The following is a 56,330-nucleotide window of genomic DNA, read 5'->3' on the forward strand; positions in this document are numbered from 1 at the left end:
GCTCGGCATCAAGCACAAACGAACCCGGCCCTATCGGCCTCAGACCAACGGCAAGATCGAACGCTTCCACCGCACCCTGGCCGACGGCTGGGCCTATGCCCGCTTCTACGACTCAGAAACCGAACGCCGCGCAGCACTGCCCAGCTGGATCCACTTCTACAATCACCACAGGATCCACTCCGCCATCAGCGGCACGCCCATCAGCAGACTCAACAACCTGCCTGGACATCACACCTAGGCGGGTCCCTCGAGCAGGACGCCGGCCTGGCGGAAGGCCGCGAGCAGGTCGTCGGCGACTCCGTTGAACTGCTTGACCGCCTTGGCGCGCCCCATCAGGCCACCGGAGATGCCGGAGGACGGTCGGATCAGCCGGACCACGGTGCCTCGATCGATGGCGTGCAGCGAGATGCCGACCTGCAGGTGTGGCGCGAACCCGCCCAACATCATCTGCTTGCCCTTGCTGCCCTTCTCGGCTGTCCCCGACCACTCGTCCTGCCAGGCGACCGTGAACCCCCGGCTCTGCAGCGCCTGCACGACAGTCGCGCGGGCAGCGGCAGGGTCGCCGACGACGGCGATCTCTCGGCTGTCGACGGGTTCGGCCATCGTCAGAGTCCTACTTGGAGGCGGCGGTGACGGCTTCGCTCGCCGCGAGGCCGAAGCCGACCTTGCGTCCGAGGTCCGACGTGAAGTCGAGGTAGGCGACCTTGCTGGCGGGAACCGCGACCGTACGACCCTTGTCGTCGGTCAGGGTGAAGACGGTGTCGTCCTTCATCGCCGTGTCGAGCGCCTTGAGCACGTCCTCGGGCGCCGACTCGGTTGCCACTGACAGCTCACGGGCGGCGTGCTGCACGCCGATCTTGACCTCCACGGTCACTCATCTCCTTTGATGTCATCTTCGTTGCGGGGGAATGCGCCGATGCCGCGCCAGGCGAGGCCGGCGACGAGCTGGACGGCTTCGCTGCGGGTCAGGCTCGAGTCCTGGGACAGCCAGTTGCGAGCGCCGACGTGACCCATGCCGACGAGGCTGACTGCCAGCAGGTGGGACGAGGCGACGGGGAGGCCGGTGTCCTCGCGGATCACCTCGGCGATCGCGGAGGCTGACTCCTCGATGACGCGGTCGATCTGCTCGCGTACGGACGGATCGCTCGTGAGGTCGGACTCGAAGACGAGCCGGAACGCGGCACCCTGGTCGGCGACGTAGTCGTACCAGAGCTCCATCGTGGCGCGGACGCGCTTGCGGTTGTCCGACGTCGAGGCGAGCGCGGTCTTGACGCCCTCGATCACGGTGTCGCACGACGTCTCGAGCAGCGCGAGGTAGAGGTCGAGCTTGCCGGGGAAGTGCTGGTAGAGCACGGGCTTGGAGACACCTGCACGCTCGGCGATCTCGTCCATCGAAGCGGAGTGGTAGCCCTGCTCGACGAAAACCTCGAGCGCGACCTCGAGCAGCTGAGCACGCCGTGCCGTACGAGGCAGGCGGCTCGTGCGCGGACGCATCGGCGTGGTTTCGGTCACGGGCACCAGCGTAGTCGGTGCTGCCCGACATCCGGACGCCCACCGGCGACGTTGCGCCGACGGGGAACAATGGACCGTGGATGCGGTGTTATGCCGCCAGATCCGTTTGCACCGCACCGCAAGCACAGAGGAGAACCCGTGGTCGCCCCACTCGTGGAACCCGCCGACGAACTCACCATCGACGAGGTCCGCCGCTACAGCCGGCACCTGATCATCCCCGACGTCGGGATGACGGGTCAGAAGCGGCTCAAGAACGCCAAGGTGCTCGTGATCGGCGCCGGCGGCCTCGGCAGCCCCGCGCTGCTCTACCTCGCCGCCGCCGGAGTCGGCACGCTCGGCATCATCGACGACGACGTGGTTGACGAGTCCAACCTGCAGCGCCAGATCATCCACGGCCAGTCCGACATCGACAAGCCCAAGGCCGAGTCGGCCGCGGCCTCGGTCGCCGAGACCAACCCGTACGTCAAGACGATCGTGCACAACGAGCGCCTCGACACCGACAACGTGCTCGAGATCTTCAGCCAGTACGACCTGATCGTCGACGGCACCGACAACTTCGCGACGCGCTACCTCGTCAACGACGCGGCCGTGCTGCTCGGCAAGCCGTACGTCTGGGGCTCGATCTACCGCTTCGAGGGCCAGGTGTCGGTGTTCTGGGCGCAGGAGGGTCCGCAGTACCGCGACCTCTACCCCGAGCCGCCGCCGCCGGGCATGGTCCCGTCGTGCGCCGAGGGTGGCGTGCTGGGCGTCCTGTGCGCCTCGATCGGCTCGATCATGGTGACCGAGGCGATCAAGCTCATCACCGGCATCGGCGACCCGCTGATCGGCCGGCTGATGGTCTATGACGCGCTCGAGATGCGCTACTCGACCCTCAACATCCGCCGTGACCCCACGGGTCAGCCGATCACCGCGCTGATGGACGACTACGAGGCGTTCTGCGGTGCGATCAGCGAGGAGGCGGCCGACGCGGCTGCCGACTCGACGATCTCCGTGACGACCCTGGACGGGTGGCTCAAGGAGCGCAACGACGGCGGGCGCGACTTCGTGCTGGTCGACGTTCGCGAACCGGGTGAGTACGAGATCAACCAGATCCCCGGCTCGGTCCTGATCCCCAAGGGCGACTTCCTCAACGGCAAGGCCCTCGAGCAGCTGCCCGGCGACAAGCAGATCGTGCTGCACTGCAAGACCGGCGTACGTTCGGCCGAGGCGTTGGCGGTGCTCAAGGGTGCCGGCTACAAGGACTCCGTGCACGTCGGCGGCGGCGTCGTCGCCTGGGTCAACCAGATCGACCCGAGCCAGCCCTCCTACTGAGCCGACCCGCGCTGAGCGTGACGAGTTGCAGGCCGCCATCGGCGTGTCTCCTGCAACTCGTCACGCTCACGGCAGGGTGGTCTCATGGATCGTGAGTTCGTGGAGCGGGTGCTCGACCTCGTCGAGCGCATCCCGTTGGGCCGGGCCGTGTCGTACGGCGCGATCGCCGAGCACCTGGGCGCCGGCTACGGTCCGCGCTACGTCGGACGGGTCATGGCGATGGAGGGCCAGGCCGTGCCGTGGTGGCGGGTCGTCCGCGCCGACGGTGCGATGGCGCCGCCGCTGATGGCCGAGGCGCAGCTGCACTGGCTCGAGGAGGGCACGCCGGTTTACCGAGGACGCGTCGACATGAAGAACGCCGCGTGGCGATTCGACGATTGAGTGTCACCCCCGTCTGATGGGATGGGGGTATGCCGGTCGAGTACGTGTTGGAGAAGCCGAGCGCCGAGCCACTCGTCGCTCCGGTGCTCGACGCCGACCAGCAGGCAGTTGTCGACCACCTCGGTGGGCCCCTGCTGGTGCTCGCCGGACCGGGCACCGGCAAGACCACGACGCTCGTCGAGCTCGTCGTCGATCGGGTCGAGCGGGGCGATCGCGGTGAGCTGGGCGGTCTGGCCCCCGAGGAGATCCTCGTCCTGACGTTCAGCCGCAAGGCCGCCGCCGAGATCCGCAGCCGCATCGCCCGCCGGCTCGACCGCACCACCGCGACGACGCCGGCGATGACGTTCCACTCGTTCTGCTACGCCATGCTCCGCGCCGAGCAGAGTCCCGGCGACTACGCCAGCCCGATGCGGCTGCTGAGTGCCCCTGAGCAGGACGCGGTGATCAGCGAGGTGCTGGCCGGCGCCGACCCCGAGACGTGGCCCGTCGAGCTCCGCCAGGCGCTGCAGACCAGGGGCATGGCCACCGAGCTGCAGCGGCTCATGGCGACGGCGCGCTCGCGAGGCCTGGATGCGTACGACCTGGAGCGGCTCGGCGAGTCGACCGAGCGTGACGACTGGGTGGCCGCCGGCCGGTTCTTCGACGAATACACCTCGGTCGCGGCGCTGCAGAACACCATCGACCACACCGACCTGATCTTCCAGGCTGTCCGGCTGCTCGACGACCCAGCGCGCCGGGCACGGTGGCGCGATCGCTTCTCGCTGGTCGTGGTCGATGAATACCAGGACACCGACCCCCTTCAGGTCCAGCTGCTCGAAGCGCTCGCCGGCGACGCCAGGGACCTCGTCGTGGTGGGCGATCCCTATCAGTCGATCTACGGGTTCCGAGGTGCCGACGTGCGCGGCATACTCGACTTCGCGGACCGCTTCGCCACTGACTCGACGCGGGTTCCGGTCGTCACGTTGCGCCACACCAACCGCTACGGCCCGACGATCGGCGCCGCCGTGCGCTCGATCGTCGACAACCGCGGCGTGCTGGGTGCGATCGACGGCGAGGCATACGCCGCGTTGAGGTCGCCGATGTCACGCACCCGTGACGACGAGGGCGAGGTCACGGTCCAGACGTTCTCGTCGCCGACCGCCGAGGCCGAGCACATCGCCCTGCTGCTGCGCGAGGCGCACCTCCACGACGACGTCGGCTGGGAGGACATGGCCGTCCTCGTACGTTCTGGGATCCATGTCGGCCGTCTGCAACGTGCGCTGACGGCGGCGGGCGTGCCGGTCGAGGTGGCCGGCGACGAGATCCCCCTGGCAGTCGAGCCCGCGGTGCGCACGCTTCTCTCCGCGGTGCACGCCGCCGACCAGATGCAGGCCGGCGAGACGCTCGACCCGGCGTCGGCCGCCGCCCTGCTGACCGGACCGCTCGGCGGGCTCGACGCAGCGTCGCTGCGGCGGCTCGGTCGGGTCCTGCGGCGCGACGCGGCCGGCGATGGCAGCAACCCACGGCCGTCTCGCGTCCTTGTCGCCGAGGCGCTCTCCGACCCGGCGCACCTGAAGTCACTCGCCCGTCCGGGCAGCCCCGAGGGGGATGCCGTCGCGGCGGCCGCCCGCCTTGCCCGGTTGCTCAAGATTGCCGCCGAGCAGATTGCCGCGCGCGAGTCAGCCGAGCAGGTGCTCTGGACGATCTGGGAGAAGTCCGGGTGGAACCGCCGACTCGAGGCCGAAGCCACCGGCGGTGGCGAAGGAGCAGCGCGGGCCAACCACGACCTCGACGCGCTCGTCGCTCTGTTCGTCGAGGCAGCGCGTGCCGAGGAACAGCAGGCCAGGCTCGGCATCGCCGAAGTCGTCAAGCGTCTCGAGGCTCAGCAGATCCCGGCCGACAACCTCGCCCAGCAGGGCACCGGCGCCCGCGCGGTCCAGCTCATGACGGCACACCGCTCCAAGGGCCTCGAGTGGCCCCTCGTGGTCGTTGCCGGAGTGCAGGACGGCGAATGGCCCGATGTGCGCATGCGGGGCAGCCTCCTGCAAGGCGATCGGCTGGGTGTCGACGGCCTGCTGCCACCACCTGCGGCGCGGGAGGCACTGGCGGAGGAGCGAAGGTTGTTCTATGTCGCGTGCAGCCGGGCGCGGTCGCGCCTCGTCGTCACAGCGGTCGCCAGCGGCGACGATGCCGGCGACCAGCCGTCCCGCTTCGTCGGCGAGCTGCATGCCCACACCTTGGGTGCCACCGGCCGGGTGCTCCCCGGGACGCGGCATCGTCCTCGCCGAGCGCTCAACCTCCGGGGCGCGGTTGCCGAGCTCCGCCGGCTGGGGGAGTCGACCGGCGATCCCGCCGTACGCGCACGGGCGGCCGAGCTGCTGGCCCGGCTCGCAGAGCATCCGCGGGCCCGCTCGGCCCATCCCGATCAGTGGTGGGGTCTGCGCGAGATCACCGCAAACGACCAGCCCGTGCACGACCCGGCCGAGCCGTTGCGCATGTCGGGCAGCTCGGTGTCCACGCTCGCGGAGTGCCCGCTCAAGTGGTTCCTCGGGCACGAGGCTCGCGGGCAGCGGGGCACCACCTCGGCTCAAGGCTTCGGCTCGATCGTCCACGCGATCGCCGCCGAGGTCGTGACGGCGGGTCTCGACCCGGATCCCGAGGCGCTGTCCGAACACCTCGACGGTGTGTGGCACCAGCTGGAGTACGCCCCGTGGGTCGGCGCCCGCGAGCGGGCGGAAGCCAAGGCGTCGCTCGAGCGCTTCTGCCGGTGGCACCTCGAGCACGGCCGCGAGGTCCTGGCGGCAGAGCATCGGTTCGAGGTGACGACTGAGGTCGAAGGCCGGCCGGTGATCCTCAACGGCTCGATGGACCGGGTCGAGCTCGGCGACGACGGGGTCCACGTCATCGACCTCAAGACGTCTCGGGGCACGCCGTCAGGCCCTGAGATCGCGCAACACCCGCAGCTCGGCTTCTACCAGCTGGCGGTCGGGGAGGGTGCCACCGAGGACCTCGCCCCGGGTGCGCCGGCTGCCGGTGCCGAGCTCGTCCAGCTGCGCAACGACACCTCGGGCGTACCCGGCTATCCCAAGGTCCAGCCGCAGGACGCGCCCCACGACGGCGAGCCGTTCTTCGCCGTCGAGCAGCTGCGCCGGTCGGTGCAAGCGGTCGACGCCGAGGAGTTCCCCGCGACGGCGTCGACCAAGTCCTGCCAGTACTGCGAGTTCGCGCGCGTGTGTCCCGCCAAGGACGAGGGCGCCTCCATCCTCACGGAGCGGGCATGAACACGCGTTTGGTACGCGACGAGGACCACCTGCGGGAGATCCTCGGCATCCCATTCACCCCGCCGCAGATGGACGCCATCACCGCTGGGCCCGACCGACCCAGCGCGATCATCGCGGGCGCCGGATCCGGCAAGACCACCGTCATGGCGGCCCGCGTGGTGTGGCTCGTGGGCCATCTGGGGGTGCCGCCTGAGCGCGTCCTTGGGCTGACCTTCACGACCAAGGCGGCAGCCGAGCTCGGCCAGCGCATCCGGGCGAGCCTCGAGCGGCTCGGGGTCGAGCTCGACGGTGAACCGACGACCGCGACCTACCACGCGTTCGCGGGCTCGTTGATCGCGGAGCACGGCTTGCGGCTCGGGGTCGAGCCAGACCTGCGGATCGTCTCGGACGCCTCGCGGTTCCAGCGAATGGCTCGGTCGATCGAGTCGTTCGACGGCTCGCTCGGTGCCATCACGACCTACGTCCCGTCGCTCGTCGGGCAGGTCATGTCACTCGACGGACAGCTCTCCGAGCACCTCGTGAGCACCGAACAGCTGCGCGACCACGACCTTGACGTCATCCACGCCTTCGAGACAGCCGACAAGCCGCCCGCCGTGCTGCGCGAAGCAGCCTCGGCCGCGTTGCGGCGCATCGAGCTCAGCCATCTCGTCGAGCGCTACCAGCGAGCCAAGGCCGACGACGGTGTCATGGACTTCTCCGACCAGATGGCCTGGGGAGCGCGACTTGCCGACCTGCCCCAGGTGGGTGACGCCTTGCGGGAGCGCTTCGACGTGGTGCTCCTCGACGAGTACCAGGACACCTCGGTGGCGCAGCGGGACCTGCTCCAGGCGCTGTTCTCGGGGGATGACCCGGCGAACGGCCGCGGGCATCCGGTCACTGCAGTCGGCGACCCGGCGCAGGGCATCTACGGCTGGCGCGGCGCGGCGACGGGCAACCTCGAGGGCTTCCTCGACGACTTCCCCGCCGCCGGCGGCGAGCGGGGCCGACTGTTCTCGCTCGTCGAGACCCGGCGATGCGCGCCCGAGATCATCGCGGTGGCCAATCACCTCGCGGCGCCGTTCTATGCCTCGTCCTCGTCGGTCAAGCCGCTGGAGTCGGCGGTCGACGCCCAGGGCACGGTCGACGTCTCTTTGCACGCGACGGTCGACGACGAGGTCCACGCATTGGTCGAGGGGATCCGCAACACCCCGGGACGCCTGCGGGACATCGCGATCCTCGTGCGCGTGGGCCGCGAGAACGGTGCGATCGTCCAGGCGCTTCGCGAGGCCCACATCCCGTTCGAGATCGTCGGGCTCGCCGGCCTGCTCTCCCAGCCTGAGGTGCTCGACGTCCTTTCCCTGCTCGAGGTCGTCGAGGACGTCACGGCCAACCCCGCGATGCTTCGACTGCTCACCGGCTCGCGCTGGCGCATCGGTCCACGCGACCTGGCCCTGCTCGGCCGTCGGGCCGCGGCGCTCAGCGGACGGGCGTCCCGTGGCAGCGACGACCCGACACTCGAGGACGAGCTGGCTCGCGCGGTCGAGGGCACCGACCCCACCGAGATCGTGTCCCTCGCCGATGCCGTCGATGATCCCGGCGACCTGCCCTACTCAGCCGAGGCGCGCGCCCGATTCTCCGAGATCGCGCACGTCGTCACGTCCGTACGAGCGCACGTCAGCGACCCCTTGCTCGACCTCGCTCGACGAGCCGTCCGCGCGCTCGACATCGACATCGAGCTCGAGGCGGGTGACGTGTCCGGCGGCTCGGACAACGTCGCTCTGCTGCTCGAGGCGGTGGCGTCCTACGCGGGCACCGACCGCTACGCCTCGCTGTCCGGACTGGTTGCCTACCTCGCCGCCGAGGAGTTCTACAACGAGGGCATGGAAGTCTCCACCCCGTCCGAGGCCGAGTCGGTCAAGCTGCTCACGATCCACAAGTCCAAGGGCCTGGAGTGGCCGACGGTCTTCGTGCCCCTGGTGTCCGGGACGATCTTCCCCTCGACCCGTGGCCGCGGTCGCTGGACCACCAGCGCGCAAACCCTCCCGGTGGCTCTGCGTGGGGACGCCGCCAGCCTGCCCGACATCGAGGACTGGACCCCGGCGGCCAACAAGGAGTTCATGGCGGCCGATCGCGCCGACGCCCTGATGGAGGAGCGGCGGCTGGCCTATGTCGCCTACACCCGTGCCGCCCGGCGACTGGTCGTCAGCGGGCACTGGTGGGGTCGCACACAGCAGAAGCCGCTCGGGCCGTCTCCGTTCCTCACCGAGACGCGCGACTTCCTCGAGACCAAGGGGATCAAGCCGTCGGTGTGGGCCGACCAGCCCGCCGACGACGAGACCAATCCGCACCTCGTGGTCGCCGACGGCATCCCGTGGCCGGCGGGGCTGCCGGCCCTCGGCGGACGCCATGCTCTCGCTGACGACGTGCGCGCGGCGCTCGCAGGCACCCTCGACGTGCCGGAGCCGACCGATCCCGAAGCGCCCGAGCTGCAGCGCATCGACGAGCTCGCGAACGACATCGAGCTGTTGGTCGCCGAAGCGGCTGCCGACGACTCCCCGGTCCAGGTCGTCCCGTGGCCGGCGACGATGTCGGCAACCGCGGCGATGGCGCTGGAGAAGGATCCTGCGCAATTCGCCCAGGACCTCGCCCGACCCATGCCGCGGCGCCCGTCGGGTGCAGCGCGATTCGGCACCCGATTCCATGCGTGGGTGGAGGCCCACTACGGCCAGCAGACCCTGCTTGACCCGACCGAGCTGCCAGGGCGAGGCGACGTCGACCTGGAGTCCGACCAGGAGCTCGAGCAGATCAAGGAGGCGTTCCGGCTCAGCCCCTACGCCGACCTGACGCCGGCGCAGATCGAGGCGCCGTTCTCCCTCGTGCTCGGTGGTCAGCAGTTCGTGGGCCGCATCGACGCGGTGTTCCAGACGCCCGACGGCTTCGAGGTCGTCGACTGGAAGACCAACAAACAAGCCACCGCTGACGAGTTGCAGCTGGCGATCTACCGCCTGGCCTGGGCCGAGCTGCGCGGCATCGATCCGGCGACCGTCACTGGCGCCTTCTACTACGTACGCCTCGGCGAGGTGAAGCGCTTCGCCGATCTCCCCGGCCGCGCCGAGCTCGAGCGGAGGCTCGGACTAGCGTAGGGACGTGGACTACGCCTTCGACCGCACCCAGCACGACCGTGCCGCCCACCTCCGCAAGGACGACGCCTGGCGTACGCCCGGCGTGCGGGTCCTCGTGATCGGCGGTGAACACGTCGCGACGCTCGGTGGCACGGGCATCCGCTGGATGGACATCGACGAGGCGCCCGAGGGCGAGTGGATCTTCCTCGGCACCAAGGATGACGTCCGTTACGCCGCGGTGATGGTCGACCGGGTGCCCCAGGAGCTCGAACCGGTCAGCCTGCGCGTCCTCGGTCCGACCATCGCGCCCGACGAGGCTTCGCTCGCGGTGCACGCGGTTGGCATCGCGCGGTGGCACGAGAACCACAAGTACTGCGCCAAGTGCGGCCAGCCGACGGACGACGCCGAGGCCGGCCACGTACGCATCTGCCCGGCCTGCGGCACGCACCACTTCCCGCGCACGGATCCGGCCGTGATCATGCTGATCACCGACGGCGACGACCGCGCGCTGCTGGGCAGGCAGCCGATATGGCCCGAAGGCCGCTTCTCGACGCTGGCCGGGTTCGTCGAGCCGGGGGAGTCTCTCGATGACGCCGTGCGCCGCGAGGTCATGGAGGAGGTCGGCATCCAGGTCGGCGAAGTCACGTACGCCGGCAGCCAGCCGTGGCCGTTCCCGTCGAGTCTGATGCTCGGGTTCTTCGGCCAGGCCCTGACGTCGGACATCACGGTCGACCAGAACGAGATCGCCGAGGCGCGGTGGTTCACCCGCGACGAGGTCACCGAGATGACGGCGTCGAGCGACCTGCTGCTGCCGCCCAACGTGTCAATCTCGCGGTGGCTCCTCCAGAAGTGGCACGGCGGAACCATCCACGGCAAGTGGGCTTAGTTCACCGACGCGAGCTGGGACTTGATCTGGGCCAGGCTGGGGTTGGTCAGCGCCGTGCCGTCCGCGAACACCAGCGTCGGGACGGTCTGGTTGCCGCCGTTGGCCTGCTCGACGATGAACGCCGCCTCGGGCTCCCGCTCGATGTCGACCTCGTGGAAGTCGATCCCCTCGCGCTTGAGCTGGCCCTTGAGGCGGTGGCAGTACCCGCACCACGGGGTGGAGTACATCGTGAACGTGCCCGACATGGAGTGTCTCCTTCGACGACTAGTCTTGATCATCTCAACAACCACACCGATTCACCCATTCCGCAACGACTCTGAGGAGCCCCTGTGCCCGATGCCGACGACCTGCTGACGGGACTCGATCCTGAGCAGCGCGAGGTCGCGCAGGCACTCCGCGGCCCGGTCAGCGTCGTCGCGGGTGCCGGCACCGGCAAGACCCGGGCCATCACCCACCGCATGGCATACGGCGTGGCTACCGGGGTCTACAAGCCGACCGAGGTCCTGGCGGTGACGTTCACGACGCGTGCCGCGGGAGAGATGCGCACGCGGCTGCGCCAGCTCGGCGCCGACGGGGTCCAGGCCCGCACGTTCCACTCGGCTGCGCTGCGCCAGGCGCGCTACTTCTGGCCGCAGGTCTATGGCGGCGAGTTCCCTGAGGTCACGGCCTCGAAGTTCGCCCTTGTCGCCGAGGCAGCCCGTCGCCTCGGCATTCGCACCGACACCCCGCTGCTGCGCGACCTGTCGTCGGAGATCGAGTGGGCCAAGGTCTCCAACATCCGTCCCGCCGCCTATGCCGCCGCTGCGGGGCCCGCCCGACGCGAGGTCGCCGATCTCGACCACCCGACGGTCGGCAACATCATGACCGCCTACGAGGACGTCAAGCGCGATCGTGGCCGCATCGACATGGAGGACATCCTCCTGATCACGGCTGCGATCCTTGCGGACGACGAACGCATCGCTGCCCAGGTACGTCAGCAATATCGCTGGTTCGTGGTCGACGAGTTCCAGGACGTCAACCCACTGCAGTCGACGCTCCTCGAGCTGTGGCTCGGCGGCCGCAACGACATCTGCGTCGTCGGCGATCCGCGCCAGACGATCTACTCGTTCGCCGGCGCGTCTCCGCAGATCCTCACGTCGTTCGGGCGGCGCCACGAGGGCGCACAACGCATCGAGTTGGTCCGCAACTATCGCTCGACCCCGCAGATCGTCGCCGCGGCCAACGCGGTCTTCAGCCGCACCAACGGCACCGACGGCGTACGCCTGCAGTCACAGCAGGAGCCCGGCGACCCTGTGACCTACATCGGGTTCCCCGACGAGCAGGCCGAGGCAGCCGCGGTGGCGAGCGAGATCGCCCTGCTCCATCGCCGGGGGGTCTCCTACAAGGAGATGGCGATCCTGTTCCGCATCAACGCCCAGTCCGAGGCGTTCGAGGAAGCGCTGGGCGAGCACGGCATCCCCTACGTCCTGCGCGGCGTCGAGGGCTTCTTCCGCCGGGCCGAGGTACGCCAGGCGGTCACCCTGCTGCGTGGCTCTGCGCGAGGTGGTGAGGGCGGAGGCGAGCTGGTCCAGGAGGTGCGGGCGATCTTCGCCGCGATGGGCCACACCGACGAGCCGCCCACGGGCGCCGGCGCCGTCCGTGACCGCTGGGAGTCTCTCCACGCGATCGTGTCGATGGCCGCCGAGCTGGTCGAGTCCGACCCGTCGGCCGATCTGACTGCTCTCGTCGCAGACCTCGACCGGCGGGCCGACCAGGCGCACGCGCCGGCGGCCGATGGCGTCACGCTCGCGACCCTGCACTCAGCCAAGGGCCTCGAGTGGGATGCCGTGTTCTGCGTCGGCATGCACGAGGGCATGATGCCCAGCGTCCACGCCGACACGCCTGCGGCGGTCGAGGAGGAGCGCCGACTCTTCTACGTCGGCCTGACCCGGGCGCGCCACGACCTGATGATCTCGTGGGCCGTCACCCGCAACCGTGGCGGCCGCGGCAACCGCAGGCCGACCCGTTTCCTCGACCCGCTGCTGCCTGCCGACCACGAGGCCCGTCAGACCGCGCGCCAGCCGCGCGAGCGCAAGGTCGCCAAGTGCCGCGTCTGCAACACGGTCCTCGCGGTTGCCGACCGCAAGCGCGGGCGGTGCGAGGACTGTCCCGCGACCTACGACGAAGAGCTCTACGAACAGCTCCGGGCGTGGCGCACGGAGCAGGCGACCGAGCAGGGCAAGCCGGCCTACGTGATCTTCACCGACGCGACGCTCCAGTCGATCGCTGAGGTCAAGCCCGCAGACCCCGACGCACTCGCCCGGGTGCCCGGCATCGGCCCCGCCAAGCTCGAGAAGTACGCCGACTCGGTTCTGGAGCTCATCCGGTCACGCTGACCGCCACCACCGCCGCGGGCCACTACTTCAGGAGGCCCGGTGGGTACGTCGGCGGGCTGGGGCGCTGTGTCGGAGTTGGCTTCGGCTTGTCGGGTTCCTCCGACTCGTCCGGCTCGTCTGGCACCGTCGAGGTCGCTGTCGGCGTCGGCGTGGGCGTCAGCTTCGTCGTTGCTGTGGGGCCCGGCGCCGTCCCGGTCGCGGCTGTCCCAGTCTTGGGCTCGGTTGCCGTCGTGGTGGGCGATGCGGGCGACTGAGTTGTCGTGTCAGTCGACCGTGGGGGGTCGCTCGACGGCGTCGGGCCAGTCGACGGCGCCGGTTCAGTCGACCGTGTCGGCGCGGTCGACGGTGTCAGGACGCTCGATGGCGTCGGGTCGGTCGGGGCCGGCGAGAGGGTCGACTCCGTCGGCTTCTGCGCCTGCGTGGTGCCGGCCGGGGGACCCCGATCCTCAGAGCTCGGCAACAGGTCGGTGAACATGCCCAGCACCAGCGCGCCGGCACCGACCAACAAGGCCATGGCAACGACCCACTTGGTCCAGCTCACGCTCCCGCGGTGGCGAGCGGCGTCGTCGGTCTCAGCCGACGTGATCACGGGCCGAGCCGGCATGGCGTGCTTTCCGTGCGTTTCTTCTGCCATGCCAGCCCAGACTACCCCCGAGGGTGTCGGTGGGCCCGACGAGAGGCTGACCGCTACTTCGGCTTGCCGGGAGGCGCTGTCGGCGGATTTCCGGGCCTGGACGGCCGGGTCTCACGTGGCTCGTCCGTGGTCGCGGTGGGTGACGGGCGCGTCGCCGTTGACGGTTCAGGCGCCTTGGTCTCAGCGGTGCGTGGGATCGCGCTGGTAGGTGCGGAGGTCGGCGAGGGGGTCGTCGGGGCGGTGGACGGCGACGGGTCGCTCGACTCCGTCGGCTTCTGCACGGTGTTGCCCGACTGAGGATCGGCCTTGCCAGGGCTCAGCAACACCTGGCTGAACAGGATCAGCATGATGGCGCCGGCGCCGATCACCAGTGCGGCCGAGACGACGCGCCTGGCCCACCGCACGCTCCCGCTGCGGCTTCCCGCGTCGCCGGCGGGGACCGGCGTCGGCATGGCGTGCTTGCCAGGGGTTTCTGCTGCCATCCCGGGAGAGCCTACCGGCGGAGAGGGTCGCTCAACCTGTTCGCTCGCAGAGCTCGCTCAGCCTTCGGCAAACCCCGGGAGCGACTCCTCGAGGATCGACCGGAATGGCGCGGTCGCGCCGAGCTGGCTGAGCACGCCGACCCCGCCTAGCCACACCCGATGGATCAGCAGGTACTGCGGCGGCAGGTTGATCTTCATCGCGGTGCCCATGCCCTCCGACGTCAGCGCGCTGACCCGCAGCGTCTGCGCCCGCATCCACTCACGGCTGAACGTGAAGCGCTCGACGCTCGCCGGCTCGACGAACGGGCCGATGTAGCGCGCGATCGTGTCGGCATCCAGGTCGGTGGTCCGCTTGAGGAACCCTTCATCGCGAAGGCCCTCGAGCACGAGGTCGTACTCGCCGTCGACCGCGTAGCGCAGCAGCCGGCCGACCGGCTCGGGGAGCCCGTCCGGCAATCGCGCGACCGCGCCGTAGTCGACGACGCCGAGACGACCGTCGGGCATGATGCGGAAGTTGCCCGGGTGCGGATCGGCGTGCAGCATCCCGGTTCGCGTCGGCCCGGCGAACAAGAACCTGACGTATGCCTCGCCGTAGCGGTCGCGCTCCTCCTGGGTGCCCGTCGTGATGACCTGGGCCAGGGAGTGGTCGCTCTCGAGCCACGTCGAGACGAGAGCGTGCTCGGTGTAGGCCAGCACGTCCGGCACGATGATCTGGGGATCGCCGTCGAACTCGGCGGCGAAGACGCTCTGGGCGCCGGCCTCGAGGTTGTAGTCGAGCTCCTCGGCGACCCGGTCCTGAAGCTCCTGGACCAGCGGCTTGACGTCGAGACCGGGGGCCAGCGTGCCGAACAGTCGCACCAGCCGCGCGATCTGTCGCAGGTCGGCCGTCAGCGCCTTGGCGGCACCGGGGTACTGCAGCTTGACTGCCACTTCCTGGCCGTCAGCCCACACCGCGCGGTGCACCTGGCCGATCGACGCCGACGCGGCCGGCTTGTCGTCGAACGAGGTGAACTGCTGCCGCCAGTCGGCTCCGAACTCCTCGGCCATCACGCGGTGGACGGTGTCGGGCGGCATGGGTGGCGCCGAGTCCTGGAGCTTGACGAGCGTCTCCCGGTACGGCCCGATGAGCTCCTCCGGCAACGCCGCCTCGAAGATGCTCATGGCCTGGCCGAACTTCATCGCGCCGCCCTTGAGCTGCCCGAGGACGGAGAAGATCTGGTCGGCCGTTCGCCGCTGGACCTCGCTGAGGACGGCGTTGGCGGGTGCGCCGACCATGCGCTTGCCGAGCCCCAGGGTCGTACGCCCGGCAAACCCGACCGGGAGCGACGCGAGACGAGCCGTGCGCAGGAAGGCGCTGCCGGTCAGCGGCCGGCCCTTCGGCTCGCCCTTGCCGGGGGAGCCGGCCTGGTCCGGCCCATCGGGTCGGTCGGGAGTCTGGGGCACCCCGTCAGGATAGTCACGAGTGCCTGGTCAGGCCGCCCGAAGCAGGTCACACGTGCACGCGTGGTGGAACGCCAACGGCCAGGTCCTCCGGTCGTCGTGAGCCGGGCCGACGACCAGGCAACGGGCCGAGGTGCGGGTCGTCCGTCCCTCGGCGTGAGCCAGCACCTCGACCGCGAGCTCGAGCGCGGCCGCGTGGGTCGTGACGGCGTCGAGCGCCGGCGGCGTCATGGTGGCGGTGTGCCGCCCGAGCTGGTGCACCAGCGCCGGCCAGGCGCGATCCCAGTCGGCACGGTGGAGGTCATGACACGACATGCAGGGGGTGCGGCCGGGGCGTACGAGTGGCCCGATGCGAACCCGGTCCTCGTCGATCACCACAGGCAAGTGGTCGAGGCCGAGCCGGACCGGCTGCTCGAACACCGTGCGCGCGGGCTCACCGCACGAGGCGATGACCAGCAGGTCGGGGTCGTCGGCGCCGAGCCGGGTGACGCCCGAGTCCGCGAGCACCGTCTGCGTGATCGCAGCGAGCTGGCGGCTGCCGCTGTCGGTGTGGATCGCCAGCCCATACGTCTGCCGGTGGCGGAGCCGGCCAGGGTCGTCACCGCCGAAGTCGGCGTGGCGGGCCTCGGCGTCCAGCCCTCGTCGCTGCGCGCCACTCCACCGCGTCGCGTCGAACACCACGCCGGCCGAGCGCAGCTCAGCGAGAACCTCGGCAACCGGCACCGTGAGCTCGGGGATCGTGGCGCGGGCGACGGCGGCCAGGCGGTCCACGTCGCGGGCGCCGTCGAGGAGGTGCAGGAGGTCGACCAGTCCGGGCCGGTCAGGGATGACGATGCCGGGGGAGGTGCCGACCTGCAGGTGTGCGGCGTCCCGGCGCAGGAGCGGTGCTCCGGGGCGGAGGGCGGGTCGGAAGGCCATGTGTGCAGGTTGGCCCTCTGGCGTGCGCCTGACGAACCGCTCGTCCACAAGTTGGGTGGTCACGTCACGAGGTTTCGATTAGCTGACGCCTTCGACGTGCTTCGACTCAACCCGCTTCGGCGCGCGCTCGCAGAGCTCGCTTGGCCTCAACGAGAAGCGGWGGATCCGACGGTGTCGGATCCTCCGCAAAACTCGGGGAAGTGCGGGGCCCGGATCCCCGCTGGTGGCTCAGGCCTTACCGAGGATCCGGTTCAGCTTGGTGCCACAGACCGGGCAGATGCCCTTGGCCATACGAGTGCCCTTGTCACTGACGTGGACCTCTCCGGACGCCTCGCGCTTTTCCTTGCACTTGACGCAGTAGAACTCGCCACTCCATGTTTCCGACATTGCGGCCTCCTTGCCGATGTGGTGCTAGTCACGTTCAGCGTACGCGTGGGAGGGCCGTTTCACGCTCAGCTGAGCGTGAAGGCGTTCGGCGCGTCGCAATGTCTGAAATTGCAGGTTCAGCCGGTCCCTGCGTCCCGAGAGACAAAGGGAGGCCCCCGACGGAGCTTGCCTTCCCCTTGCGAGCTCCGTCGAGGGCCTCGAATGGCGCTCACGCTAGGCCGCTACCCCGGTGTCAGCAACCGGTTTCGAACAACTGTTGTCCACGCCTGTGGATAACAGTGGGGACAACTTGTGGGGAACGCCGAGGAGCCATGTGGACGGGGCGGTGCACAACCTGTGCGTCCGCCCCGGCCCAGGCGCCGATCTGCCTGTGTGACCAGCCGGTTTGCACAGGGAGCGTTGTGGACGGAGAAAAGGTCGGCACGACGAGATAGATTTCCCGACATGGGCGAGGTGGAGATCCGGCGCAGCGCGCGCCGCAAGCGCACGGTGCGGGCCTATCGCGAGGGCGACAAGACCATCGTGCTGATGCCGGCCAACCTGTCCAAGGCCGAGGAGGAGCGCCACGTTCGCAGCCTGGTCGAGCGGCTCGACCGGCGTGAGCAGCGCGTACGCCCGAGTGACGACGACCTCCAGGCACGCGCTGCCCAGCTGTCCACCACCTGGCTCGAGGGGCGCGCAGTCCCGCTTTCGGTGCGGTGGGTGAGCAACCAGAACAGCCGCTGGGGCTCCTGCACCAGCGTCGACCGCAGCATCCGGTTGTCTGACCGGCTCAAGGGCATGCCCGAATGGGTCATCGACTACGTCCTGCTGCATGAGCTGGCGCACCTCATCGAGCCCAACCACAGCAAGCGGTTCTGGGCGCTTGTCGACGCCTACCCCGAGACCACAAAGGCTAAGGGCTTCCTCGAAGGCGTGTCCTGGCAGCAGCGATCAACGCCCTGACCGAGTCGTCCGTCTGAGCCGGCAGCGCGTCCACGTCGAACCAGGCCAGGTCGTCCGACTCGTCGCTGATGACGTGCTGCGCCTGCGCGGGCGCGACCGCCACGTACTGCACGTCGAGGTGGTGCGCCGGCCTGATCGGCCCGCACGGCACCTCGTGGCGTGACAGCAGCACCGGCACCGGGTCGATCGTGAGGTCGGGTATGCCGCTCTCCTCGCGGCCCTCCCGCAGCGCGGCCTCGGCGAGCCTCGCGTCGTCCGGCTCGCAGTGCCCGCCGGTCTGCAACCAGCGCTTGATGATGCGGTGCAGGGTCAGCAGCACGCGCTGGTGGTCGGCCGAGAAGATGATGGCGCTCGCCGTGAGGTGGTCGGGATGGCACCCCCGACTCATCGCGTCGGCGTACGACTCGGTGTGCGCGACATACAGCCGGCGGAGCCGATCCTGCTCGTAGTCGGGCGCGGACCAGTCGCACAGCACGGAGCGCGCGTCGTCGCGCAGTGTCACTCGCGGGGGCCGTCGGTGCTGGCGTCGGGATCTGCATCGCCGGGGTCGTTGTCGAGCAGCTCGCCCAGTGCGGCGTCGAAGTCGTCATCGCTCTGGGTCCGGTGCTCGCCCTGCGCGAAGCCCAGTGGGTCGTCGAGGTCGGCCGCGGACGGCATGAGGTCGGGGTGGCTCCACACCGCATCGCGGGCTTCGGGTCCCTGCCGGTCGCGCAGCGCGGCCCACAAGGTCGTCGCCTCGCGGAGCTTGCGGGGTCGCAGCTCGAGGCCGACCAGCGACGCGAAGGTCTGCTCCGCGGGGCCGCCGGCGCCACGGCGGCGGCGCATCGCTTCCGCGAGTGGGGCGGCTGCAGGCATGCGGTCCTTGGTCGCCTGGGTGACGACCTCGTCGACCCATCCCTCGATCAACGCGACGAGGGTCTCGAGCCGGTCGAGCGCGCGCTGCTGCTCGGGTGTGCGCTCCGGCTCGAACAGGCCGCCGGCCAGCGCCTCCTGGATCTCCTCGGGCCGCGAGGGGTCGAGCCCCTGCAGCTGTGACTCGATCGCGGTCACGTCGATGCGGGTGCCGCGGCCGAACTCCTCGATCGCGCCGACGAGTGCCGGTCGCAGCCAGGGCGAGTGGTGGAACAGCCGGTGGTGGGCGCACTCGCGCAGCACGACATAGAGGAGTACGTCCGAGGCCGGGTGCTCCAGCCCTTCGCCGAAGGCCTCGACGCCGGACGGCAGCACGGCCGCGATCCGCTCGGGGCCGAGCGGGATGCCGATGTCGGTCGACGACATGACCTCACCGGCGAGGCCACCGAGGGCCTGGCCGACCTGCTGGCCGAACATCGCGCCGCCCGCTTGCGTCAACATCCCCATCAGCGGGCCGGCCATGGCCTTGGCCTCTTCGGGGAGCGCCTCGGCCATCGCCTTGACCACGTGCGCGGCGATCGGCTCGACGAGCTGCTGCCAGGTGTCCGAGGTCGCCTCGATCCACTCGGCCTTGCTCCATGCCGTCGCCGTGGTCGCGCCGACCGGGAACGACGTCGCGGTGTCGAGCCACGACTCGGCGAGCTGCGCGGCATCGTCGACCGCACCCTGCTGGGATGAGTTGGGCGTGGGATCCGCGCCGGCCGCGGCCACCGTGTGACGGGCCACGTCCTTGGCCAGGTCGAAGTTGACGCTGCCCTCGTGCGGGGCGAACATCTTCTGCATCTGGCCCATGATCTGGTTCATGTCCATCTGGCCGCCGGAGAAGGCACCGAACAGCTGCTCCATGGGTGTGCCCTTGAAGGGGTTCTCGGGCTCTTCGTTCTCGTTCTCGGCCATGCCTCAACAGTAGCGACCGGATCCGCCGATCCCACGCCCTCGATGTTCGCTCTACGATGAATCCGACATGACTGCCGTACGCCTGCTCGACATCCGTGACACACCGCTGAGCCTCGACGAGGTCTACGCCGCCGTGACCGACCCGGCAGCCGGCGGCATCTGTGTGTTCATCGGAACCGTCCGCGACCACGACGAGGGGCAGGACGTCTCCGCGCTCGGCTACTCGTCGCACCCGACTGCACTCGGACGGCTTCGCGACGTCGCGGAGCGCATCGCGGAGGAGTGCGATGTCGTGGCACTTGCGGGAGTGCACCGCGTCGGCGACCTCGTCGTGGGCGACCTGGCCGTCGTCGTCGCCGCGTCGGCTGCGCACCGGGCGCAGGCGTTCGAGGCCTGCCGCCGGTTGATCGACGAGCTCAAGACCGACGTACCGGTGTGGAAACACCAGACCTACACGTCCGGAGACGCTGCATGGGTGGGTTCGCCGGACTCCCCGGCCGCAGGCGCGCGTGTTGCCGGCACTGACTAGGCTCACCGTGTGTCCGACCCGTCGAAGCTGAGTGCTCGCTACACGACGTTGGTCGTGGCGGCGATCTCCTTGATCGTGCTCAGCTGCGTGGCGATCCTCGTGCCGGTTCCGTACGTCACGATGAGTCCTGGAGACCCCTTCAACACCCTCGGCAAGTACGAGGACTCCGAGGGCAAGCTGAAGCCGATGTTCACGTTCGGTGCGGACGTCAAGACCTACCCGACGACAGGCGCACTCTTCTTCACCACGGTCTCGGTGCGTCGAGCCGACAGGCCGCTCTCACTGCTGGGCGCTGTCAACGCGTACATCGACCCCGACAAGGCCGTGGTTCCCAAGGACCTGATCTATCCCGACAACGAGACGGCCGAGCAGTCCACGGCGGAGTCCGCCGCACAGCTGTCAGGGTCCAAGGACTCGTCACGCGTCGCCGCTCTGCGCGCTGCGGGCTACACCGTCACCGGCCGACCATCTGTCGCAGGAGTCGTCAAGGGTGGCGCCGCTGAGAAGCTGCTCAAGGCCGGCGACGTCTTCACGGCGGTCGACGGCACCAAGGTCACGACCCCGGACCAGGTCGTCAAGGCGGTCGGCACCCACAAGCCCGGTGAGACCGTACGCCTGACCGTCGAGCGCAAGGGCAAGTCCCTCGAGGTTCCGGTCGTGACGCGTGCCGACCCCAAGGACAAGAAGCTCCCGCGAGTCGGCATCACGATCGGCGTGACCTACGCCTACCCGATCAAGATCACCAACAACGTGGACAAACGGATCGGCGGGCCCAGCGCCGGCACGATGTTCGCCCTCGCGATCTACGACCGGCTGACCCCGGGCTCGCTGACGGGCGGCAAGAAGATCGCCGGCACCGGTGAGATGACGCCTGACGGCACGGTCGGCCCGATCGGTGGCATCCGGCAGAAGATGGCCGGCGCCGCCGACCATGGCGCGACGATCTTCCTGGTCCCCGCCGCCAACTGCGCCGAAGCCACTGACGGCGATGACGACGGGCTCAAGCTCGTCAAGATCTCGACGCTGAAGGATGCGGTCTCCTCGCTCGAGAAGCTCGCCGACGATCCCAAGGCCTCGGTGCCGTCATGCAGCTGATGCCTGACTCACCGCTGCGCCAGGCCGCCCTCGAGGTGGAGTCCCATGTCGGCGCTGAGGGCTGGGACCAGCCGCCGCGGCTGTTCGCCCTCGTGCCGACCGCCGACCTGATCGCACGGGAGCCCGGCCTGGCCGACCAGCTCTCGGACGATCCGGCGAGCATGACGCCGGTCGAGCAGGAGCTGCCGGCCGACCGCGAGCTCGAGGAGCTGCTGACCGAGATCGTGTGGCCCGACGCCGTCGCCGGCTGCGCCGCCGTGGTCGAGCGCATCATGCTGCCGCCCGAGGCCGAAGCGTTGCTGCCGGACGATCCGGACGAGCTGCTCGCCGTCGTCGCGGCGCACCCCGATCGTCGTGAGGTGCGGCTCGTCGCAGCAGTCGTCCGCGACGGCGCCGCGCACAGCGCCGTACGCGCCAGAGAACCCCGTGATGCCGAGCTGCTGGAGGGGCCCGATCTCGTACCGGGCCTGATCGAACATCTCCGCCGCACTCTGGCATAGAGTCTTGTCATCCCGTCACCAGGAGCCACGTGAGCGACATCTTCGGAACCCCCCGCCCCCGCCGGGAGCCTCGACGCGGGCCTGACCGTCGCCAGCGCGTGCTGGTCCCGACGCTCATCACACTGGCCCTGCTGCTGTTCCTCGGCTCGATCTTCACCAGCGTGTGGACAGACCGCCTGTGGTTCAAGTCGGTCGGCTACAGCGACGTGTTCCGCAGTGTGCTGTTCACCCGGGTGGCGATGTTCCTGATCCTCGGCCTGGTCTTCGGCCTGTTCGTCGTCGGCAACCTCGTCGTCGCCTATCGCACTCGTCCCGATGCGGCGCCGATGCGACGCGACGACCCCGCCTACCGCTACCGCCTGGCGCTGACGCCGTTGCTGCGTCCCCTCGCGATCGGCTTCGGCCTGGTGCTCACCGGGTTCGCCGGATCCGTCGCCGCGGCCCACTGGGACACCTACCAGAAGTGGCGCAACAGCACGTCGTTCGGCGTCAAGGACGCGCAGTTCCACAAGGACGCCAGCTTCTACGTGTTCGACTACCCCTGGTGGCGGTTCCTGTCGTCGTACTCGTTCGCCCTGATCGTCATCACCGTCCTGGCGGTGCTGTTCCTCAACTACGTCTACGGCGGCATCCGTATCGCCGGGCGCGGGCCCAAGCTGACCCGGGCGGCGCAGGTGCACCTCTCCGTGCTCGTCGGCCTCGGCGTGCTGCTGAAGGCGGTCTCGTACTACCTCGACCGGTTCGGCCTCATGATCAGCTCGGGCAAGCTCATCGACGGCCCCGGCTACACCGCGGTGCATGCCCGCATCCCCAGCAAGAACATCCTCATCGGCGTCGCCATCATCTGCGCACTGCTGTTCTTCGCCGTGATCTTCATCCGCTCGTGGGCGCTGCCGGCGATCGGCCTCGGTCTGCTCGCGCTGACGTCGATCCTGATCGGCGCGATCTGGCCCGCCGTCATGCAGGGCTTCCAGGTCAAGCCGTCGGAGCCCGACAAGGAGGCGCCTTACATCGCGCGCAACATCGAGGCGACGCGCGATGCGTACGGCGTCAAGGACGTCCAGGCGGAGCCCTACTCGGCCAAGACGACACTCGCCCCGACCGAGCTCGCCTCGTCCGCGGAGTCGCGGGTCAGCACCCGACTGCTCGACCCGACATTGATCTCCGACGCGTTCGAGCAGCTGCAGCAGGTGCGTGGCTACTACGCCGTCCCGACGACGCTCGACGTCGACCGCTACAAGCTCGGTGACGGGGAACCGCAGGACGTCATCATCGCGGCTCGCGAGCTCAGGCTCTCCGGCCTCCAGCAGAGCCAGCGCAACTGGGCCAACGACCACACGGTCTACACGCACGGCTACGGCATCGTCGCGGCCCGCGGCAACCAGCGTGGCCCCAACGGCGAGCCCGTGTTCGTGGCCAAGGACATCCCTCAGATCGGGGAGCTCACGACCGCGACGCCGCCGAGGATCTACTTCGGCGAGCAGTCCCCGTCCTACTCGATCGTCGGCCGGCCCAAGGGCGCCACCCCGATCGAGGTCGACACCCCGCGCGGCGGATCCTCGTCCAACAAGGCGACCAAGGACAACGCGACCCAGAACACATATGACGGCAAGGGCGGCGTGCCGATCGGCAACGCGTTCAACAAGGCGCTGTACGCCTTCAAGTTCGCCGAGCCCAACATCTTCCTGTCGAACCGGGTCAACTCCGAGTCCAAGATCCTCTATGACCGCGAGCCTCGCGACCGGGTCAAGAAGGTCGCGCCGTGGCTGACGGTCGACGGCGACTCCTACCCGGCGGTCGTCAACGGCCGAGTGGTCTGGATCGTCGATGGCTACACGACCAGCAACTCCTACCCCTACTCCGAGCACCGTTCGCTGCGCGAGGCCACGGCCGACACGCTGACGACCAGCAACTCGCAGACCGCGCTGCCGACCGACCAGGTCAACTACATCCGCAACTCGGTCAAGGCGGTCGTCGACGCCTACGACGGCTCGGTCAAGCTCTACCAGTGGGACACCGAGGACCCCGTCCTCAAGACGTGGATGAAGGTCTTCCCCGACGTCGTGGAGCCCAAGAGCAAGATCAGCAACGGGCTGCTGGAGCACCTGCGCTACCCGGTCGACCTGTTCAAGGTGCAGCGCGACGTCCTGCAGCGCTATCACGTGACCGACGCCCAGGCGTTCTACAACGACGACCAGCGGTGGAAGGTCCCCGAGGACCCGACGGCGCCGACCGGGTCGAACGCCCTGCAGCCCCCGTACTACCTGTCGACTGCGCGGCCCGGGGAGGACACCCCGAAGTTCTCGGTGACGAGCGTCTACCTGCCCAACAGCCGGCAGAACCTGGCGGCGTTCGTGTCGGTCAACTCCGAGGCGACCGACACCGAGAACTACGGCAAGATGCAGATCCTGCAGCTGCCGAACGAGACGCAGATCTCTGGTCCGAGCCAGATCGCGAACGACTTCCAGGCCGACAAGGGCGTCTCGCAGGCGCTGCTGCAGTACCAGCAGTCCAAGACGACGACGATCAAGTACGGCAACCTGCTGACTCTGCCGGTCGGCAACGGCCTGCTCTACGTCCAACCCGTCTACATCCAGCGCACCGCGGTCGAGGGTTCATACCCGGTGCTGCAGTTCGTCATCGCGTCGTTCGGCGGGGACGTCGGCTTCGGCCAGTCGCTCGACGAGGCGTTGCGCGTCACGCTGGGGCTCCAGAAGGGCTCGACGCCGGACGACACCGGCACCCCGACAACGCCCGACGACCAGACTCCGGGGTCGAAGACTGCCTCGGCGTTGCTGGACGACGCGGCCGAGCTCTACGACGACGCCCAGAAGGCGCTCAAGGACGGCGACCTCGCGACATACCAGTCGAAGATCAACCAGATGGGCCAGAAGATCGACGACGCCCGTCAGGCCGTCGAGGACGAGAGCGCCAAGAAGAAGTAGGAGGGGAGGGGACCCCCGATTTGATCCGTGGGTCCCCGACCCGTAAAGTGGAGCAGGCGACGCGGGGTGGAGCAGCTCGGTAGCTCGCTGGGCTCATAACCCAGAGGTCACAGGTTCAAATCCTGTCCCCGCTACCACTCGAAGGCCCCTGACCAGCAGAAATGCCGGTCAGGGGCCTTTGTCATGTGCCGCCGCGATATTCAAGCGCTCCAGTCCCGGCTGACCATGTTCAGACCGGTCGCCGCTGACGGCTGGTGGGATCAGATGCCGATTTCGCGGAGCCACTGATCCACAGAGCGAGGCGTGAGCCCCAGCAGCTTCTGTGCGGACTGTTCATCCGAGATGACCTCCCCGGGCAGGTCTCTGCGCCAGACGTAGGCGTCGATGACGGGGCGGGCTGCCTGCTCACCGAACAGTGGGAGGATAAGTTCACCGAAGGCTTCGGGTTCGAGGCTCTCGAACGTGACGGACCTGTCGTAGTGACGGGCAAACCCGTCCGCGAGGTCTGATCCGAGCAGTGGTGGCAGAGCGCCCACGGCGACGCGGCCGGTGATGCTGGTGTCGGTGAGCAGGGCGACAGCAACGTCGGCGACGTCCAGGTGGGAGACCCAGGACGTCAGGTAGTCGGCCCGCAGCGGATAGCGAAGCACACCCTCATCACGAACGGGGCCTACGACGATCGGCAGGAGCAGGTTCTCCAGGAACAGGCACGGCTCGATCACGGCGAACGAACAGTCCTGGCGCTCCAGCTCTTCGAGCAGGATGCTCGGACCTATTCCTGGGACAGCGGGGTAGCCGCTGGTGGAGACGACGACTCGTGCTGGGTTCGTTCTGTCGATTGCCTCGCCGATTGCTCGGGCGTACTGGGCCTGCTGCTCAGGACTGCCGATCGGTAGATGGACGAACACGCCGGATGCGTTTTCGTACGCAGTCGCCAGTGAATCGACCGAGGTGTAGTCGACCGCAACAGCGGCTCCGTCGATTGATGTGGTGTCTCGGACTGCGGCTGTCGCGGTGTGGCCGGCGGCTCGCAGGGCGGTGAGAACAGGGGAACCTTGGGCGCCTGTGGCGCCGTGCACAATAAATGTCATGGTCCATTAGTGCATGCGATGCACTGGTTACATCAACTGCACTAATGGGCTAGATTGAGACTGTGAGATATGACAACCACCTGCCCGAGTGCGGGGTGGCGCGATTCCTCATCCTGCTGGACGGCCCTTGGGCGACGCTCATCGTTCGCGAGCTCTTGCGCGGTCCGCACCGTTTCAATGAGCTCATCGACGCCCTGCCAGGCATTAGTGCCCACACTCTGACGAGGAGGCTGCGGCGTTTCGAGGCCGCGGGAATTGTTTCGCGTACGGCCTTCGCGGAGATCCCGCCCCGAGTCGTCTACGAATTGAATCCCGTCGGGCAAAGCCTGCAGAGCGTGCTTGACGCGATGAACGATTGGGCCGACGCGGTTCCCGACCCTGTGTTTGAGGCCGGCCTCGCTGCCGAAGGGCGCTGAACGGCTCCTGAACCCCGAGATCGGGCAGAAGATCCACCCTTGGTGACAGGCCATGCAGATCCCGTGGACACGAATCCCGTCGCGGCTACCAAAAGAAGGCCCCTGACCACCAGAGATGCTGGTCAGGGGGCCTTCGTCACGTCCCGGCGCCGTCAGGCTCGGGCGTGAAGGTGTCAGCCGTGGTCGGGAACCCGTTTGAGGTTCACCGCTGCGGCATCGATCGCAGCAGACTGGTGCGGCATCAGATCAAGATGCTCGGTCGAGTTCCAGCCCTGGTACGGGTCGACCACGCCGGTGTCGATGCCCGAGAGCTCTTCCATGACGGCGAGGCCGTAGAACGGCACTGTCCAACGGGAGTAGCCGCCCTCGTGCAGGAACACCAGCCGTCCTCCGCACAACTCATCCGCGACGGCCATCAGCTTGCGCGTGAGCTCGCGATAGCCCTCGGAGTGCATCTGCATCCGGCCCATGGGATCCATGTGACCGGCGTCGAAGCCGCTCGGGATGATGATGAAGTCGGGGCGGAACTTCCGGAGGGCCGGGATGACCACTCGGTCATAGACCTCGTGATATGCCGAAGCGTCGCAGCCAGCAGGCAGCGGAATGTTGAGGTTTGTTCCTTCGGCGTCGCCTGAGCCGATCTGCTCCACGAAGCCGTTGTCCGGGGGAAAGAGGCGGTCCTGATGGATGGAGATGGTCAACGCTCTGGGCTCGTCGTACAGCGCGGCCTGGGTGCCGTTGCCGTGGTGGACATCCCAGTCGACGAGAGCCACTCGTCCCACGCCGCGCTCCTCGAGGAGGTGGCGCGTGGCGATGGCCGCGTTGGAGAAGACGCAAAAGCCCACGGACTGCTCCGGCTCGGCGTGGTGCCCGGCAGGACGGAGCAGCGCGTATGCATTGTCGACGTCGCCGTTCATGACGGCGTCGACGGCCGCGATCGCTCCACCGGCGGCAAGCGACGCGATCTCGAAAGTGCCTCGGGGGATCGGAGCAAACGTTCCGACCTCGCCGCCCATGGGCAGTTCGGACAGCTCTCTGGTCGCGTCGATCATCTCCTGGGTGTGGACGCGGCCCAGCTCCTTGTCGCTCGCATGACGCGGGTTGACGCGGGTGAGCTGATCGAGCAGTCCGCTCACATCGAGCAGGTTGCGGAACCTGCGCACGACCTCGAGGTCGTACACGTGCGTGTCGGGCTGGATCGTCATGCCGTCCGGGTGGACGAAACCTGCGTCCTGCCCCAGGTTGAACCAGGCGTACTTCTCGTGCCATACGAAACCGGTGCGTCGTGCCATCAGATGTGCCTTCTTTCAAGGAGGAGAAGCAGAACTGTCGAGAGATCAGTTCACGGCCTCGGCCCGTTTTGTGACGCGGACCACGTGCCTACACCGATGGTGGGACTAGCGGGTTCGGGCCCGATACAGGGAGATCGCAAGATTTATCGAGGAACCCCTGCGAAATCCCATACCTCGTCAGGCGGATCGAGCCCTAGCGTCCTGAGCAGCCGTCGCGCGGCGTCCTGCCGACGACACCTCGTGATCTCAGGAGGCGACCATGGAATCTGCCATCGATACCAACCTCACCTGTCCCCGCACTCTCACGCGACGGGTCCCCGACGACTATGTGCCTGCGTATCCGAGCTACTGCGCGCGCCCCACGACGCCGACGCAGCAGGTCGTCATGACCTACCTTGGCGTCCAGTACGGCGGTGAGGCAGCGCGAGGACGGGCACTGGACGCGGTGCGTCACATGGTCTCGATACTCGATGCCCCGGACGGTCCGAAGCACCACGACCTCACGTATCACCTCGATCACCTGGGTCTTCACAACCTCATGATCGCCGCGTACTGGCTCGACCCCGCAGCGCATGACCGTTGGCGGACTTCGGTGGCTGTTGCCGCCTGGTGGGATTCCGACGACCGACTCCATGACGGTGTGGGCTACTTTCGCGAAACTCAACGTCCGCGCATGGAGCAGCTCGAGACGGTCTACGGGTACCAGGACGTCCTGCCGGGCGTCGGGGCGGCGCTGGGAGGAGTGAGCGGGGAGATCAACGAGCACGGCTACTGGGGCTCCATGCGCGAGCGATTCCCCCTGTCGCAGACGGACTGGATGCAGCCGTCCGGAAAGCTCACCGTGATCTCGGGTGAACCCACGAAACGTGGTCGCGTGATCGTTGCCGGTCACGACAACGTCGTCCTGATCCGTTCCGGGCAGGAATGGACGGATGCGGGTCCCGAAGGGCGCGCCGTCTACCTCGACAAGATCGAGCCGACTCTCGTCGAGGGAATGAACTTCTTGCGCGACAACGGGCCCGCCGTGGGCTGCTACAGCAGCCGCTTCGTCCAGAACATCGACCTCGACGGCAACCTCCTCGATGAGACATACAACGTGGGCCATTGGGCGTCCCTCACTGCACTCGAGCGCTGGGCGGAGTCGCATCCCACCCACCTCCGGATCTTTGCGACATTCCTCACGAACGCCGCCATCCTCCAGGAACTCCGTCTCTACCACGAGGTCTCCGTCTCGGACGGTCAGGACCAGACCTTCGAGTACGTCAACTGCCACCCGGAGACCGGGATGATGCGGGACGCGCGATGATCTCCACCAGCTTCACGCGCCTGGTCGGCGTCGAAGCCCCCGTCGTGTCCGCACCCATAGCAATGTCGCCGCAGCTGGTTGCGGCGGTCTCGAACGCCGGTGGATTGGGGATGCTCCAGGGCACCTGGCTCACACCGGACGGCATTGGTGACGCGGTGCGCAGCACTCAGGCGCTCACCGATCGGCCCTTCGGCATCAACCTGGTCATCGACGAGCGGCGCGACGAGCAACTGGCAGCAGTTCTCGCCGCTGGCGTGAAGGTGGTGTCGTTCTTCTGGGGCGACCCCGAGCCGTACCTCGATCGTGTGCATGCTGCGGGTGCGCTCGCGATTCTCACGGTCGGCAGCGCCGCCGAAGCGCGCCGCGCCGCCGCGATCGGAGTGGATGCGGTCGTCGCCCAAGGGTGGGAGGCCGGCGGCCATGTGTGGGGCGGGGTGGCGACGCTCCCGTTGGTTCCTGCTGTGAAGGCAGCGGTAGGGGAGATGCCAGTCTTGGCCGCGGGCGGGATTGCCGACGGCCGCGGACTGGCCGCCGTACTGGCGCTCGGCGCGGATGCCGCGTGGGTCGGCACCCGATTCCTGGCAAGCGAGGAAGCGCCGATTGCCGACGTCTACCAGCAACGGGTGGTCGGTGCGAGCGAGGAGGACACCGTCTACAGCACGATGTTCGACGTCGGTTGGCCACGGGCTCCTCACCGGGTGCTGGGCAACAGCACGACCAACGAGTGGCAGGCCGCCGGCGAGCCCATGCCTGGGTCGCGCCCGGGGGAGGGAGACATCATCGCCACCGCCCCCGGTGGCATGGACGTGCCCCGATACAGCTTCTTTCCCCCAATGGCTGGCCTCGCCGGTGACTTGGAGGCGATGGCGCTCTACGCCGGACAGTCCGCGGGGATCGTTGGATCCGTCGAGCCAGCCGGTGCCATCGTCCGGCACATGGTTCAGCAGGCTGAAGCGGTTCTCCAGAAGCTCGCTCCCGGATAGCAGGAGCGTGCGCGGGGCTGCCGCGTCGAGCTGGGAATTTGACCGACTCGACCGTAGAGGGTTAGATTCCGCAAAGTTAGCAAGCGCTCAGTAAGTACTCGTGCGTTGGCTCTCAGTATCGATTCCCTGACCCAGGAGTGACCGTATGAATGACACCCGCACTGCGATCGTGACCGGAGCCGCCCGCGGCATTGGCGCCGAAGTCGCCCGGAGGCTGGCCGACGACGGGATGGCCGTCGCCGTCCTTGATCTTGACGAATCGGCCTGCGCCGTGGTCGCCAAAGGCATCACAGAGGCTGGTGGGCGGTCGATCGCTGTGGGTGCCGACGTCTCCGACGAGGCCGCAGTGCAAGCTGCCGTCGATCGAGTGGCTGACGAGCTCGGCACCCCGACCGTGCTCGTCAACAACGCGGGGATCATACGGGACAACCTGCTGTTTCGGATGAGCGTGGACGACTGGGACGCCGTCATGAACGTGCATCTGCGAGGTGCCTTCCTGATGAGCCGGACCGTCCAGAAGCACATGACCGAAGCAGGTTTCGGCCGGATCGTGAACCTGTCGAGCACGTCGGCGCTGGGCAATCGGGGCCAGGCGAACTACGCCGCAGCAAAAGCCGGCATCCAGGGCTTCACCAAGACGCTGGCCAACGAGCTGGGCAAGTTCGGCGTAACCGCCAATGCCATCGCGCCGGGATTCATCGAGACCGAGATGACCGCGGCAACAGCAGAGCGCATGGGAATGGCATTCGAGGACTTCAAGGCCGGTGCGGCCGCTCAGATCCCGGTCGCACGGACGGGGCGCCCTGAGGACATCGCGCATGCGGTGTCGTTCTTCGCCAGCGAGGCAGCAGGATTCGTCTCCGGCCAGGTGCTCTATGTCGCCGGGGGTCCGGTGTCATGAGGACGTTCGAAAACATCAGCGAGCTCGAGCAAGCAGTCGGGAGCCACCTGGGTTACTCAGACTGGCACGTCATCACTCAGGAGCAGATCAACACCTTTGCCCAAGCGACCGGTGATCACCAGTGGATCCACGTCGATCCCGATGAGGCGTCGAAGGGTCCTTTCGGCACGACCATTGCACATGGCTACCTGACCCTGTCACTCGTTCCGCAGCTGATCTGGCAGATCTACGACGTCAAGGGCATCAAGATGGGCGTCAACTACGGCGCTGAGAAGCTTCGGTTTCCGGCACCCGTGCCTGTGGACTCCAAGGTGCGCGCAGGGGTTGACCTGCTCTCGGTCGTGCCAATGGGACCTGGTCACAAGGTCAACGCGTTGGTCACGTTGGAGCGGGAGGGCGGCGACAAGCCGGTCTGCGTCGTCGAGACCGTCTCCGTCTTGGCCTGACGCGGCCGGGCCGGAACCGCGGTCAGTCTGCGCGAGCCCGGACAATGCGCAGCGCCAGCTCAGCGTATTCCTCGCCAAGCTCGTCGGGCGCCAACCGGAAGTCATCGGTGAACCATCGTGCAAGGTCGATGCCGAGGGACAGGATCGCGGATGCTGCGATCCGGGGATCGGGGATGTCGAAGGTTTTGTCTTTGATGCCCGAAGCGATCAGGTCGATCAGCTCGACGTCGATGCGATGCCGAAGAGACGCGATCTCATCGAGGTGCTCCGGATCGAGGGCAGCCATTTCGTAGTTGACGATTCGTGCTCGCCCATGGTTCCTGGCGTGATCGGCAACGAAATCCTTGACGACGGTGCGCAGTTGCTCGCGTGCATCGTCGGACCCTTGACGGCCTTGCTGCATCATCGCCAAGGTCGTCTCGTGGCCCGCCTTCGAGATCAGGAAGAGCAGCTCTTCCTTTGACTTGTGGTGCACGTAGAGGGCCGCGGAGCTCGTCCCGGCCGCGTTCGTGATGTCTCGGGTCTTCGTGCCGTGGAACCCTCGCTCGGCAAAGGCTTGGGTCGCGGCCTCCAGGAGTCGATGGCGGGTGGCCTCGGTGCGGGAAGGTTCTGCACCTGCGGTCATGTGCCATCCTCTGTGTCGCTGGACCAGCCCGGAGTGAGCGCTCAGTCAGGCATGATTGTACTGCGTCAGCGGCGGACGCTCATGGCGCCACTGGTGGGGAGCGGCCAGGGAATCGCCTGTGCGGCTGCCGCGGCGCTATCGATCTCCGTGGCGACGTCCGGCGGGAACGGTACGGATGCGCGGCCGCCCAGGTCCATGTTGACGACGATGAGCTCGAGGATCGACGCCAGCTTGCGGGTGGACCGGTTGAGGACGAAGACCAGCACGTGCCCAGCTCGTTCGGACCGATCGATCCAGAGGGGGTGCACGGAATAGGAGTCGGCCGCCCGCATCTCGGCGAAGAACCCGATGTGGTGCTCTGCGGCGAACGTCCCCATCCGTCGGGTGGACCGGTACTCGTCGTTGATGCCGACGTGTTCTGACAACAGGTCGGCACCAGTCACCCCGAGGGCATAGATGTGACGAACGTTCATGTGCCCGTTGCCGTCGGTGGATTGCGCCTCGACGTGGCCTTCGGCCATGCAGGGAAGCGCGTGGACCTCGTCGAACGACGGCTTTGCTGTGTTTCGCATAGGGCGTACCGGTCCTGACAGAGGCAATGTTGCGAGAGCACTTTGTTTGAGAGTGCGCTATCACTATAGTCTCAGGAGTGGCCACGTACAAGGATGCCGAGTGGGGCCGCAGGTCGTGCGGTTGGAGAGAGGTGCTCCTGATGGGTGTGGAGAAGTCTCGTGCAAATCCGTACGTCGGGCAGTCTGCAGAGATGAGCCGGCTCGTCCTCGAGGACGACATCTTGCTCTTCACGCAGACCAGCGGCGACCACAATCCTCTGCACTACGACGTGGCGGCCGCGAAGGCGTCACGCTTCGGCGAGATCGTCGTGCAGGGAGGCGTCACCAGCGCACTCCTGAACGCGCTCGTCGCGGAGAAGCTGCCTGGGCCGGGGACTGTGTTCCTGAATGTGAATTGGAGCTTCACCGCGCCGGTACGCCCGGGAGATGTCATCACGGCCCGAGCCGTCGTCCTCGAGGCGCGCCAGGACAAGCCGATCACGACTCTGCAGACCACGGTGACCCGCGACGACGGCACGGTCGCCCTCGACGGCACGGCTGTCTGTTACACGATGTCGATGGGATGAAACGGCTGTCGTGACCGAGGTCTCAAGGGCTCTTGGTTGACGAACGGGACGCGGGGGCGCACAGTACCAGTAAGTTACTGAGCGCTTGCTAACCTCGTTCTTAAGGAGCCACCATGCCCGAAGCTGTCATCGTCTCGATCGCCCGATCACCCATCGGTCGCGCGTTCAAGGGATCCCTGAAAGACATCCGCCCGGACGACCTGACCGTGCAGATGCTCCATGCTGCGCTGGCCAAGGTGCCGGAGCTGGACCCGGCGGACATCGAAGACCTGATGCTGGGAGTGGGGCAGCCGTCAGGCGAGGCCGGGTTCAACATCGGGCGCACCGTGGGGGTTCTCGCAGGTCTCGACCACCTCGCCGGAGTCACCGTCAACCGCTACTGCTCGGCCAGTGTCCAGACCACGCGTATGGCCATGCACGCGATCAAGGCCGGCGAGGGCGACGTCTACATCTCCGGGGGAGTGGAGACGATCAGCCGGTACCAGGAAGGCTGGGCCGACGGCCCGGCCGGCTCGGAGAACCCCGTGTTCGCCGAGGCGCAGGCGCGGACCGCCGCGGCGGCCGCCGGCGGTCCGACCTGGAGCGAGCCCCGCGACCAGGGCCTTCTGCCGGACGTCTACATGTCCATGGGCTTGACCGCCGAGAACGTGGCTCAGTTCAAGAATGTCTCCCGCGAGGAGCAGGATGCGTTTGCGGCGCGGAGTCAGAACCGTGCCGTCGCCGCGATCGACTCGGGATTCTGGGCCCGTGAGATCACGCCTGTCACGCTGGCGGACGGCACCGTGGTCACGGCCGATGACGGACCGCGACGTGGAGTGACGCCCGAGACGCTCGCCGAGCTTCGGCCGGTCTTTCGCCCCGATGGGTCGGTCACAGCCGGCAACTGCTGCTCCCTGAACGACGGCGCCGCTGCCATGGTCATCATGTCCGACACGAAGGCCAAGGCGCTCGGACTGACACCGCTGGCCCGCATCGTCAGCACCGGTGTGTCGGGGCTTTCCCCCGAGATCATGGGTCTCGGTCCGGTCGACGCCTCGCGACTCGCACTGGCCCGGGCCGGCATGACGATCGACGACATCGATCTTGTCGAGATCAACGAGGCCTTTGCCGCCCAGGTCATCGCCTCGGCGCGAGAGCTGAAGATCGACGAGGACAAGCTCAACGTCAACGGTGGCGCGATCGCCGTCGGCCATCCTTTCGGCATGACCGGCGCGCGAATCACCGGCACGTTGATCAACTCGCTCCAGTGGCACGACAAGCAGTTCGGTCTCGAGACGATGTGCGTGGGTGGCGGCCAGGGCATGGCCATGGTCCTCGAGCGCCTTTCCTGACCGGTCCACTCCCAGCACGACACGTACGACACTCGCATCGCGGTGTCATCAGGGCACCTATGTCTTGGCATGGGTGCCCTGCTCGTCGTCCGTGCTCGGCCTCAGCCGCCCAGCAGTCGCAGGGCCACCGCCAAGGTCACGATGCCCGTTGACGTGGTCGGATCCTGATCGGTCAGCTGGCCCACTCGTTTGATGCGATAGGCGACGGTGTTGGGATTGACCATCAAGTCCTTGGCCGTCCGCGTCATGTTCATGTCGTTAGCGATGTAGGAGCGAAGGGTCAGCACGAGGTCAGCCTTGTGTTCGGCGTCGTAGGCCAGCAGTGGGCCGAGAGCTTCCTCCAGGAGGTCCTCGGCGTAGTCGCTCCGGACGAGGATGCGGTCGAGTATGACCTCGGAGAAAAGGACAGCTTCCCCGCGTGGACGCAGTGAAGCAGCGACAGCGGCCGCTTCCTGCGCTTCGCGGAAGGAGCGCTGGATCCCCGCCACCCCATCGTGGGGACGTCCGACGGAGACGCGCCACTGGGGGTTCTGCTGGGCGATATCCTGGGCAGCCGTGTGGAGCCGCTGCAGCTCGGCGGCGTTGCCGATCCGAACGAGGCAGATCACGTCGCCGTCGCGTACGCCGAGCAACACCTTCGCCTGCTTGGTCATGTTCTGACGACAGGCTTGCAGGATCTTGATCGACTCCGCCCGCACCCGTTCAGGGGGGATCTCGCCGGGCTTGATGACCGCAACCACAACCTTGCTGTCGGACGTGAGGTTGAGGCGGGCGATCTCCACCCTGGCGCGATCCGACAGGACCTGACCCAACAGCAGGCTCTCGAGCAGGTCGCTCCGCAGGACGTCGCGCGCACGGTAGGCGCCCGCGGACTCCTCGGTGTAGACCTGCGCGAGCGTGATCGACACCATGTCGACGTACGAGAAGATCCGGCTGACCAGGCCAAGTGCGGCCTCGCGCATGACTGGGTCGTCGCCGGCCTCGTCGAGCACCGCCTGCCAGATCCTCGCGCCCCAGATCCGGTAGCTCTGCAGCAGCGAGGTGAGACTGACGTCCTGGTGGACTCGTCGAGATGCACTGCGTTGGATGTTGGCGAGGTGGCGGGATCCCGTCGGCTCGTCGTCGAGGAGACTCTCCAGCAGGTCGGTCACGGTGAGCAGGGCCGTCTCCAGGACGTCACCAGACATCGTGAGCGCTCCGAGAGTCCCGTAGTCCACGATCTCGTTCTTGACGTCCGCGACGATGAGCTCGGCGAGATCGCGACGTCGATGAAGCAGCCGCTCGACCAGCCGCCGGCCGTCGGCTGTGATCGGCTGGGCAGCCGGTCGGCCCACACGGGCTTCGTCGGTCATCCCGCACTCCCCTTCATCGATCGAGCAGGCCAGACGTTGAGGAAACCGCGAAGTTCGCCGCGAAAGTCTTCGAACTTCGACGCGATATCGCCTGGCGGGGGGCGTCAGTATCGCCATGTGATGTTACCGCGTCGAGTCGATCGCCATCGCCCCCGCACATGGCATACGTGATCCGGTTCGTCGCCACCCAGCGCCCATCGGGGGCCCTGACTGACCTGAGAGTTCTTGGACCAGCATGACAGCGACTGCACCGACATCGGCACCTACCGTCCTGTCGCACGACGATGGCCCGGTACGCATCCTCACCATCGACAACGCCGCGAAGCGCAACGCATTCGACAGCAAGATGACCGCTCGACTGCTTGAGCTGCTGCACGAGGCCGACGCCGATCCGGCGGTCCGATGCATCGTCGTGACGGGCGCTGGGACCGCATCCTTCTCCTCAGGTCATGACCTTGCCGAGGTCATGGACGACCCCGAGACCGCAGGTGACCCCGCCGCCAACGCGGCCTTCACAGCTCCACCCGAGCTCGGCACACCGGTGATTGCGGCCGTCAACGGCAATGCGTACGCCGCCGGCTTCATCCTCGCGCTCAACTGTGACCTGCGAGTGGCCGGGAGCAATGCCCGGTTCTGTGCCGTTGGGGCCAAGATCGGGCTGGTCCCTGTGGGCGGTCAGCTCAGCCGGCTGTTGAGCGTCGTCACGTACCCCACGGCGTTCAGGATGCTCGCGACGGCTCGGCCCATTGACGCCCACGACGCACTCGTGTCTCAGTTCGTCACCATCGTGTGTGAGCCCGAGGACACCGTGGACGAGGCGGTCCGGCTTGCCAAGCAGATTGCGGAGGTGTCCCCGTCGGTGATCCGAGCCATCAAGACCGGGCTGAGGACGACGATGAGTCATGGGCTCGATGTTGGGCTGTCCCTTGAGTCAAAACTCGCCAGTGTCGTCCGCGAGCTTCCCGATGGCTCGGAAGGTGTCGCTTCGTTTTTGGGCAAGCGACCCGCGGTCTATCCCGACAGCCCCGCTGCCCTGCAGGATCGGCTCGACGAGACCCTAGCGTCACACCTGTTGGACAGCACCGGACACTGATGCGTGTGCAGATGACCGGAGCCTCGCGCACTGCAGTCACCAGTCACCCTGTGGCGGCGGTGGCGTTGATCGCCGTGGGCACGCTTCTGTCGATGAGTGCCTGGTTCTCGGCAACGTTCGTGGTTCCCCAGCTGAGGGTGGATTGGGGTCTCGGCGCTGGTGGCACCTCGGCCCTCACGATCGCGGTCCAGCTGGGATTCGTCGTGGGCGCGCTGCTGTCGACCGCCACGGGCATCGCCGATGCCGTTCCCAGCCGGACGTTGATGTGCATCGGTGGGGTTGGCGCAGGTCTGTGTAACGCAGGCCTTCTGCTGTGCGACGGGCTGGTCTCGGCTCTGCCGCTGCGGGTCGCCACCGGAGTGTTCCTGGCGGCGGTCTACCCGCCGGCGGTCAAGGAGGTGTCGACCTGGTTCCTTCGCGGACGCGGAAAGGCCTTGGGCGTCATGATCGGCGCGCTCACTCTGGGCTCGGCCCTCCCGCACCTGGTGACCGCGACAGGCGGCGTCGACTGGCGCCTGGTGATTGCGACCACCAGCGTGCTGGCCATCCTCGGTGGTCTCGTCGTCCTGCTCATCAAGGGCTCGGGACCCTACCCCTTCCCGCGTCGCCCCTTCAGCCTCGGCGGCGGGCTGAAATCGATCCGCACGCGGGACGTCGCGCTGGCCAACATCGGCTACGTCGGCCACATGTGGGAGCTGTATGCGATGTGGGCCGGCGTGGGCGCGTTCATCGTGGCGCTGCCGGCGGTTGCCACCCGCTCCGACGCAGAGAGCTTCGGCGCTCTGCTCGCTTTCCTCTGCATCGGTGCCGGTGCCGCGGGCTGTCTCCTCGGTGGGGTGATCGGGGACAGGTGGGGGAGGCCTCGGGCGGCCCTGATCAGCCTCGTCTGCTCGGGTGGCTCCGCCCTGCTCCTGGCGGGGATCTACACCACCGCACCACTCGGCCTCATCATCGGGATCTGCGCCTTCTGGGGCTTCTGGGTCATCGCTGACTCGGCCCAGTTCTCCGCCATGGTCGCGGAGAGTGCCGATGCCGACTACGTCGGCGGCGCGATCTCACTGCAGCTGGCCCTCGGCTACATCACGACGATGGTGACGTTGGCCGTCGTCCCGCAGGTCGTCGAGCACTTCTCCTGGAGCGTCGCACTCGTGGTCCTGGCGATCGGTCCTGCCGTGGGGTCTGCGGCGATGATCGCCGCCGATCGCGGCAGACCGTCTCGCGCCTGAGTGTCCTCGTTGTCGTCGTGGCCCACCTTCGGTGCTTAGGGATTTCGACAGAGGTTCCGCCAAAGTCCTCGTCCTGCCCGTCGCCACCTCGACGAGGCAGCGACGACACTCGGGCAGTCATATGTCAGGACGCGCCCGGCAGGGCGTACACGAGAAAGGCTCAACATGGTTGTGGACGACCAGCGCAAGCCAGTCAGCACGCCCGGCGCATCAGCGGTGGACATCGGAACGCTTCCCCCTGTTGGCGTGGTCCCGGAGAAGATGTCCGCCCAGGTCGTTCGACAGGACCGCTACGGCGATCCGGCGGCGGCATTCGTGCCCGAGATCGTCGGCACCCCCCGGATCGGACCGGGCGAAGTGCTGATTGCCGTCATGGCGGCCGGCGTCAACTACAACAACGTATGGGCCGCTCGCGGCTATCCGGTCGATCAGGTAGCCACCCGTCAGAAGCGGGGCGAGCCCGAGGACTTTCACATCGGTGGATCGGACGCGTCGGGCATCGTCTACGCCGTTGGAGACGGTGTGGAGGACTGGAACGTGGGCGACGAGGTCGTGGTGCACCCCGGCGTCTGGGACGTCGATGACCCGTGGATCGCTGCCGGCAAGGACCAGATGATCGCTCCGAGCGCCAAGATCTGGGGATATGACACCAACTACGGTGCGTTCGGTCAGTTCGCCCGTGTGCAGGCTCATCAGCTGATGCCGAAGGCCGATCATCTGTCCTGGGCCGAGGCCGCCGCTCCGACGCTGGTCGGCACCACGGCGTACAGGATGCTGATGGGTTGGCAGGGCAACACGGTGCAGGAGGACGACCTCGTCCTGGTCTGGGGAGGCTCCGGCGGTCTCGGCACGCAGGCCAGTCAGCTCGTCAAGGCGGCGGGCGGTCGCGCCATCGCCGTCGTGTCCGGTGATGATCGCGGTGAGTACGCCATGAAGTTCGGTGCCATTGGATATCTCGATCGCCGCAAGTACGACCACTGGGGCATCCCGCCGCTCGTCGACGACAGCGAAGGCCAGAAGGTGTGGACCGCCGGCGCGCGGCAGTTCGGCAAGGACTTCTGGGCCATAGCCGGAGGTCGCGAGGAACCCGCCATCGTGTTCGAACACCCGGGCGCAGCGACCATTCCCACGTCGATCTTCCTGTGCCAGCCCGGTGGCATGGTCGTCATCTGCGCCGGAACTTCGGGCTTCGACGCGATGGTGGATCTCCGATATCACTGGACTCGCCAAAAGCGCCTGCAGGGCTCCCACGGCACCAACGACGCCCAGGCGTACGCCTACAACGAGCTCATTCGGGCCGGGAAGATCGATCCGGCCGTGGGTCGAGTGCTCGGCTTCGACGACGTACCGCGGTCGCACGCGGAGATGGGTCGAGGCGAGGAAGTCTTCGGCAACACCGTGCACCTGGTCGGTGCAGAGAACCCGACGGTCGGACGCAAGTAGTTCCGCCGGAAGCAGCTTGTGAGGTTCGGGACGTGCCCGTGTCGGGTGCGTCCCGAACCTTTTGTGGTTCAGGTAGTGACGCAGTTCTCCACTTATGACAGTCTACTCTCAAACAAAGTGCACTCCGTAAATGTGTGGGTGCCCTACTGAGGAGTGTCATGACCCGCATCGATCCGACCCGGTTCCGAGAGGTGCTCGGACAGTACCCAACGGGCGTCGTCGTCGTGACCGCGAACGATGCGGCAGGAGATCCGATCGGGATGACCGTGGGGTCCTTCACCTCCGTGTCGATGGACCCGCCGCTGGTTGCGTTCCTGCCGAGCAAGACGTCGTCGTCGTGGCGCGCCCTTCGCGATAGCGGAGACTCGTTCTGCATCAACGTGCTCGGTGCCGGTCAGGAGGACCTCTGCCGGGCAGTCGCGATGAGGAAAACCGACAAGTTCGAGGGTTTCGCACTGCGTCAGTCGCCGGCCGGTAACCCGGTGATCGATGGTGCTGTGGTGTGGATCGACTGCCTCACCGAGCAGGTCCACCCGGGTGGTGACCACGACATCGTGGTCGGACGAGTGCTCGGGCTCGACCATGGCAGCCCTGACCAACCTCTGCTCTTCTTCAGGGGTGGCTACGGCTCATTCACCCCGCTTTCGCTGGCCTCGGGGGACACCGACCTGCTGGGACACCTGGCCGAGATCGATCTGGCCCGTCCCCACATGGAGGGGTTGGCGGACAGATTCGACACCGAGGTGACGGCCATCGCGTTGGTGAAGGACGAGCTGGTCCTGGCCGCCGCGGCGGGACGGACCGACATCGCGGTCGCGCCAACGAGAGTGGGCCAACGGCTTCCGTTCATGCCGCCGATCGGGAGCTGCTTCGCGGCGTGGGGCGACGTCGAGCTCCGCGCGAAGTGGGTCGAGTCGGTGGCCGACATGCTGAATGACGAGCAGATGGACGTCCTGCGCCAGGTCCCAGACCTCGTGCGCAACCGCGGGTACGCCGTGGCCTTCGGCCATCAGGCCGGAGCCCAGCTTGAGCTCGTGGCCACTCGGATCAATGCCGGAGACCCGGAGGTGCCGACCTCGTCCATGCGAGAGGCGTTCTTCCAGGCGCTCGACGGCTACAACCAGCTCGAAGAGCCCGACGACGTGGAGCTGAGGTCCCTGAGCGCGCCGGTGTTCGATGCCAGTGGGCGCGTGGCGTACATGTTGACGATGTGGGGGCGGTGGGAACGAGTGACGTCCGCCGAGGTGCACGACAGGGTCGAGGCCCTCTGTGCCACCGCCGCGGCGGCGACCCAGGCGATCGCCAATCGCTGACCTTGCGGAATCCGAGAACATCGGCCCCGAACTTTGGGCCAGCGCTGTGTCGCCGGTCTCACGACTTCTCGATCATGGAGACGGATCGAGTCCTATGAGTTTGGAGCACAGGCATCATGAGCGATGTTCAGTACGCAGTAGTCGACCCGAGCAGCGGCAAGCTGGTCTCGGAGTACACGACGCACACGGACGAGGAGATCTCGCAGGCCATCACCTCGGCGGACCAGGCTTTCCGCTCGTGGGGCCGGCACGGTGCGGTCGAAGATCGTGCAGAGCTGCTGCGCAAGGTCGCGGCGTTGCACATCGAGCGCCGCGACGAGTTCGCAGCGATCATCAACCGCGAGATGGGAAAGCCCGTCGAGATGGCGCTGTTCGAGATCGACTTCAGCGCCTCGATCTATGCCTACTACGCGGACCATGCCGCGACGTTCCTCGCTGATCAGGAGCTGCCGCTGCTGTACGGCGAGGGCTCAGCCGTGCTGCGGCGCGAGCCTCTCGGTGTCCTCCTCGGCATCATGCCGTGGAACTTCCCGGCGTACCAGGTCGCCCGATTCGCAGCCCCTCACCTCGCGGCCGGCAACACCGTGCTGCTGAAGCACGCTCCACAGTGTCCGGAGTCCGCAGCCCTGCTGGAGGGCATGTTCCGCGACGCCGGGTTCCCGGAGGGTGCGTACGTCAACGTCTACGCGACCAACGAGCAGGTCGAGACCATCATCGCCGACCGGCGCGTGCAGGGCGTCTCGCTCACCGGATCGGAGCGGGCGGGGTCAGCCGTCGCCGAGATCGCCGGCCGCCACCTGAAGAAGGTCGTGCTTGAGCTCGGCGGATCCGACCCCGTGATCGTGCTCAGCACGGATGACATGGATGCGACGGTCGAGGACGCGGCGCAGGCTCGCATTGCTGCCAACGCTGGTCAGGCGTGCAACGCCGGGAAGCGTGTCATCGTCCACGAGAGCATCTACGACGAGTTCGTGGAGAAGTTCACCGAGCGCATGGTCGGTGCTCCGGCGGCCCCGCTGTCCTCTGAAGGTGCTGCTGTCCGGCTCGAGCAGCAGGTGCGGGACGCGGTCGCTGACGGCGCCCAGCTCGCTGCTTCCGGCGAACGTGTTGGCGCTTGGTATCCGACGAGCGTCCTGACGGGTATCGCCGTCGGCGAGAACGCCTCACAGGAGGAGTTGTTCGGCCCGGTCGCCATGGTCTTCAAGGTCGGCAGTGAGGAAGAAGCCATCACCGTCGCGAATGACACCCCGTACGGGCTGGGGTCGTACGTGTTCACCACCGATCCCGAGCAGGCTCGGCGCGTGGCGGAGCAGATCGATGCYGGAATGGTGATCATCAACGGCGTCTACGCGACCGGCGCGGAGCTGCCCTTCGGGGGAGTGAAGCGCTCCGGCTATGGCCGCGAGCTCGGTCCGCTGGGCATCGACGAGTTCGTCAACAAGAAGCTCATCCGGACCGTTCGTTGAATTAGGGCGCGACGCGCGCCTGGTTTCGGTTTCACCCATCGCAGACAGGAATGGCCAGCACGATGACAAATGTGGTGCAGAACATCTGGAAGTACGCCGACGCGACTCCTGAGCACATCGCGCTACGCGTGGGCGACCAGGCGTGGACATACGCCGAGGTCCGCGCCAACGTCGAACGGGCAGCTCTCGGGCTTCGGCACCGCGGCGTCGACCGCGGCGACAGAGTCCTCATGGTCGTTCCGTCGACTGCGGAGTTCGTCTTCGTCTACTACGGAATCCTGGCGATCGGCGCCACGGCGGTGACCGTCAACACGCTTTGCACGGCCCCAGAGATTGAGTACTACCTGGCTGATGCGGACTGCGTGCTTGCGGTCGGCTACCACGACACATCGGACGCGCTCACCGTCGCTGCGGCGACACAGTCGATACCGACGTGGATCCTTGCCCCGGGCTCAGTGGCCAAGGACGTGCCAGGCGATGTCGACCACAGTCTTGGATTCACCGACCTGGACGAGAACGAGGCAGCCGCGATCCTCTACACGTCCGGCACCACGGGACAGCCGAAGGGGGCAGTTCTCACTCATCGCAACATGCTTGCCACCGCGGAGGCCGGCGCGCGGGTGCAGGAGGTCGGACCGGAGGATCGCATGGGCACGGCGCTGCCGCTGTTCCACGTGTTCGGCCAGGTCTCGGTCATGGGTTCGATTCACGGGGTCGGTGGCGGCCTCTCGTTGCTTCGGCGGTTCGACGCCGCCGCGATGCTCGATCTGGCCGTCGCACACGGGCTGACCGCGATCGCAGGTGTCCCCACGATGTGGAACGAGATGCTTCACACCGAGACGTCGTACAGCGCAGCCGATCTCGCTGGGCTGCGGCTGTGCCTGTGCGGCGGTGCGCCACTGCCCACAGCGGTGAAGGACGCGTTCCGGGAGAAGTTCGGCGCTCACATGGTCGACGGATACGGGTTGACGGAGACAGCGGCCTCGGCGACGTGTGGATCTGTCCGGCATCCGGCCAAGGAAGGCAGCGTGGGACGCGCTGTGTACGGCACCCGCATCGCCATCCTGGACAGCGACCACCAGCCTGTGCCTCTGGGCGAGGTGGGAGAGGTGGCAGTGGACGGCCCGGGCGTGATGCGGGAGTACTGGAACCGGCCGGAGGCGACTGCCAGTGTGCGCAGCGGTCCGTGGTTCCTCACGGGCGATCTGGGCACGATGGACGCCGACGGTGATCTGTGGATCGTGGGCCGGCTCAAGGAGCTGATCATCCGGGGCGGGTACAACGTGTACCCGACCGAGGTGGAGGAAGTCCTCTACAGTCACCCCGCCATCGTGGAATGCGCTGTCATCGGCATCCCTGACGAGCGCCTCGGTGAAGAAGTCGCCGCGGTCCTCGTAGTTGGGCAGCAAGAGTCTGTGGACCTGGTCGAGCTGCGTGAGTGGCTCGGAGAACGCCTCTCGGCATACAAGGTTCCGCGGGTCTTCCAACTGAGTGAAGGTCTCCCCAAGGGGTCGACCGGCAAGATCCTCAAGCGCGAGATCAACCAGCAGGAGTTGGTGAGCGCTGGCGTGCGGCCGCCGAGGCCGGCCAGGACCTGAGCGGCGTCGTTCGGAAGACCAAATGCATGACCAATCGAGGGGAACCACATGAGTACGGTCGTCATCACTGAGGGTGCGGCAGCATGGGCGCGCGATTTCCAGCACGCGCTGACGGCTCGGGACGGGAGCGCGCTCCGTGGGCTGTTCGCCGAGCAATCTGCCCTGCGCGACAACGGGGCGTTGACCTGGGACTTCCGCCAGTTCCACGGCAGAGACGCCATCGTGTCGATGCTGTTGGGCGTCGTCGAGGACATCCAGCCGTCCGGGTTCGAGGTCTCCGCGGTGTGGCCGGATCCGCAGGTCATCGGGGATGGGGACGACGCCGTGGTGGAGGCATTCTTCGACTTCGACACCAAGTCCGGCAAGGCAGTCGCGCTCATCAATGCGACACCGGACGCAGCGTCCGTGTATGGCTTCGTGGTGCGAGCCGTCTACGCGCGCCTCGAGGAGCTCAAGGATGTTCCCGGTCCAGAACGCCACCCCCGTGGCAACGGCTTCGCGCCTGCCTATCGCGGGCAGACGTTCGGGGAGCACGATCGACGACGCCGCGAGTGGGTCGAGGGCAACCCGGAGGTGCTGATCGTCGGCGGCGGGCAAGCAGGGTTGGTGGCAGCCGCTCATCTTGCGAAGGTCGGCGTCACGGCTCTCATCGTCGACAAGAACGAGCGTGTCGGGGACAACTGGCGGCTTCGCTATGACTCCCTCTGCCTGCACAACACGGTCGAGATGAACGCATTTCCGTTCTTGGACTACCCGAGTCACTATCCCGAGTTCCTCCCCAAAGACGTCATGGGCGACTGGCTGGAGACGTACGCGCGCTACCTCGACCTGAACGTGTGGAGCTCCACCGTGTTCATCGGCGCTGAGTACGACGACCAGGATGGCGCCTGGGCTGCGACGCTCCGGTGTGCGGATGGCACCGAGCGTGTCCTTCACCCGCAGCACATCGTCCTCGCGACTGGCGGTATCGGTGGACGCCCGTCGGTCCCCACGCTTCCGGGACTGTCGACGTTCCGCGGAACGGTGATCCACTCCTCCGCCTATACGAAGGCGGCGGACTTCGACGTGCAGAAGGCAGTGGTCGTCGGAACGGCAACCAGCGCGCACGACATCGCGCTCGACCTGTATGAGAACGGTGTCGAGGTCACGATGGTGCAGCGAGGGCCAGTGGTGGTGAACCAGGTGGAGACCGCCAACCTCGTCTATGCCGAACACCTCGACCCGTCTATTCCGACTGAGCTGGTCGACCTCCGCGACGGGATGACTCAGGTCAAGCCGATCCGAGAAGCCGCACTGCGGCAGTATCACTCCTTCGCGAAGAGCCTGGACGGCGAGCTGCTGAAGGGCCTCGAAGCGGCCGGGATGCGGGTTGGGGACGGATTCGAAGGCCAGGGTTGGCCCGACCTGTTCCAGCGCACCGGAGGCGGCTTCTACCTGAACAAGGGCGCCTCCGACGTCATCATCGACGGAGGGATCAAGGTCCTGCCCTTCGACCGCATTGTCGAGTTCGCGGAAGCCGGTGCCGATCTTGACGACGGCACGACCCTGGACGCCGACATCGTCATCCTGGCCACCGGATACCAGAACCGGAAGGTCGAGGTGGCCGACCAGTTCGGCGCCGATGTCGCTGAACGCGTGGGAGAGATCGCGCGTTGGGACGAGGAAGGCGAATGGTCGACGATGTGGGGTCAGACCGGCCAGCGCGGGTTGTGGATCAACGGCGGAGCCATCTTGCAGATCCGTCCAGCCACCAGGCTGTTGGCGCTGCTCATCAAGGCTGACATCGACGGGTGCATCCCGGAGTCGTTCCGCCGCCCGCCAAGGAACTCTGAGAAGGCCAACGCCTAGTTCGCTGTCACCAGCGACTCAGGGAAGTCCGGCGACCCGCGTTCCCTAAGGCCTGTTTTGCGGCACCTGTTCGTCACACACGAAAAACAGCGACGCCCTGGAGTAAGCGCCCCAGAGCGTCGCTGCGGTCCTCGTTGAGCGGTCAGCTCTGCCCGGCCCGACGCCGCGCGATGGCCGTCGACAACGTGACCGCGACGAGCAGCGCGGCGCCGTTGAACGTCGGCTCGACCCAGTCCGCGGCACCGGCCAGCACGAGCCCGTTGACGCTGATGGCGACGAACAGGACACCGAGCAGCGTGCCGGGCACGTTGAAGGTGCCGGGACGGATTGCCGTGGCACCCAGGAACGCCGCCGACAACGCGGCGAGGGTGAAGCCGGGGCCGACCTGAGGGTTCGCGGTGCCGGCGCGAGCGAGCAGGAGGACACCCGCGATCCCAGAAAGCGCTCCGGACAGCACGAAGCTTGACAGGATCATCCGAGGCACGTTTAGCCCGACGAGGCGTGCTGACGCAGGGCTGGCACCCACCGACGAGAGGTAACGCCCGTAGGGGGTGTGACGCAGCAGGTAGTAGACGAACAGCGCCACGATGACGATGGCGTACACCGGACGCGGAATGCCGAGAAGGTCTCCCGATCCCAGGTTCGTCAGACCCTCGGGGATGCCCACGCTGATGATCTGGTTGTCGGTGTACAGGCTGATGAGACCGGCGACGAGCGTCGACGTGCCCAACGTTGCGATGAGGGCGTTGACGCCTCTGTAGGCGACGAGCCAGCCGTTGAAGGCTCCCACCACCGCTCCTGCCAGGACACCGGCCAGGACCGCGACCACCACAGGCAGGTCGTGTGTCGCAGCCGCGCTGGCCGTCACGATCGAGGACAGACCGATGATCGCGCCCACCGAAAGGTCGAACTGACCACAGGTGAGCGGCAGGATCGACGCCAGCGCTGCAATGGCGATGACGGACTCGCTGCCCAATACATTCTTGATGTTGGCCAGGGTTGGGAAGGTCTCCGCTGTCGAGCTCATCGTCGAGAAGGCCAGGCAGAGGACGATGAACATCGCAGCCAAGGCGTACTTCTCGAGCAGGACCGAGAGCTCCGGTCGTCCGCGCCGCGGGGGCGTGGCGGTTGTCTTGTGCTCAGGCTCTGTGTTCGTCATGGTGCTCATGCGGAGATCTCCTTGGATAGGTAGGACAGTTCGGTCAGTCGTTGCGGGTCGAGATCGTCGCCACGCGCCTCCGCGGCCACTCGGCCCTCACGCAGCACCACCACCCGATCGGACAGGTGCGCCAGCTCCTCGAAGTCAGACGTGACGAGCAGCACCGAGGACCCCCGGGCCACCGCACGACGAATGTGCTCGTAGATCTCCGAGCGAGCCTGGACGTCGACTCCTTGGGTCGGCTCGTCGAGCAGCAGCACGACAGGCTCGCGACGCAGCCAGCGCGCCATGACGATCTTTTGCTGATTGCCACCCGAAAGCGTGCCTGCGACCGGGACGTCACTGGCGGGACGCACCCCGTAGGCAGTAACCAGGTCGCGCGCGTCGCAGCGCTCGCGACCGTGCTGGAGGCGGGCCCGGGACCAGTAGCGGGACACGGTGGCGGCCGACAGGTTCTCCCGCACCGAGAGCGACCCGAACAGGCCTTCACTGCCGCGGTCTTCAGGGACCATGGCGATGCCTGCCTTCATTGCAGCCGACGGGCGGCGGGGAGCGAATCTTGTGCCTTCCAGGGTCATCTCGCCGGACTCGACCGGCCGATCTCCGAAGAGCGACCGCAGCAAGGTTGTGCGACCGGAGCCGAGCAGCCCCGCAACGCCGAGCACCTCGCCGCGATGAAGATCGAAGTCGACGCCCTTCAACGGTCCTGCGGTCAATCCGCGTACCGAGAGGACGACCTCATCGGACACTGCGTCGGGCCGTTCTGGGAAGACCCGCTCGAGGTCACGGCCGGCGATGAGCTCGACCAGCGTCCGCTCATCCAGTCCCGCGACGTCCCGTGTAGTGACCTGGACCCCGTCCCGAAGGACCGTGACGCGGTCGGCCAGCTCGAGGATCTCAGGGAGTCGGTGGCTAACGTAGAGGATGGTCTGCCCAGCCGCGGCGTACTTGCGCAGCGCGGCCAAAAGGATGTCGACCTCCCACGCGGGCAGTGACGCAGTCGGCTCGTCCAGCACGAGCACGCCGTCATGGGCACCCTCCTGGTCCTGGAGAGCCCTGGCGATCGACAGCATGGTGCGGTCGGCAGGGCGCAGGTTCGCCACCAGGGTCTTCGGCGAGACGTCGATGGAGAATCGTTCGAGGACCTCCGCGGCCCGGCGCCGGCTGGCCGGCCAGTCGATACGGCCGCCGGCGGACTGGACAAAGCCTCTGCCGATGGCGAGGTTCTCTGCGACCGTCAGGGGCCCGAACACAGCCGGGTCCTGGTGCACGAAGTGCAGGCCCGCGCTCCGAGCCACGGTGGGTGACCATTCGTCCGCGGGAGCCGAGATGTCCTGGACGTCGATGCGACCTCCGGCGTCGGCTCCGTAGACGCCTGCGAGCACCTTGATCAGCGTCGACTTGCCTGAACCGTTGCCGCCGAGCAGGGCGTGGATCTCGCCCCGCTTGACCTCCAGGTGGGCATCCCTGAGGACGGTGATCCCAGCGAATGTCTTGCTGAGCCCGGTGGTGGGGGGGGGGTCGTAGAAGGTCGTCAGCTTCGGGAACGGGCCGTCGGCGTCGATCGTCTGGAAACCCATGCCCTGATCGACTTGGGGCTTGTCCTGCAGGAGCCGGTTCATGCTGTCGATGGCGGCCCAGCCGGCCCACCGCGACGGGACACCTGCGATGAAGTCCTGACCCTTGTTGTTTCGCACAAAGCCGATGTTGGGGCTGAGGCCCTCGTTGCCCGTGACCAGGATGTCGTCGTTGCGCCCCGACGCCGCAACTGCCTGAGCGATGCCGACGGTCAGCGCCGAGTCGTACGGGGAGTAGAGGACATTGGCATCAGGGTTCTGGGTGAGTGCCGCGTCTGCCTTGCCACCCAGCTTGCCGGTGACAAAGTCATCGAGGTTGAACGGGACCTTCTTCACGATCTCGCACCCGGTGCATTCCTTGATGCGATCCTCGAAGCCCTTGTTGAGGTGCTGGGCGACCAGGATGTCGTCCTCGGTGAACTCGATGATCTTCGCCTTGCCACCGGTCTTGGCGATGACGTAGTCGGCGACGCTGCGCGCCTGCTTCTTCTCGAAGTAGTCGACGTAGGACATGTCGTCGCCGAAGCTGAGCTGCGCGTCGAACAGTGGCTGATCCTTCGACTTGAGGATCGGATCGTTGCAGTCGAAGGCGTAGAAGGCGAAGATCTTGATGCCGGCCTTCTTCGCACCCTGCAGGGCGCTCTTCGCAGCCACGCAGTCGATGACGTCGAGGATGATGCCGTCGGCCTTGTCGGCAACCGCGGAGCGGACGCCGTTGGCGAAGACGTCGGGGCGGCCCTTGCCGTCAACGATCGTGAGGTCCCAGCCGATGACGGCGGCAGCCTCCTTGGCGCCTGCCGCAGGCGTGGCGCAGCCCTCACCGGCCTGCGTGCAAGAGATCAACCACACGTTCTTGCCGGCCTCCGGCTTCGGTGCGCTGGTCGGCAGGGCCCGATCGGTGCCCTCGCGGTACTTGGCCACGGCGGCCTTGGCCTCGTCGACGACGGCCGAGGAAGTTTCGGAGGACCCGCCTTCACCATCCGCGGAACCTCCGCAGGCAGCGAGGGCGAGCATGCTGGCGCTCACAAGCACGAGTCCTGCTCGATGACCGCGAGGCCGTCCTGCCGTGCCCCGACGGATACGGCCGGCGATGTTGCCGGGAATTGCTGCCATGGTGGTTACTCCTTCTGGCGAGCCGGACGACTCGCCACGTTGGTGGTTGTGGTGAGTTTGGCCACACCGTCAGTCCGCCGTCGTTGGGAAAGGCGAGGACTTTGTGACCTCGGATTTGGGAAGTCCGTAACCCGCCGCGGCAGGGCGTGCCCACGGCGAGATGTGTGAGGAACTGTCTCGGTCCGGGGGTGTTTTGGGGTTAATGCGAAGTCGCGGAATCAATGTCTGGAGGTTCCCCGTACCGACCAGGCGGCGGTCCGAGAAATCATGGATCAGTCGGGTGACCCAGGTCACTTCCAGTTGGTACATCGTTCAGGGGCCCGGGCTGGCGGCCCCCTCGTCGACGAAGTGAGACATCAATGCCGATCAACCGCCCCGATCTTCAGGCGCTCGAGGTCATCGCCGCGGGCTATGGACTCAAGATCCCGCCGTCCGAGCTGACGCAGTACCGCGACGCCATTCACGGAGCGCTCGAGGCTTGGGACGTCGTGGAAGCCGCCCACGACGAGATCGCCCCGCGCTCACCTGAGCGGGCGTGGAGTCGCCCGTCGGAGGCGGAGAACCGGTGGGGCGCCTGGTACGTCAAGACCGAGATCCAGGAGCGAGGGGACGGGCCGCTCGCCGGGCAGCGCGTCGTGATCAAGGACAACACGAGCGTCGCGGGCGTTCCCATGATGAACGGGTCAAGAACGCTGGAGGGCTTCACCCCCTCCTACGACGCCACGGTCGTCTCCAGACTTCTCGCCGCGGGCGCTGTCATCACCGGCAAGACGGTGTGCGAGGACCTCTGCATGTCAGCTGGTTCGCACACGAGCAACCCGGGTCCCGTCCGCAACCCCTGGGATCCCAGCAGGTCGTCCGGTGGGTCGTCCAGCGGGAGCGGGGTCCTGGTCGCGACAGGGGAGGCCGACCTGGCGATCTCCGGCGACCAAGGTGGCTCGATCCGCATCCCCGCGGCCTGGCTCGGGCTGGTGGGTCACAAGCCAACGTGGGGGCTGGTCCCTTACACCGGCGCCATGCCGGTCGAGAACTCCTTGGACCACCTGGGGCCCACGGCCCGTACGGTCGCCGACGCAGCAAAGCTCCTGGGCGTCATCGCTGGACCGGACGGACTCGATCCGCGGCAGCCACGCACGTGGGAACCCGTTGACTACGTCGCGGAATCGGCTCGAGAGGCGCGCGGCCTGCGGGTCGGAGTGGTGAGCGAAGGCTTCGGGCACGCCAACTCGGACCCTCGCGTTGACGAGGCGGTGCGCGCCTGCGCCGAAACCCTCCGTCCCGCTGGTGTGAGCGTGGAGGAGGTGTCGATTCCGTGGCACCGGATGGCCCCTGCGCTCTTCGCGGTGATCGCGTTCGAAGGGGGACTGACACAGCTCGTCGAGGGAAACGCGTTCGGAACGAGCTGGAAGGGTCGCTACGACGAGGACATGTTGGCCTTCTACGGTGCTCAGTGGCGCGAGTCGCCTGATCAGTTCCCCGCCTCGGTCAAGATGGCAATGCTGAATGGGCGGCACACCCGTGACGTCGCGTTCGGCCGTCATTACGCGATGGCTCGCAACCTCGAGCGGACGCTTTCGGCTGCCTATGACGAGGCGCTCAGTCGCTATGACGTCTTGGTCATGCCCACGTCGCCGATCTCGGCGAGTCCGCTGCCGGGTAGCGACGCATCACTGCTCGAGATCCTGGCGGTCGGGAGCGAACAGCTGGTCAACACGTCGGCATTCGACGTCACTGGTCACCCCGCCTGCTCGGTTCCCGCTGGCATTGTCAATGGCCTGCCGGTGGGCATGATGGTGGTGGGCAACCAATTCGATGACGCCACCGTGCTCCGGGTGGCACGAGCAGTGGAGGACGAGGCCGGAGGCTTTCCACGCCCCCCAGCACGTGAGGAGACGACATGAACGGTGTGTTCGACCTGGGCGGCACCGACGGGTTCGGTGCTGTGAACCCGACGCCATCGGAGCCGGCCTTCCATGAGGACTGGGAGCGGGTTGTCTTCGGTCTGCAGCTGGGTTGCTTCGCCGGTGGATGGTTCAACATCGACTCCTTCAGGCACGGCATCGAGCTGATGGATCCGGTGCACTACCTGACGTCGACGTACTACGAGCACTGGCTCGCCACGTTTGAACGTCACGGAGTTCTCAAGGGCCACATCGACGCGGCCGAGCTCGACCGCCGCACGCAGGAGTACCTGGACGACCCGGACAAGGGCATGCCGGCGCATGATCCGAACCCGGCCCTGATCGAGTTCGTCGACGCCATCGTCACCGGAGGCAATCCGGCGACACGACCGATGGACGAGCCCAAGCGCTTCGAGGTCGGGGACCTGGTCCGCATGCGCAGTTTCGCGCCCCGCGGGCACACTCGTCTCGCCAGATACATACGAGGGAAGACGGGATCGATCGTCGCCTACCGAGGCTCGTTCGTCTATCCCGATCAGTCTGGCAACGAGCTGGGGGAGGACCCTCAGCACTTGTACACCGTGCAGTTCGACGGTGCCGAGCTCTGGGGTGAGGACCATGCCGAGAGCAACGTGTCCTCGACGTTCGACGCCTGGGAGCCGTACCTGGAACTTATGGATCACCACGAAGGAGCACGAGCATGAGCAATGCCGGACGTACGCCAGAAGAGCTTGCCGCGCGAGTCAAGGCGCTCGAGTCGATGATGATCGAGCAGGGCCTGGTGACCGCCGAGATGATCGACCACTATGCCGACATCTACGAGAACGAGGTGGGTCCGCAGCTCGGGGCGCGTGTCGTGGCCAAGGCCTGGGTCGACCCGGAGTTCAAGAGCCGTCTGCTCGAGGACGCGCCGGCTGCATGTCGGGAGCTTGGCATCGGTGGCGGCCAGGGGGAGCACATGGTGGTCCTGGAGGACACCCCGGAGGTTCATCACGCGATCGTCTGCACCCTGTGCTCCTGCTACCCGTGGCCAGTGCTCGGGCCACCGCCCAACTGGTACAAGGATCCTCAGTACCGATCCCGGATGATCCGCGAGCCGCGCAAGCTGCTGGCCGACGAGTTCGGCTATGTCGTCGAGGAGTCCAAGGAGATCCGCATCTGGGACTCGAGCTCGGAGATCCGCTACTGGGTGCTGCCTGAACGTCCCGAGGGCACCGAGGGCTGGGACGAGGAACGGCTCGCCGCGCTGGTGAGTCGCGATGCCATGATCGGTGTCGGTTCCGTCCAGGTGCCGTCATGACCGGGGCGGTCTCGCAGTCTCAGGCAGATCGTCGGCAGGACGAGGTCGATGGCCTCGTGAAGAGTCTCCCGCTGGCATCCGATGACATGGCCTTCGACGAGCCGTGGCAGCTCCGTGCCTTCGCGCTGGCCGTCGCCGCGCACACGTCGGGACAGTACGAGTGGTCGGACTTCCAAGCTGCGCTCATCGCGTCGATCAAGGACTGGGAGAGCGTGAACGATGCCGGAGCCGAGTCGTGGTCGTACTTCGAGCACTGGGTCAACGCCGTCGAAACCGTCCTGAGCAACAACGACCTCGTCGACCCGGGGACGCTCGATGCGCGGGTCCGCGACGTGCTCGACGCGCCGCCGAACCGCAACCACCACGAGCCGCACTACGAACCCGTCGCCGTGGACCCGGGTCTCTGACCTTGGGAAGGGGCGAACGAAACGGCCGCTGGTGCTCGAGACGCCTCGATGTCATGCGGGGTCACGGCGTAGGACAGATTGATGCCGTCGAGATCTCCCTCGTCGATCCATCGCTCGATCTCGTCGGCGACCGTCTCCGGGCTGCCGACGAGCACCGGCTCGACGCCGCCGATGCTCATGTGGTTGGCGATGTCTGCGGGTGTCCACTTGCGTGACGGGTCGAGCTTGGTGAAGAGGTTGAGCACCGTCTGGATCGCGTTGGTGTCCATTGCCTCAAGAGGAGTGTGCGGATCGAACTGGGAAAGGTCGACGCCCGAGAACCCGCCGAACAGCGCCATCGCCCCTTCGGGCGACGCGTACTGCTGGTACTCCTTGTACGTGCGCTCGGCCTCTGCGTCGGAGTCTGCGACGACGGCGGTCAGGATGGTGAAGATCTTCACGTCGTCGCGCTGCCGGCCGGCGGCCTCGGCCTGGGTCCGGATGTCGTCGGTGATGACCTTGCTCAGGTTGGAGTTGAGCACGTTCACGAACAGGCCCTCACCGTGCTCGGCAGCGAACTGACGTCCACGCGACGAGGCGCCGGCCTGGAAGATGGTCGGAGTCCGCTGCGGAGAGGGCTCGGCCATGTTGAAGCCGTCCACGTCGAAGAAGCGGCCCTTGTGGTGGATGGGGTGGACCTTGCTGGGGTTGACGAACACCCCGCGCTCCTTGTCCAGCTCGACGGCGTCGTCCTCCCACGACTGCTCCCAGAGCTTGTACACGACCGTCATGAACTCTTCTGCGAGCTCGTACCGGTCGTCGTGGCCGAGCGGCTCGGTTCCGAAATTGCGCGAGGCGCTGGCGAGGTAGGACGTGACGACGTTCCAGCCCATGCGTCCCTTGGTGAGGTGGTCCAGCGTGCTCATGCGCCGGGCGAAGGGGTACGGGTGCTCGAAGGTGGCCGAGCCCGTGACGGCGAAGCCAAGGTTCGAGGTGACTGAAGCCATGCCGGAGATGTATGAGAACGGGTCGTTCGCGGGGATCTGCATGCCGTTGACGAGCGCAGTGTCCACGGAGCCTCCGTATACGTCATACGGTCCCAGGACGTCTGCCAGGAAGAGCGCGTCGAAGCGTCCGCGCTCGAGCGTCTTGGCGAGGTCGAGCCAGTGGTCGAGGTCCTTGTACCGGTGGGCCTGGCTGTCCGGATGCCTCCACATGCCGGAGCTCTGGTGCCCTGCCGCAGTCATGTTGAAGGCGTTCAGCCCGATCCGCTTGGCCATGTCTGCTCCTGATAGGTGTGAAGTGTCGTTTCGTGGCGGACCGAGCGGGTCAGATCCACCCGAGCTGCTGCATCGCGGCGGCGTCGTTCCAGATCTTGGTCACGTGGCGGATCTTGCCGTCTTCGAAAGCCAGGTCGTAGGCGTAGTCCGACGCCATCGTCTTTCCGGTGGGAGGGACTGGGCCTCCGTCAGCCGTGTGGGTGCCGTGGAAGACGCCGAAGACAACCACCTTGTTCCGGGCCTCGTCCACGGCGAACGACATGACCTCGGCCTGACCGGCGGGGATTGGGGTGAACAGACCTCTCATCCATTCGGCGTAGGCCTCGAGGTTGCCGATCCCCGCGAGAGCTGCCGCCTGGCTCGCGAACGAGGCGTCGGCGTGGCAGTACGGCTGGCACTTCTCCCATCCCTGGCCGGTCTCACAGGCATCGAAGAACTCTTGCGCCGCCGTCACCATTTCCGTCATCGTTCCGCTCCTCCTGGTCGTGTGCACACCCAAATAGCTGCGTTCACCATCGTGCGCAGTCTCGGGGGGTTGCCGATACGGAAGATTCGAGAACCGATCTCACTTCCTTCGATGAAAACCCAAGTCATCGAGGCGCCGCAGTAGCGTCGGCGACCCTTCTGGCGCGCTGATCAGTCGCGTGCGAGGTGGCGCAGGGACAGCGAGAGCCTCTGGCCGAGTCGGCTCGGCAGCTCGGCGGCGGGCAGATCGCGAGCGTGCGATCGAAGCACTTCGTGCACGTAGATGGCATGGCAGTTCTGCACGACGAGCGGGACGTCATCGACGTCGAGAGCGCCCGTCGTCCGACCGTGATCGAGGATCGACTCCAACAGCTCGAACCACCGGTCGGCATACTCCAAGCCGCTGCGACCGATGCCGGTCGAGGTGCCAAACGATTCCTTGACGAAGGTGAACGCCAGCTCGGGGTAACGCGTATACAGCGAGGCCAGGAGGTCGTAGCTCTCGAGGATCTGATCGAGGTGGGCCGCAGCTCCGCGCAACTGGTCGGCCGGGAGGTCGGCATGGGCCTGGATGCGCTGGTCGACGACCTGCTCGAACTCGTCTCCGTAGACGGAGAGGAACAGGTCGAGCTTGGACGGCACGTACCGGAACAACGTGGCCTCGCCCATGTCGGCGCGTGCCGCGATGGCCTTGGTCGTCACCGTCTCGTAGCCCTGCGCCCACATCAGTTCTTTGGCGGCCGTCCTCAGGCGCGCCATCGATTCCTTCTTCTTGCGCTCCCGCATGCCGAGCTCGTCCGAAGGCTGTGAAGGCATCTGCTGGATCTCCCTGCTGGGTCTGCGTGACACCTGCAGTGTAGGGAAAGGTTCGGAGCCGGGGGGCATCGCGCGCAGCCGCGGCCGCAGCGATTCCGGTGCTTGGCGATTTCGACAACACGCGCAGGATTCTTCGCGCAAATCCCGTAGTGCTCGGCGGGAGGTCGGATGCAGCATCGGTCAAATCATCGATGTGGCCCAGGCCACAGTCGTCGCAGCGAGCACAGCACAAGGAGCACCATGGCAACTGAATCCCACATCGGAACCGCAGCCGGAGGTAGCGCAGCCAGCGAGACCGGCCGGCTGGCTGGCGGAAAGCTGGGCACGGCCCAGATCGCTTTCTTCGTGATCGCCGCAGCCTCGCCGCTGACCGTCGTGCTGAGCACGGGGCCCTTCTCGCTGCGAGTCGGCGGAATTGGGGCTCCCGGAGTCATGCTGGCAACCGGCATCGTGCTGATGCTGTTCGCCTCTGGATTCACGGCGATGTCCAAGTACGTCCGCGAGGCAGGGGCGTTCTATGCCTATGTGACTAGGGGCTTGGGCGGAACTGCCGGAGCCGGGGCCGCAATGATGACCATGGCCGCATACGGCGTGTGCGTGATCGGGTTCGTCGGCTACTTCGGGGTGTTCGCGCGGGCGTCCCTCGACGCCGTCTTCAGTATCGACGTGTCATGGCAGGTGTGCTCGTTGGTCGCGGCCGCGATCGTGGCAGTTGTCGGGTACTGCCAGGTCGATGTCGGCGCCAAGGTCCTGATGCTGCTGGTGACCCTTGAGATCGCCGTGATCGTCATCCTCATCGTCGCGGTGATGGTGCAGGGCGGCCCCGAGTCGGCCAGCGCCGCACCGATCTCGCCGGACAACGTCTTCTTCGCCGCTGGGTCGGGCACGCTGTTCCTGCTCGCCTTCGGCGCCTACATCGGTGTCGAGGGAACGGCCATCTACTCCGAAGAGGCGG

General features: G+C 67.2%; 52 protein-coding genes, 1 tRNA gene and 1 pseudogene (1 of these 54 running past the window's edge). 32 read left to right on the forward strand and 22 right to left on the reverse strand.

Going from position 1 to position 56,330, the window contains the following annotated elements:
* Positions 1-238, forward strand: a 238-nt coding sequence (locus AC1DVU_RS06395; RefSeq protein WP_476921599.1) for an integrase core domain-containing protein, incomplete at its 5' end; no start/stop codon positions are given.
* Here the strand turns inward: AC1DVU_RS06395 and AC1DVU_RS06400 are convergent.
* The 3 genes from AC1DVU_RS06400 to AC1DVU_RS06410 are packed head-to-tail and all read right to left on the reverse strand — an operon-like array spanning position 235 to position 1,521.
* Positions 235-603 carry a hypothetical protein gene (locus AC1DVU_RS06400; RefSeq protein ID WP_476921600.1) on the reverse strand — a complete coding sequence of 123 codons (369 nt, stop codon included), beginning with the start codon at positions 601-603 and terminating at the stop codon, positions 235-237. The genes AC1DVU_RS06395 and AC1DVU_RS06400 overlap by 4 nt on opposite strands.
* A 10-nt stretch (positions 604-613) precedes the next feature.
* A complete protein-coding gene (locus tag AC1DVU_RS06405) occupies positions 614-874 on the reverse strand; it encodes a DUF3107 domain-containing protein (RefSeq protein WP_476921601.1) in 261 nt (86 codons plus the stop codon).
* Positions 871-1,521, reverse strand: coding sequence for a TetR/AcrR family transcriptional regulator (locus tag AC1DVU_RS06410; RefSeq protein WP_476922462.1), 651 nt, complete (start codon positions 1,519-1,521; stop codon positions 871-873). Before AC1DVU_RS06410 ends, AC1DVU_RS06405 begins: the two co-directional genes overlap by 4 nt.
* An 81-nt stretch (positions 1,522-1,602) precedes the next feature.
* Here AC1DVU_RS06410 and moeZ point away from each other — a divergent pair, with 81 nt between their 5' ends.
* From moeZ to nudC, 5 genes are all read left to right on the forward strand, one after another.
* On the forward strand, positions 1,603-2,823 hold the full coding sequence (gene moeZ / locus AC1DVU_RS06415) for an adenylyltransferase/sulfurtransferase MoeZ (protein WP_476921602.1): 1,221 nt from the start codon (positions 1,603-1,605) through the stop codon (positions 2,821-2,823).
* Positions 2,824-2,907: 84 nt separating this feature from the next.
* On the forward strand, positions 2,908-3,204 hold the full coding sequence (locus AC1DVU_RS06420) for an MGMT family protein (protein ID WP_476921603.1): 297 nt from the start codon (positions 2,908-2,910) through the stop codon (positions 3,202-3,204).
* A gap of 29 nt (positions 3,205-3,233) precedes the next feature.
* Entirely contained in the window at positions 3,234-6,464 is a 3,231-nt protein-coding gene (locus tag AC1DVU_RS06425; protein WP_476921604.1) for an ATP-dependent helicase, read from the forward strand.
* Entirely contained in the window at positions 6,461-9,586 is a 3,126-nt protein-coding gene (locus AC1DVU_RS06430) for a UvrD-helicase domain-containing protein (RefSeq protein ID WP_476921605.1), read from the forward strand. The genes AC1DVU_RS06425 and AC1DVU_RS06430 overlap by 4 nt, the downstream gene beginning before the upstream one ends.
* Before the next feature lie 4 nt (positions 9,587-9,590).
* Positions 9,591-10,451: an NAD(+) diphosphatase gene (nudC, locus tag AC1DVU_RS06435; RefSeq protein ID WP_476921606.1), complete on the forward strand. Its 861-nt coding sequence runs from the start codon at positions 9,591-9,593 to the stop codon at positions 10,449-10,451.
* Here the strand turns inward: nudC and AC1DVU_RS06440 are convergent.
* On the reverse strand, positions 10,448-10,696 hold the full coding sequence (locus AC1DVU_RS06440) for a mycoredoxin (RefSeq protein ID WP_476921607.1): 249 nt from the start codon (positions 10,694-10,696) through the stop codon (positions 10,448-10,450). The two genes, nudC and AC1DVU_RS06440, sit on opposite strands and share 4 nt — an antisense overlap.
* Before the next feature lie 84 nt (positions 10,697-10,780).
* On the opposite strand from AC1DVU_RS06440, the gene AC1DVU_RS06445 reads away from it, so the two are divergent.
* Positions 10,781-12,826, forward strand: a complete 2,046-nt coding sequence (locus AC1DVU_RS06445; RefSeq protein WP_476921608.1) for an ATP-dependent DNA helicase UvrD2 — start codon at positions 10,781-10,783, stop codon at positions 12,824-12,826.
* A 22-nt stretch (positions 12,827-12,848) separates the two neighbouring features.
* Here the strand turns inward: AC1DVU_RS06445 and AC1DVU_RS06450 are convergent, their stop codons facing one another.
* The 5 genes from AC1DVU_RS06450 to AC1DVU_RS06470 all read right to left on the reverse strand — a co-directional run bounded on the left by AC1DVU_RS06450 (position 12,849) and on the right by AC1DVU_RS06470 (position 16,687).
* Complete coding sequence (locus AC1DVU_RS06450) at positions 12,849-13,460, reverse strand: hypothetical protein (protein ID WP_476921609.1); 612 nt, start codon at positions 13,458-13,460, stop codon at positions 12,849-12,851.
* 53 nt (positions 13,461-13,513) lie between these two features.
* Positions 13,514-13,942, reverse strand: a complete 429-nt coding sequence (locus tag AC1DVU_RS06455) for a hypothetical protein (RefSeq protein WP_476921610.1) — start codon at positions 13,940-13,942, stop codon at positions 13,514-13,516.
* A 57-nt stretch (positions 13,943-13,999) separates the two neighbouring features.
* Positions 14,000-15,385 (reverse strand): ABC1 kinase family protein, encoded by a 1,386-nt coding sequence (locus tag AC1DVU_RS06460; protein ID WP_476921611.1) that lies wholly within the window; start codon positions 15,383-15,385, stop codon positions 14,000-14,002.
* Positions 15,386-15,412: 27 nt separating this feature from the next.
* Positions 15,413-16,300 (reverse strand): hypothetical protein, encoded by an 888-nt coding sequence (locus tag AC1DVU_RS06465; protein WP_476921612.1) that lies wholly within the window; start codon positions 16,298-16,300, stop codon positions 15,413-15,415.
* A 228-nt stretch (positions 16,301-16,528) separates the two neighbouring features.
* Positions 16,529-16,687, reverse strand: coding sequence for a DUF5679 domain-containing protein (locus tag AC1DVU_RS06470; RefSeq protein WP_332667574.1), 159 nt, complete (start codon positions 16,685-16,687; stop codon positions 16,529-16,531).
* A gap of 444 nt (positions 16,688-17,131) precedes the next feature.
* Here AC1DVU_RS06470 and AC1DVU_RS06475 point away from each other — a divergent pair, with 444 nt between their 5' ends.
* Positions 17,132-17,632, forward strand: a complete 501-nt coding sequence (locus AC1DVU_RS06475; protein WP_476921613.1) for a M48 family metallopeptidase — start codon at positions 17,132-17,134, stop codon at positions 17,630-17,632.
* Here the strand turns inward: AC1DVU_RS06475 and AC1DVU_RS06480 are convergent.
* Both AC1DVU_RS06480 and AC1DVU_RS06485 read right to left on the reverse strand, forming a co-directional pair.
* Positions 17,583-18,134 (reverse strand): NUDIX hydrolase, encoded by a 552-nt coding sequence (locus tag AC1DVU_RS06480; RefSeq protein WP_476921614.1) that lies wholly within the window; start codon positions 18,132-18,134, stop codon positions 17,583-17,585. The two genes, AC1DVU_RS06475 and AC1DVU_RS06480, sit on opposite strands and share 50 nt — an antisense overlap.
* Entirely contained in the window at positions 18,131-19,441 is a 1,311-nt protein-coding gene (locus AC1DVU_RS06485) for a zinc-dependent metalloprotease (protein ID WP_476921615.1), read from the reverse strand. Before AC1DVU_RS06485 ends, AC1DVU_RS06480 begins: the two co-directional genes overlap by 4 nt.
* A 67-nt stretch (positions 19,442-19,508) precedes the next feature.
* On the opposite strand from AC1DVU_RS06485, the gene AC1DVU_RS06490 reads away from it, so the two are divergent.
* The 5 genes from AC1DVU_RS06490 to AC1DVU_RS06510 all read left to right on the forward strand — a co-directional run bounded on the left by AC1DVU_RS06490 (position 19,509) and on the right by AC1DVU_RS06510 (position 24,647).
* Complete coding sequence (locus AC1DVU_RS06490; RefSeq protein WP_476921616.1) at positions 19,509-19,970, forward strand: molybdenum cofactor biosynthesis protein MoaE; 462 nt, start codon at positions 19,509-19,511, stop codon at positions 19,968-19,970.
* 9 nt (positions 19,971-19,979) lie between these two features.
* Positions 19,980-21,065: a YlbL family protein gene (locus AC1DVU_RS06495; RefSeq protein WP_476921617.1), complete on the forward strand. Its 1,086-nt coding sequence runs from the start codon at positions 19,980-19,982 to the stop codon at positions 21,063-21,065.
* Positions 21,056-21,565, forward strand: coding sequence for a PPA1309 family protein (locus AC1DVU_RS06500; RefSeq protein ID WP_476921618.1), 510 nt, complete (start codon positions 21,056-21,058; stop codon positions 21,563-21,565). The genes AC1DVU_RS06495 and AC1DVU_RS06500 overlap by 10 nt, the downstream gene beginning before the upstream one ends.
* A 29-nt stretch (positions 21,566-21,594) precedes the next feature.
* Positions 21,595-24,510: a UPF0182 family membrane protein gene (locus AC1DVU_RS06505; protein WP_476921619.1), complete on the forward strand. Its 2,916-nt coding sequence runs from the start codon at positions 21,595-21,597 to the stop codon at positions 24,508-24,510.
* Positions 24,511-24,570: 60 nt separating this feature from the next.
* Positions 24,571-24,647: transfer RNA gene (locus AC1DVU_RS06510), tRNA-Met, on the forward strand.
* A 123-nt stretch (positions 24,648-24,770) separates the two neighbouring features.
* Here AC1DVU_RS06510 and AC1DVU_RS06515 read toward each other — a convergent pair.
* Positions 24,771-25,601 (reverse strand): SDR family oxidoreductase, encoded by an 831-nt coding sequence (locus tag AC1DVU_RS06515; protein WP_476921620.1) that lies wholly within the window; start codon positions 25,599-25,601, stop codon positions 24,771-24,773.
* 62 nt (positions 25,602-25,663) lie between these two features.
* Between AC1DVU_RS06515 and AC1DVU_RS06520 the strand changes: the two genes are divergently transcribed.
* Positions 25,664-26,017 carry a winged helix-turn-helix transcriptional regulator gene (locus AC1DVU_RS06520; RefSeq protein WP_476921621.1) on the forward strand — a complete coding sequence of 118 codons (354 nt, stop codon included), beginning with the start codon at positions 25,664-25,666 and terminating at the stop codon, positions 26,015-26,017.
* 173 nt (positions 26,018-26,190) lie between these two features.
* On the opposite strand, the gene AC1DVU_RS06525 is transcribed toward AC1DVU_RS06520, so the two are convergent.
* Positions 26,191-27,309, reverse strand: coding sequence for a class II histone deacetylase (locus AC1DVU_RS06525; protein WP_476921622.1), 1,119 nt, complete (start codon positions 27,307-27,309; stop codon positions 26,191-26,193).
* Between the two features lie 259 nt (positions 27,310-27,568).
* Here AC1DVU_RS06525 and AC1DVU_RS06530 point away from each other — a divergent pair, with 259 nt between their 5' ends.
* From AC1DVU_RS06530 to AC1DVU_RS06545, 4 genes are all read left to right on the forward strand, one after another.
* On the forward strand, positions 27,569-28,615 hold the full coding sequence (locus AC1DVU_RS06530; RefSeq protein WP_476921623.1) for a phenylacetaldoxime dehydratase family protein: 1,047 nt from the start codon (positions 27,569-27,571) through the stop codon (positions 28,613-28,615).
* Positions 28,612-29,598, forward strand: a complete 987-nt coding sequence (locus tag AC1DVU_RS06535) for an NAD(P)H-dependent flavin oxidoreductase (RefSeq protein WP_476921624.1) — start codon at positions 28,612-28,614, stop codon at positions 29,596-29,598. The genes AC1DVU_RS06530 and AC1DVU_RS06535 overlap by 4 nt, the downstream gene beginning before the upstream one ends.
* 145 nt (positions 29,599-29,743) lie before the next feature.
* Entirely contained in the window at positions 29,744-30,499 is a 756-nt protein-coding gene (gene fabG, locus AC1DVU_RS06540; protein ID WP_476921625.1) for a 3-oxoacyl-ACP reductase FabG, read from the forward strand.
* Positions 30,496-30,945, forward strand: a complete 450-nt coding sequence (locus AC1DVU_RS06545) for a MaoC family dehydratase (protein ID WP_476921626.1) — start codon at positions 30,496-30,498, stop codon at positions 30,943-30,945. Before fabG ends, AC1DVU_RS06545 begins: the two co-directional genes overlap by 4 nt.
* Positions 30,946-30,967: 22 nt before the next feature.
* Here AC1DVU_RS06545 and AC1DVU_RS06550 read toward each other — a convergent pair whose 3' ends face one another.
* The 3 genes and pseudogenes from AC1DVU_RS06550 to AC1DVU_RS06560 form a co-directional block, all read right to left on the reverse strand.
* Complete coding sequence (locus AC1DVU_RS06550) at positions 30,968-31,351, reverse strand: TetR-type transcription factor C-terminal domain-containing protein (RefSeq protein ID WP_476922463.1); 384 nt, start codon at positions 31,349-31,351, stop codon at positions 30,968-30,970.
* A 51-nt stretch (positions 31,352-31,402) separates the two neighbouring features.
* Positions 31,403-31,570, reverse strand: a pseudogene (locus AC1DVU_RS06555) (TetR/AcrR family transcriptional regulator); the annotation flags it as partial.
* Positions 31,571-31,635: 65 nt separating this feature from the next.
* The gene (locus tag AC1DVU_RS06560; protein WP_476921627.1) at positions 31,636-32,142 is read right to left on the reverse strand and encodes a thioesterase family protein; all 507 of its coding nucleotides are present in this window, start codon (positions 32,140-32,142) and stop codon (positions 31,636-31,638) included.
* A gap of 77 nt (positions 32,143-32,219) precedes the next feature.
* On the opposite strand from AC1DVU_RS06560, the gene AC1DVU_RS06565 reads away from it, so the two are divergent.
* Together AC1DVU_RS06565 and AC1DVU_RS06570 are read left to right on the forward strand one after the other, a co-directional pair.
* Positions 32,220-32,708, forward strand: coding sequence for a MaoC family dehydratase (locus tag AC1DVU_RS06565; protein WP_476921628.1), 489 nt, complete (start codon positions 32,220-32,222; stop codon positions 32,706-32,708).
* 113 nt (positions 32,709-32,821) lie between these two features.
* Entirely contained in the window at positions 32,822-34,039 is a 1,218-nt protein-coding gene (locus AC1DVU_RS06570; RefSeq protein WP_476921629.1) for an acetyl-CoA C-acetyltransferase, read from the forward strand.
* A gap of 101 nt (positions 34,040-34,140) precedes the next feature.
* On the opposite strand, the gene AC1DVU_RS06575 is transcribed toward AC1DVU_RS06570, so the two are convergent.
* A complete protein-coding gene (locus AC1DVU_RS06575) occupies positions 34,141-35,391 on the reverse strand; it encodes a PucR family transcriptional regulator (protein ID WP_476921630.1) in 1,251 nt (416 codons plus the stop codon).
* Positions 35,392-35,626: 235 nt separating this feature from the next.
* Here AC1DVU_RS06575 and AC1DVU_RS06580 point away from each other — a divergent pair, with 235 nt between their 5' ends.
* From AC1DVU_RS06580 to AC1DVU_RS06610, 7 genes are all read left to right on the forward strand, one after another.
* Positions 35,627-36,484: an enoyl-CoA hydratase/isomerase family protein gene (locus AC1DVU_RS06580; protein ID WP_476921631.1), complete on the forward strand. Its 858-nt coding sequence runs from the start codon at positions 35,627-35,629 to the stop codon at positions 36,482-36,484.
* An 11-nt stretch (positions 36,485-36,495) separates the two neighbouring features.
* Entirely contained in the window at positions 36,496-37,710 is a 1,215-nt protein-coding gene (locus AC1DVU_RS06585; RefSeq protein WP_476922464.1) for an MFS transporter, read from the forward strand.
* A gap of 165 nt (positions 37,711-37,875) precedes the next feature.
* On the forward strand, positions 37,876-39,153 hold the full coding sequence (gene ccrA / locus AC1DVU_RS06590; protein WP_476921632.1) for a crotonyl-CoA carboxylase/reductase: 1,278 nt from the start codon (positions 37,876-37,878) through the stop codon (positions 39,151-39,153).
* A 158-nt stretch (positions 39,154-39,311) separates the two neighbouring features.
* A complete protein-coding gene (locus tag AC1DVU_RS06595; protein ID WP_476921633.1) occupies positions 39,312-40,466 on the forward strand; it encodes a flavin reductase in 1,155 nt (384 codons plus the stop codon).
* Positions 40,467-40,582: 116 nt separating this feature from the next.
* Complete coding sequence (locus tag AC1DVU_RS06600) at positions 40,583-41,932, forward strand: NAD-dependent succinate-semialdehyde dehydrogenase (RefSeq protein ID WP_476921634.1); 1,350 nt, start codon at positions 40,583-40,585, stop codon at positions 41,930-41,932.
* A gap of 62 nt (positions 41,933-41,994) precedes the next feature.
* On the forward strand, positions 41,995-43,530 hold the full coding sequence (locus AC1DVU_RS06605) for a class I adenylate-forming enzyme family protein (protein WP_476921635.1): 1,536 nt from the start codon (positions 41,995-41,997) through the stop codon (positions 43,528-43,530).
* Between the two features lie 48 nt (positions 43,531-43,578).
* Positions 43,579-45,378, forward strand: coding sequence for an NAD(P)-binding domain-containing protein (locus AC1DVU_RS06610; RefSeq protein ID WP_476921636.1), 1,800 nt, complete (start codon positions 43,579-43,581; stop codon positions 45,376-45,378).
* Positions 45,379-45,520: 142 nt separating this feature from the next.
* Here AC1DVU_RS06610 and AC1DVU_RS06615 read toward each other — a convergent pair whose 3' ends face one another.
* Complete coding sequence (locus tag AC1DVU_RS06615; protein ID WP_476921637.1) at positions 45,521-46,546, reverse strand: ABC transporter permease; 1,026 nt, start codon at positions 46,544-46,546, stop codon at positions 45,521-45,523.
* On the reverse strand, positions 46,543-49,227 hold the full coding sequence (locus AC1DVU_RS06620; RefSeq protein ID WP_476921638.1) for an ATP-binding cassette domain-containing protein: 2,685 nt from the start codon (positions 49,225-49,227) through the stop codon (positions 46,543-46,545). Before AC1DVU_RS06620 ends, AC1DVU_RS06615 begins: the two co-directional genes overlap by 4 nt.
* Before the next feature lie 359 nt (positions 49,228-49,586).
* On the opposite strand from AC1DVU_RS06620, the gene AC1DVU_RS06625 reads away from it, so the two are divergent.
* The 4 genes from AC1DVU_RS06625 to AC1DVU_RS06640 are packed head-to-tail and all read left to right on the forward strand — an operon-like array spanning position 49,587 to position 52,835.
* Entirely contained in the window at positions 49,587-51,128 is a 1,542-nt protein-coding gene (locus tag AC1DVU_RS06625) for an amidase (RefSeq protein WP_476921639.1), read from the forward strand.
* The gene (gene nthB, locus AC1DVU_RS06630) at positions 51,125-51,832 is read left to right on the forward strand and encodes a nitrile hydratase subunit beta (RefSeq protein ID WP_476921640.1); all 708 of its coding nucleotides are present in this window, start codon (positions 51,125-51,127) and stop codon (positions 51,830-51,832) included. Before AC1DVU_RS06625 ends, nthB begins: the two co-directional genes overlap by 4 nt.
* A complete protein-coding gene (gene nthA / locus AC1DVU_RS06635) occupies positions 51,829-52,428 on the forward strand; it encodes a nitrile hydratase subunit alpha (RefSeq protein ID WP_476921641.1) in 600 nt (199 codons plus the stop codon). Before nthB ends, nthA begins: the two co-directional genes overlap by 4 nt.
* Complete coding sequence (locus tag AC1DVU_RS06640; RefSeq protein ID WP_476921642.1) at positions 52,425-52,835, forward strand: nitrile hydratase accessory protein; 411 nt, start codon at positions 52,425-52,427, stop codon at positions 52,833-52,835. Before nthA ends, AC1DVU_RS06640 begins: the two co-directional genes overlap by 4 nt.
* On the opposite strand, the gene AC1DVU_RS06645 is transcribed toward AC1DVU_RS06640, so the two are convergent.
* From AC1DVU_RS06645 to AC1DVU_RS06655, 3 genes are all read right to left on the reverse strand, one after another.
* Positions 52,802-54,094 (reverse strand): LLM class flavin-dependent oxidoreductase, encoded by a 1,293-nt coding sequence (locus AC1DVU_RS06645; protein WP_476921643.1) that lies wholly within the window; start codon positions 54,092-54,094, stop codon positions 52,802-52,804. The two genes, AC1DVU_RS06640 and AC1DVU_RS06645, sit on opposite strands and share 34 nt — an antisense overlap.
* A 49-nt stretch (positions 54,095-54,143) precedes the next feature.
* Positions 54,144-54,560, reverse strand: coding sequence for an ester cyclase (locus AC1DVU_RS06650; protein ID WP_476921644.1), 417 nt, complete (start codon positions 54,558-54,560; stop codon positions 54,144-54,146).
* A 170-nt stretch (positions 54,561-54,730) separates the two neighbouring features.
* On the reverse strand, positions 54,731-55,375 hold the full coding sequence (locus tag AC1DVU_RS06655; RefSeq protein ID WP_476921645.1) for a TetR/AcrR family transcriptional regulator: 645 nt from the start codon (positions 55,373-55,375) through the stop codon (positions 54,731-54,733).
* Positions 55,376-55,615: 240 nt separating this feature from the next.
* Between AC1DVU_RS06655 and AC1DVU_RS06660 the strand changes: the two genes are divergently transcribed.
* On the forward strand, positions 55,616-56,330 hold the start of the coding sequence (locus AC1DVU_RS06660) for an APC family permease (RefSeq protein ID WP_476921646.1). The gene runs 749 nt beyond the window's last position; 715 of the gene's 1,464 nt are visible here — the first part of the coding sequence; the start codon lies at positions 55,616-55,618; its stop codon lies off the right edge, out of view.

Source organism: Aeromicrobium sp. P2_G6, from assembly GCF_056403535.1.

Bases quoted from the DNA above. Each gene is read 5' to 3' on its own strand.
- moeZ (WP_476921602.1), top strand. From the start codon at position 1,603: ATGCCGCCAGATCCGTTTGCACCGCACCGCAAGCACAGAGGAGAACCC.
- AC1DVU_RS06610 (WP_476921636.1), top strand. From the start codon at position 43,579: ATGAGTACGGTCGTCATCACTGAGGGTGCGGCAGCATGGGCGCGCGAT.
- AC1DVU_RS06560 (WP_476921627.1), bottom strand. From the start codon at position 32,142: ATGCGAAACACAGCAAAGCCGTCGTTCGACGAGGTCCACGCGCTTCCC.
- AC1DVU_RS06525 (WP_476921622.1), bottom strand. From the start codon at position 27,309: ATGGCACGACGCACCGGTTTCGTATGGCACGAGAAGTACGCCTGGTTC.
- AC1DVU_RS06650 (WP_476921644.1), bottom strand. From the start codon at position 54,560: ATGACGGAAATGGTGACGGCGGCGCAAGAGTTCTTCGATGCCTGTGAG.
- AC1DVU_RS06625 (WP_476921639.1), top strand. From the start codon at position 49,587: ATGCCGATCAACCGCCCCGATCTTCAGGCGCTCGAGGTCATCGCCGCG.
- AC1DVU_RS06575 (WP_476921630.1), bottom strand. From the start codon at position 35,391: ATGACCGACGAAGCCCGTGTGGGCCGACCGGCTGCCCAGCCGATCACA.
- AC1DVU_RS06640 (WP_476921642.1), top strand. From the start codon at position 52,425: ATGACCGGGGCGGTCTCGCAGTCTCAGGCAGATCGTCGGCAGGACGAG.
- ccrA (WP_476921632.1), top strand. From the start codon at position 37,876: ATGGTTGTGGACGACCAGCGCAAGCCAGTCAGCACGCCCGGCGCATCA.
- AC1DVU_RS06535 (WP_476921624.1), top strand. From the start codon at position 28,612: ATGATCTCCACCAGCTTCACGCGCCTGGTCGGCGTCGAAGCCCCCGTC.
- AC1DVU_RS06485 (WP_476921615.1), bottom strand. From the start codon at position 19,441: ATGGCCGAGAACGAGAACGAAGAGCCCGAGAACCCCTTCAAGGGCACA.
- AC1DVU_RS06455 (WP_476921610.1), bottom strand. From the start codon at position 13,942: ATGGCAGCAGAAACCCCTGGCAAGCACGCCATGCCGACGCCGGTCCCC.
- AC1DVU_RS06420 (WP_476921603.1), top strand. From the start codon at position 2,908: ATGGATCGTGAGTTCGTGGAGCGGGTGCTCGACCTCGTCGAGCGCATC.
- AC1DVU_RS06430 (WP_476921605.1), top strand. From the start codon at position 6,461: ATGAACACGCGTTTGGTACGCGACGAGGACCACCTGCGGGAGATCCTC.
- AC1DVU_RS06465 (WP_476921612.1), bottom strand. From the start codon at position 16,300: ATGGCCTTCCGACCCGCCCTCCGCCCCGGAGCACCGCTCCTGCGCCGG.
- nthB (WP_476921640.1), top strand. From the start codon at position 51,125: ATGAACGGTGTGTTCGACCTGGGCGGCACCGACGGGTTCGGTGCTGTG.
- AC1DVU_RS06450 (WP_476921609.1), bottom strand. From the start codon at position 13,460: ATGGCAGAAGAAACGCACGGAAAGCACGCCATGCCGGCTCGGCCCGTG.
- nthA (WP_476921641.1), top strand. From the start codon at position 51,829: ATGAGCAATGCCGGACGTACGCCAGAAGAGCTTGCCGCGCGAGTCAAG.
- AC1DVU_RS06475 (WP_476921613.1), top strand. From the start codon at position 17,132: ATGGGCGAGGTGGAGATCCGGCGCAGCGCGCGCCGCAAGCGCACGGTG.
- fabG (WP_476921625.1), top strand. From the start codon at position 29,744: ATGAATGACACCCGCACTGCGATCGTGACCGGAGCCGCCCGCGGCATT.
- AC1DVU_RS06440 (WP_476921607.1), bottom strand. From the start codon at position 10,696: ATGTCGGGCACGTTCACGATGTACTCCACCCCGTGGTGCGGGTACTGC.
- AC1DVU_RS06615 (WP_476921637.1), bottom strand. From the start codon at position 46,546: ATGAGCACCATGACGAACACAGAGCCTGAGCACAAGACAACCGCCACG.
- AC1DVU_RS06645 (WP_476921643.1), bottom strand. From the start codon at position 54,094: ATGGCCAAGCGGATCGGGCTGAACGCCTTCAACATGACTGCGGCAGGG.
- AC1DVU_RS06530 (WP_476921623.1), top strand. From the start codon at position 27,569: ATGGAATCTGCCATCGATACCAACCTCACCTGTCCCCGCACTCTCACG.
- AC1DVU_RS06570 (WP_476921629.1), top strand. From the start codon at position 32,822: ATGCCCGAAGCTGTCATCGTCTCGATCGCCCGATCACCCATCGGTCGC.
- AC1DVU_RS06470 (WP_332667574.1), bottom strand. From the start codon at position 16,687: ATGTCGGAAACATGGAGTGGCGAGTTCTACTGCGTCAAGTGCAAGGAA.
- AC1DVU_RS06580 (WP_476921631.1), top strand. From the start codon at position 35,627: ATGACAGCGACTGCACCGACATCGGCACCTACCGTCCTGTCGCACGAC.
- AC1DVU_RS06515 (WP_476921620.1), bottom strand. From the start codon at position 25,601: ATGACATTTATTGTGCACGGCGCCACAGGCGCCCAAGGTTCCCCTGTT.
- AC1DVU_RS06425 (WP_476921604.1), top strand. From the start codon at position 3,234: ATGCCGGTCGAGTACGTGTTGGAGAAGCCGAGCGCCGAGCCACTCGTC.
- AC1DVU_RS06545 (WP_476921626.1), top strand. From the start codon at position 30,496: ATGAGGACGTTCGAAAACATCAGCGAGCTCGAGCAAGCAGTCGGGAGC.
- AC1DVU_RS06585 (WP_476922464.1), top strand. From the start codon at position 36,496: ATGACCGGAGCCTCGCGCACTGCAGTCACCAGTCACCCTGTGGCGGCG.
- AC1DVU_RS06605 (WP_476921635.1), top strand. From the start codon at position 41,995: ATGACAAATGTGGTGCAGAACATCTGGAAGTACGCCGACGCGACTCCT.
- AC1DVU_RS06500 (WP_476921618.1), top strand. From the start codon at position 21,056: ATGCAGCTGATGCCTGACTCACCGCTGCGCCAGGCCGCCCTCGAGGTG.
- AC1DVU_RS06655 (WP_476921645.1), bottom strand. From the start codon at position 55,375: ATGCCTTCACAGCCTTCGGACGAGCTCGGCATGCGGGAGCGCAAGAAG.
- AC1DVU_RS06595 (WP_476921633.1), top strand. From the start codon at position 39,312: ATGACCCGCATCGATCCGACCCGGTTCCGAGAGGTGCTCGGACAGTAC.
- AC1DVU_RS06550 (WP_476922463.1), bottom strand. From the start codon at position 31,351: ATGATGCAGCAAGGCCGTCAAGGGTCCGACGATGCACGCGAGCAACTG.
- AC1DVU_RS06620 (WP_476921638.1), bottom strand. From the start codon at position 49,227: ATGGCAGCAATTCCCGGCAACATCGCCGGCCGTATCCGTCGGGGCACG.
- AC1DVU_RS06490 (WP_476921616.1), top strand. From the start codon at position 19,509: ATGACTGCCGTACGCCTGCTCGACATCCGTGACACACCGCTGAGCCTC.
- AC1DVU_RS06400 (WP_476921600.1), bottom strand. From the start codon at position 603: ATGGCCGAACCCGTCGACAGCCGAGAGATCGCCGTCGTCGGCGACCCT.